Here is a 56,860-nt window from a genome sequence, read left to right on the forward strand (position 1 = left end):
GAGGCACCGCCAGACGAAAGAGGCGGCAAACAGATATGTTCAACCTACCGCCACCGCGCCACATCTCGACTCTACGCGACCACGACCTCCAGCATAGTCACCCGCGATGTCTGCCTCCGGGCGGAGGAAAGCCTCTATCGCCGATATGAGGCGCGTTGCTGCCCGGCAGCACGGGGCCGATTGCCGACCGGCAGTTTCTGGCGTCCAAAAAAGCGATAGCGGACATTCGATCCGGTTAGGTCCGAGGTACCTGACTGACCCCATTGCGGACAGTGGGGGCTCGCTGCTCCCTGATGGTTTCCGGAGCCGCGGTTAGCGGTTCCTGCCGAGCTTATCAGCCGATCCCGGCAGATCAGCCACGACTGGACGTCGTGTTGAGCAAAGTCTCGAGCTTCACGCCTCTCCTTCGCGCGCAGCCCTCTTGGTGCGCAATCTTCGGCGCCCCGATCCATTTTCCAACGCGAAGCTGAACTGCGCAGTCCGACCGGAAGTCCAAACTTGTGGAGCCGATAACAGAGTTGACAACTCTCTGCTGGTCAAAAGCCTTCAAAGACGCCAATATGCAATAAAAATTGCAAGGATGTGCATCGTGGAACAGAAGGTCGAGGCACCCAAGGACTATGAGGATCTCATCCGCGTGATTCACGACCGGTATGACGGGATGAGCAAGTCGTACCAGAAGATTGCGTTATACCTCACCCAAAATCCGAATGATGTCGCGGTGCGATCGGTGAACTCGATCGGCGAAACCAGCGGCGTTCACGCGTCCAGCTTCGTCCGCTTTGCCCAAGCACTGGGGTACGAGGGGTTCAAGGACCTGCAGGGGCTCTTCCAGAAACGATTGTCCACCGCGGCTCCCGGCTTCGAAGCCCGCGTCAAGGCCTTGGAGAAGGAACTGGGGGAGCGGACGGATCGCAGCGAGATGGGATTGATGCACGACCTGGTTGTTCGTGACATCGCGTCCCTGAAAGAGATGCTCACCGATATTCAACCCGAGGATCTGGCAGAAGCCGTTAGCCTGCTCGAGAAGGCCGACGTCGTCTATCTGATGGGACAACTCCGCTCGGCGCCGGTCGTCGACCTCCTTCGCTATATACTGACCATGCTGGGTAAGCGCTGTGTGCTCCTGGATCCGGGCGGCGGACTGGCCACGCATATGGCCCGCGCGATGCGGAAGACCGACCTGCTGTTTGCGGTGTCGTTCCGCTTCTATGCGAATGAGGTCGTCAATGTTGTGGAGGAAGCCGCGGGGAGAGGCATACCCATCGTGGCGATCTCGGACAGCACGCTGTCTCCATTGGCCAAGAGCGCGCGTGTTCTCTTCGCCGTACAGGAGCACGAATACACGTTCTCGCGCTCGCTGGCGGCTCCTATGTGTCTTGCGCAGGCTTTGACCGTGGCCTTGGCGGCCAGGCTTCAGAACAACGCGGTCAATCCCCGCATTCCAACGGTTACCGAGCGGTAGGGACTGCAAACCCGCGAAAGCTGGCGCAGCACGGCGATCCGCCGGCCGTCGATTCTCAATCAGTGTCGGAAGGTTAGAACGCCATCGCCTTTTCAGGCACGGCCATGGGGCCGGATGCGGCACCAAGGACTGTCTGGTCGTAATCCACCACCGAACCTGTCATGAGCCCGGCATCGTCCGAAACGAGGAAGTTTACCGCCCGCGCGACCTCGCGGGGGTCGATCAGGCGCCCGAAGGGCAGGTTTGCAACGGCTTTCGCTTCCCAATTGGCGTCGCCTGTTTCACTTGCCTGCAGCTCCCGCTCGTGATCGGACGCCATCCAGCCGACATCCAGCTGGTTAATCCGGATGCGGTTCTTCATGACGGAAAAGGCAGTGTTTCGGGTTAGAGTCGCCAGCGCCGCCTTGGTAGCACAATAGACATTGATGAAGGGCTGGCCGGCATGCTCCGAGATCGAGCCGATGTTGCAGATGGCGCCTTCGATGCCGTCGCGGATCATGCGGCGGATGGCCTCCTGCATCAGGAAGTAGGGTCCGCGCACATTGACGGCGAACAGGGCGTCGAAGAGTTCGGGCGAGGTATCGAGGATGGTGCCACGATCCGTGCGGGCACCGGCGTTCACCAGCACATGTATCTTGCCGTAAACGCGCTCGGCCTCCGCCATCACGTGTCGGCAATCCTCGACTTTGCCGAGATCAGCCTCGACAAAATGGACAGGCACGCCGGTTTCTCGCGTGATCGCCTCGGCCACGGCACGGCCCTTCGTCCCATTGCGGCCGAGCGTCACGACACCCAGAGCGCCGGCTTCGGCAAGCCGGCGCGCGATGGCCGCTCCCAACCCCTGCGTCGAACCCGTGACAACGCAGACCTTTCCATCCATGCGATTCATGCTTCAGCTCTCCACAGTGTAGCCAGCCGCGGCCATCACGCGCAGCAATTCCTTGTGCCCTGTCTTCGCCATTTCGAGCGGCGGACTTTTGATGGGATCCTGCTCGGCTTCAACAACGAACCAGCCTTCGTAGCCGTGGCTTGCCAAGCGCTTGACGATCGCCTCGAAGTCGAGCGAGCCGTCACCGGGCACGGTGAAGGCTCCCTTGACCACCGCGTCGAGAAAACTTTCCCGGGTGCGGTCGAGCCCGTCCACGACCGCCTGGCGGATGTCCTTGGTGTGGACGTGCGAAATGCGGGCGTGGTGCTTGTCGATCACCCGCAACACGTCGCCGCCAGCAAAGGCCATGTGGCCGGCATCGTAGAGTAGGGGCAGACCTTCGCCGGAATGTTTCATCAGCAGATCGACGTCCCGTTCGCTTTCGATCGGCGCGGCCATGTGGTGGTGGTAGGAAATCGGCATGCCCTGATCCGCGCACCATTCGCCGAAAGTGGTGAGCTTGCGGCCGTAGGCCTCGATCTGATCCTCGTCGAGACGCGGGCGCATGGCCAGCGGCGTTCCGCGGTCGCCCTGGATGGTGCGACCCGTCTCGCCATAGACGATGCATGGGGCGTTGGTCGCTTTGAACAGCTCCATCTGCGCGGCGATGCGGTCCTTCTCTTCATCAATGTCGCCGACCAGCAAGCAACCGGAGAACCAGCCGCCGCAGACGCTCATGCCATGCTGCCTCAGGATGGGCTCAAGCACCGCCGCGTCCATCGGGAAGCGGCGGCCAGTCTCCATGCCGGTGAAGCCGGCCTCGCGGGCCTGCCGCAGGCACTCCTCCAGCGAAACGTCGTCGCTCAATTCGGGGAGATCATCGTTCCACCAGGCGATCGGCGCGATGCCAAGCTTGGCTCTCATTTTCTTCTCCAATCATGATTTTCCGGCCGGCGTCGGCTGCTTGCGCCACGAAAAAGCTGCCGGAACAATGCTCAGGGAGTGTCGCATCGTTCCGGCAGAGGACGCCCCGAGGGGCGCCCGAAAACTCAGACACCTACCGAAAACTCAGACACCTATGCGCTGCCGTTTGCGGCCTTCGGTTTGCGCGGAATGGGCCTCGCGGACCTGTTCGCGGTCGCTGACTTGCGGTACGCCGACGTCCCACCACGCATCACCGGGCGTCCAGGTGAATGCGTCGGAAACGATGGTGATGACAGTGGTGCGGTCGGTGGTCTTCGCCCATTCGATCGCCTGGCTGAGATCGGCAAGGCTTTCGACACGCCGCGTCAGCGCCCTCATGGCTTCCGCGTGCTTGGCGAAGTCGACCGAGAAGGGCTCCTTGACCCGGCAGTCCTTGATCAGGTTGTTGAAGGAGGCGCCGCCCTTGGCGTTCTGCAGCCGGTTGATCACCGCATAGCCGCCATTGTCGCAGACGACGAGGATCATCTTGTGGCCGGCGAGCACCGAGGAATAGATGTCGGAGTTCATCATCATGTAGGTGCCGTCGCCGATCATGACGATTGGCGTGCGGGTGGGGTCGGCCATGGCCGCCCCCCAGCCGGCAGAGATTTCATAACCCATGCACGAGAAACCAAACTCGCAGTCGAAGGTGTTCGGCTCCTTCACCCGCCAATTCTTCATAACCTCGCCGGGCAGTCCGCCGGCCGCGGTGATCAGCAGGTCGCGTTCGCCCGCCTTGGCGTTCACCACGCCCACGACCTGAGCGTATGTCGGCACGGGATCATTGGTCGGCTTCTGGAACCCGTCGAGCATCGAGTTCCACTTTGCGAACTCGACCTTGCCCTTGTCGGTCCAGGTGCGGTCGGCTTGCCAGTCGCCGAGGGCGGCTTCGAGTTCGCCCACCGTCTCCAGCGCATCGCCGACGACAGCGAGCGCCCGGTGCTTGGTGGCATCCCAGCGTGCGGCGTTGACCGAGATGAATTTCGCTTCGGCGGAGAAGGCGCTCCAGGATCCGGTTGTGAAGTCCATGAGCCGCGTGCCGACGGCGATGATCACGTCGGCTTCCGCCGCCACCGCGTTGGCCGAGGTTGAGCCGACGATGCCGATCGGTCCGACATGCGCGGGGTGGTCGTGCGTGACCGCGCCCTTGCCGGCAATCGTCTCGGCCAGCGGGATCCCATGTCTTTCGGCGAAATCGCCAAGCAACTTCTCTGCCCCGGAATAACGCACGCCGCCACCGGAAATGATCAGCGGCCGTTTCGCGCCTCTGAGGATGCGCACAGCTTCGGCGAGTCGATTCCGGTCGGGACGGGGGCGTGGCACCTCATGCACCGTCGGCTCGAAGAAGGCTTGCGGGTAGTCCCAGGCGATTTCTTGCACATCCTGCGGCAGCGCGATGAAGGCCGGCCCGCAATCCGCCGGATCAAGCAGCACCGCCACCGCCTGCGGCAGCGACGAGATGATTTGCTCGGGATGGACGATGCGGTCCCAGTAGCGCGTGACCGCCTTGAAGGCGTCATTGACGTTGATGGTCGGGTCGCCGAAGTGCTCGACCTGCTGCATGACCGGATCGGGCCGGCGATTGACAAAGGTGTCGCCGGAGAGCAGCAGCACCGGCAGCCGGTTCGAATGGGCGACACCCGCCGCCGTCACCATGTTCAATGCCCCCGGACCGATCGATGTGGCCGCCACCATGACCTGGCGCCGGCGCTTTGCCTTCGCAAAGCCGATCGCGGCGAGCGCCATTGACTGCTCGTTCTGGCCGCGCCAGGTTGGCAGCACGTCCTTCACCGCCTCGAGCGCTTCGGAAAGGCAGGTCACGTTGCCGTGCCCGAAGATGGCGAAGACGCCCGGAAAAAGCGGAACTTTCTCGCCGTCGACGACCGTGAACTGGTTGCACAGATAGCGCACGAGCGCCTGCGCCATGGTCAGACGGACGGTGGCCGTGGTCATCTTTGTCTCCTCCCTAACGACGGTCTTTCCAACTCTATACGGAATGCCCATTGACAAATCAACTTGTTTGCAACGATCATTGCGAAAATTCAAATCGGGAGGATTTCTTGCTCAGGATTGCTGTGCTCGGCTGTGGTCGGATCGGCAGGATGCATGCGGCAAACATCGCCGCTCATCCTCGTGCGGAACTGGCCACCGTCTATGACATCGACGAATCGTCCGCGGACACTGTCGCGGCGCGGCACGGCGTTCGCGCTTCGGGGTCGGCCGACGAGGTATTTGCCGCGGCGGATGTAGATGCGGTCCTTGTCGCGACGGTGACTGACACGCATGCCGATTACATTGAAAAGGCGGTGGCCGCCGGCAAACCCGTGCTCTGCGAGAAGCCGATCGATCTCAGCCTGGAGCGGGTAAACCGCTGCGCTGACGTCGTTCTGTCCAGGGGCGTGCCGGTCCAGATCGGTTTCAACCGGCGTTTCGATCCCGGTCATCGCGCGGCGTGGATCGCCGTACAATCCGGCGATATCGGCGATCTGCACCAGGTCATCATCACCTCGCGTGATCCCGGCATGCCGCCCCGTTCCTACTACGAGGTCGCGGGCGGGCTTTTTCGCGACATGACGATCCACGATTTCGACCTCGCCCGCTTCATGCTGGGAGAGGAGCCGGAGGAGGTGTTCGCCATCGGTGGCCGGCTGATCGACCCGGCGATGATGGAGGAACTGAACGACTACGACAGCGTCATGGTCGTCATGCGCACCGCCAGCGGCAAGCAGTGCCATATCAACAATTCCCGCACCTCCACCTACGGGTACGACCAGCGCGTCGAACTGCTGGGCAGCACCGGCATGGTGATCAGCGGCAACAGGAAGCCTCACGAACTGCGCCGCTACTCGGTCGCGCGAACCGAAGCCGCAGCGCCTTATCTCGACTTCTTCATCGAGCGATACCGCGAAGCGTTCGATGCCGAGATCGACGCCTTCGTCACCTGTGTCGAGAAGGGCGAGCCGCCGGAAGTCGGCTTCGAGGACGGGCGCCGCGCCCTGATCGTCGCCGAAGCGGCGATGAAATCGGCTGTCGAAGGCCGCTCCGTGAAGGTCAGCGAGATCGGATAAGCCATGTACGCGAACTACGGACTGTTCATCGACGGCAAGTGGCGCAAGGCATCTGACGGCGGGACGGTGCCTGTGATGAGCCCGGTGACGGAAAAGCCGCTGGGCGAGGTTCCCGTTGCCACGCGCGCCGACACGGAAGAAGCGCTTAACAGCGCCGCCCGTGGGTTTTCCGCCTGGAAATCCAAGGGTGGTTTTGAGCGCGCGTCCGCCCTGCATGCCATCGCGGACGAGATGATCCGCCGCAAGGACGAGGCCGCACGGATGATCTCCAGCGAGACCGGCAAGCCTATTGCCCAGTCCGAGCGCGAATGGGGGCTCGCGGTCGACCAGTTCCGCTGGTATGCCGAGGAGGCCCGCCGGATCTACGGACGTGTCATCGAATCGCGCGTGCCCGGCGGTCGTTTCGAGGTTCTGCACGAGCCGGTCGGGATCGCAGCCGCCTTCACCGCCTGGAACTTTCCGGCAGCACTGGTTGCCCGCAAGGTGGCGCCGGCACTGGCGGCCGGTTGCTCGACCATCGTCCGGCCGTCAAGTCAGACGCCGGGGACGGCGATGCTGATGGTCGACTGCATCCGCGCCGGCAATCTTCCAGCCGGCGCCGTCAGCCTGGTCGTTGGACCCACGAGCACGACCTATGCGCCGATCATGGCTTCGCCGACCGTGCGCAAGGTATCCCTCACCGGCTCGACGCGTGTCGGCCAGCAGATGATCCGCGATGCCGCCGACACAGTGAAGAAGGTGTCCATGGAACTTGGCGGCAACGCGCCGCTGATCGTCTTCGACGATGCCGATCTCGATGCCGTGCTTAGCGTTTCCGTGCCAACCAAATACGCCAATGCTGGGCAGGTCTGCGTCACCCCGGACCGTTTCTTCGTCCACGAAACGCTGCACGACGCTTTCGTGGAGGGCTTCGTTCAACGAGCCCAGGCGTTGAAACTGGGCGACGGGCTCGACCCCTCCGTGCAGATGGGGCCGCTGATCAATGCCGGCCGGCTGTCCGAGGTCGAGAGCATCGTGTCGGACGCAGTGAAGGCAGGCGCTAAGCTGGTCGCGGGCGGGCATCGCGCCACAGCGTTCAATGCCGGCCATTTTCACGAACCCACGGTGCTGACTGATGTCGACGACGACATGCGAGTCTTTGCCGAGGAGAATTTCGGCCCGATCGCGGCGATCACCCGGTTTTCTTCGGACGATGAGGTTCTGGAGCGCGCGAACGCGTCACCGATGGGGCTTTCAGCCTACGCCTTCACGTCAAGCCCGAAACGGGCGCGCCGCGCCGTTGCCGAACTGAAGGCAGGCATGGTCGGCATCAACAGCTTCGCTCTCGCCGCATCGGAAGCCCCGTTCGGCGGCACGAATTATTCCGGAATGGGTCGCGAAGGCGGCAGCGAGGGGATCGGCGACTATCTCGACACCAAGCTTGCGCAGATCGTGCTCTAAGGAGGCCGCCTTGCTCAAGAACAAGCTCATGCAAATCTGGGCCGACGGCAGGCCGACCATCAATGGCTGGCTCTCCATCGGCAACCCATTCACCGCCGAAATCATGGCCGCGCAGGGTTATGACAGCGTCAGCATCGACGTCCAGCACGGCGCGCTCGACTATTCGATGCTGCTGCCGATGTTCCAGGCGATGCGCGCTTCGGGCGTCGTGCCGATGGCGCGCGTGCCGTGGCTGGAGCCGGGCATCATCATGAAGGTGCTGGACGCCGGCGCCTACGGCGTCATCTGCCCGATGGTCAACACGCCCCAACAGGCGGCCGAGTTCGTCAGCTACCTGCGCTATCCGCCCGCCGGCCAGCGCAGCTTCGGCCCGACCCGTGCCAACTTTTCGGCGGGCGCCAACTACGCCGCCGAGGCCAATGACGAGATCCTGGCCTTCGCCATGGTCGAGACTGCGGACGCGATGCACAATCTGGAGGGGATCGCCGCCACGCCTGGCCTCGACGGCATCTATGTCGGCCCCGCCGACCTCACCTTCAGCCTGCACCAGGGGCGCCTCGCACCAGCCTTCGACCGCGAGGAGCCGGAGATGATCGAGGCGCTGCAAACGATTGTCGCGGCCTGCAAAAGACATGGCAAGCGCGCCGCGCTCCATTGCGGCGCGGCCGACTACGCAGCACGCGCCATCGAATGGGGTTTCGACATGACGACGGTCTCGGGCGACTCCCGCCTGCTCGCTGCGGCGGCTCAGGCGAGCGTTGCCCGCTTTCGCGAATTGACGGGTGCGAAAGCCGTCCCGGCCGCAGCCGGCAAGGGAGGCTATTGATGCCCCACGTGCTGGTAGCCGGAAAGCTTCATCCGAGCGGCATCGAACTTCTCAATGCGTCGCCCGGCGTCACCTACGACTATGTCGAAGATGTCTCCGAGCCAAGCTACGCACCTCTGATCGGCAAGGCCGATGGTCTCGTCATCCGCACCCAGCCCTTGTCGGCTCCGACCGTCGCACGCGCCGAGAGGCTGAAGATCGTCTCGCGCCATGGCGTCGGCTACGACGCAGTGGATCTGCCCTCCCTCAATCGGCGCGGGATCGCGCTGGCGATCGTCGGCGACGTGAATTCGGTGTCGGTGGCCGAGCACGCCATGATGCTGTTGCTGGCGGCAACCAAGCGGCTCATCCGCGCCGATCGTTCGGTCCGCGACAACGAATGGGGTTGGCGCAACCGGCTGGAGCCAAGCGAACTTGCGGGCAAGCGACTGCTGATCCTCGGGTTCGGCCGGATCGGCCGCCACCTGGCGCGAATAGCGGCGGCATTCGGCATGGACGTGCGCGCATACGATCCATTCCTTGAGAGGCAAGGCTGGCCGAAGGGGCCGGTCGCGCCAGTGAGCGACTTGCAAGCGGCACTCGCCTGGGCCGATGCGATCTCCGTCAACGTACCCAAGGCCGAGCACCCGGTGATCGGCCCCGTGGAACTCTCGGCGATAAAGCCGACTGCCGTTCTCATCAACACGGCGCGGGGCGGCGTGGTCGACGAGGCGGCGCTGATTGCGGCGCTGCAGGAGGGGCGCATCGCGGCAGCCGGTATCGACGTCTTCGACGATGAACCGCCTGCCGCGGATCATCCGCTCTTCGGCTTCGACCAAGTGATTCTGACGCCTCACATTGCCGGGCTCACCGCCGAGTGCGGTGCGCGCATGGCAATCTCGTCGGTGCAGAACGTGCTCGATTTTTTCGCCGGGCGGATAGACTCGGCGCTGGTGGTAAACGGAGCCGAGTTGAATGGCCGGTGAAAAACCTCAACTCAGAATCGGCCTCATCGGCACGGGCTTCATGGGCAAGACCCATGTGTTCGGCCTCGCCGCCGCGCAGCGTGTCTTTGATCTGCCCTACGAGCTGGTTCTTCACACCGTCGCAGACAGGACCGAAGAGCTCGCGGCGCATGCGGCACGGACATTGGGTTTCGCGCGGGCGAGCGGGGACTGGAGACGCCTGGTCGAGGACCCGGAGATCGACGTGATCGACATCACGGCGCCGAACGCCTTCCACAAGGAGATGGCGCTCGCCGCCATTGCGGCCGGCAAGCACGTCTATTGCGAGAAACCGCTGGCGCCGCTTGCGGCGGATGCCCGGCAGATGGCCGAGGCGGCGGAAGCGGCCAGCGTCAGGACGCAGGTCGGGTTCAACTATCTGTGCAATCCGCTGTTTGCGCTGGCGCGGGAGATGATCCGCGAGGGCGAGCTGGGGGAGATCCGCAGCTATCGCGGCATTCATGCCGAGGACTACATGGCGGATGCGGAAGGCCCGTTTACCTTCAGGCACGATCCTGTCGGCGGTGGCGCATTGGCTGATCTGGGCAGCCATGCGCTGGCCACGGCCGAATTCCTGCTCGGTCCGGTTGAACGGGTTTTGGGCGATGCAGTCACCGTCACAGCGAGCCGTCCTGATGGCAGGGGCGGGCGCTTGACCGTCGAGGTCGATGACATCGGTCGCGCGTTTCTGCGCTTTGCCAACGGCGCGTCGGGCAGCATCGAAGCGAGCTGGGTCGCCACCGGCCGCAAGATGCAGCACGACTTCGAGGTCTACGGCACCAAGGGCGCGCTCGTCTTCAGCCAGGAGCGCTTCAACGAGCTGCATTTCTACAGCACCGCCGACCCTGCCGGCCGGCGTGGCTTTCGGCGCATCGAGGCCGGGCCGGATCACGATCCCTATGGACTCTTCTGTGTCGCGCCTGGCCACCAGCTCGGCTTCAACGATCTGAAGGCGATCGAGGTGGCGCGGTTCGTCGATGCGATCGCCGGGAAGCGAGCCGAGCCTTTCGGCTTCCGGGCCGGCCTGCGCATCCAGGAACTCGTGGAGGCAATTCAGGGATCGGCTCGGGAGAGCAAGTGGCTGCGAACAGGCTGACGCGAGGCAGAAATTGGTCGCCGCCCTTCGATGTGCCTGAAATAAACATTGCATGTTCGTAAGTTTTGCAATATGAGTTGCAGTTGGAGTGAGGTACGTCGGCTAAGTGCTCAAGCCGATGGAGGACAGGGAGGAGAATGTGTCTGTGCTAGACGTGCGAAGCGTCTCGAAAAGCTTCGGTGCTATCCGCGCCTTGTCGGATGTTAGCTTCACGGTTGCTGCCGGCGAGGTTGTTGGCCTGATGGGCGACAATGGCGCCGGGAAATCGACCATGGTGAAGCTGATTGCGGGGAACTTCCCACCCTCCGACGGCGAGATCGCGGTGGAAGGCAAGGTCTGCCATTTCCACAAGCCGATCGAGGCACGGGGCGAGGGGATCGAGGTCGTCTACCAGGACCTGGCCTTGGCCGACAATCTGACGGCCGCCCAAAATGTCTTTCTCGGCCGCGAGATGAAGAAGGGGTTTTGGCCGGTCCGTGTGCTCGACAAGCAGGCGATGATCGACCGTTCGGCAAAACTGTTCGCGGAGCTGAAGTCGGAGACGCGGCCGCGCGATCTGGTCAAAAAAATGTCAGGCGGCCAGCGGCAGGCGGTCGCCATTGCCCGAACCCGGCTCTCCAACGCCAAGCTGGTGCTGATGGATGAGCCGACCGCGGCGATTTCGGTCCGCCAGGTAGCCGAGGTGCTGGAGCTGATCCGGCGGCTCAAATCGCAGAGTGTGTCGGTAATGCTGATCAGCCACCGCATGCCGGACGTGTTCGCGGTCTGCGACCGCATCATCGTGCTGAGACGCGGCTCGAAAGTGGCCGACAAGGCGACGGAGAAGACATCGCCGGAGGAGATCACCGGCCTGATTACGGGAGCGATCCGTGACGCATAGCCAGACCGACTCGCTAAAGGAAGGCCATGCGGCGATCGGCGATGTGGTCGGCATAAGAGAGCAGACCGTTTTCCAGAAGATGATCGCCAGTCAGGCCTTCTGGGTCGCGATCGCGCTCTTCGTGTTGGTGGTCTTCATGACGTGGCTGGAGCCGAGTTTCGGGACCGCCGCCAACCTCACCAACATCACCCGCAATTTTGCACCTATCGCCATCATGGCGCTGGGCATGACGGTGGTGCTGATCACCGGCGGCATCGACCTGTCGGTCGGCTCGGTGATGGGGCTGGTCGCCATCGTCGCCGGCCTGCTGCTCACCTGGCACCAGCCTTGGTACGTGGCGTTTGGCGCGGGTCTGCTCGCGGGCATCGCCTGTGGAGCCTTTAACGGTTTTTTCGTCGCCTATATCGGCATGCCGTCCTTCGTGGTGACGCTAGGCATGCTGTCGATCGCGCGCTCGGCGGCGGTCGTGCTGTCCGGCAACCAGATGCTCTACCAGTTCGGACCCGATGCGCCGATCGTCAAGGCAATCGGCCAGGCCAAATGGCCGCGGCACACGCCGGACGGCTGGGTGCCGCATTGGATCCCGGAACTGTCGTCGCATTTCTGGGTTATGGTGATCCTTGCGCTCATCGTCGGCTTCGTCTTCATCTTCACCGCCTGGGCCCGCCACCTCTTCGCGATCGGCGGCAATGAACATGCCGCGCGCCTGACCGGCGTGCCGGTCGACCGGGTCAAATTCCAGGCGTACGTCTTCTCGTCCTTCTGTGCTGCTGTCGCCTCGCTTCTGCTGCTCGGCTACAGCGGCTCGGCCATCAACGCGATGGGAACCGGATACGAGCTGCGCGTAATTGCCGGCACCGTCATCGGCGGCGCAAACCTGATGGGCGGCTACGGCACCGCGTTCGGCGCGGTGATCGGCTCGGCATTCCTCGAAGTCATCCGCAACGCACTGCTGATGGCCGGAATCGATTCCAATTGGCAGGGCGCTTTCGTCGGCGCCTTCATCATTCTCGCCGTGCTTCTGGGCATGCAGACCAGCGGAAAGTCCCTGATGGCGACGCTGGAGGGTATGTTTACCTGGAAGCGCAAATAGAATCCGGCGGCCGCAAGCCGTCGGGGATAGTGGACGTCAAAACAAAGTGGAGGAACAGGTGAAAAAATACATTCTGACGGCGGCCGTGGCTTTTTCCGCGCTGATGGCGGGGCAGGCCTACGCCCAGGAGAAATACACTTTCGCGCTGGTGCCGAAGAACATGAACAATCCTTTCTTCGACCAGGCGCGCGACGGTTGCAAGAAGGCGGAAGCGGAAGCTAACGGCGCCTTCGAATGCATGTATATCGGCCCCGGCGAGCATGGCGGCGGCGAGGAGCAGGTGCAGATCGTGCAGGACCTGGTGGCCAAGAACGTCGACGGCATCGCCGTCGCCCCGTCGAACGCCGCGGCAATGGCTGTCGCGCTTCAGGCCGCCAAGGATGCGGGCATTCCCGTGCTTACCTGGGACTCGGACGTGTTACCGGAAAACAAGGACCTGCGCGTCGCCTATGTCGGCACGCACAATTACGAAATCGGCGTCAACCTCGCCAAGATCGTGCAGACCATCAAGCCGAATGGCGGCACCATCTGCATCCAGTCGGGCGGAGCTGCGGCGGCCAACCACAACGAGCGCATGAAGGGCATCCGCGATACGCTAGCCGGCAAGGAGTCGGCCGCCTCGCCGGGCGATGCCCTGACGGGCCAGAACGGCTGGACGGAAGCACCGGGCTGCCCGCTCTATACCAACGACGACTTCCCCCTGTCGGTTCAGCAATTCCAGGACTTCATGGCGAAGACGCCAAACCTTGACGCCTTTGTCCCGACAGGCGGCTTTCCGCAATTCATACCGGATGCCAATCGCGCTGCGGTCGAGCCGTACAAGGACAAGATCGCCAAGAAGGAGCTGGCGCTGGTCGTCGCCGACACGCTGCCGGTGCAGATGGACCAGATGAAGGAAGGTCTGTCGCTCGGCCAGGTCGGACAGCGGCCGTTCGAGATGGGCTACAAGACCATGCTGGCGCTGAAGGACATGAAGGACGGCAAGCCGGCGCCGGCCGACCCGACCTACACCGGCCTCGACGTCTGCACCCCCGAAACCGCCGACACCTGCATCGCAAAGTAGGCGAGGCGCGCAACTCTGCGGCGGGCGAGGGGAGACTCTCGCCCGCCTTTGCCCCTGAGAGGCGACAACAACCCGTCTTGCGACTGGCTCAAATCGACTACTGCCGTCAGGCCTCAGAGAGCATCCGCTGGCCACATCATGGCAGTTTGAGGACAAGTCCCGGGAGTGATCCCATTTGGGAGGACCAATTGACAACGATACGATATGCCGTGGTGGGCGCGGGCTGGATTGCACAGGAAGCTTTTATGCCCGGTGTGTCCCAGACCGGAAACTCGACAATCGCGGCGATTGTCAGCGGCTCGGCCAAAAACGCCGCTAAGCTCGCCGAATTCTACGGCGTGGAACACGTATTCAGCTACGAGCAGTACGACCAGATGCTCGCATCGGACGTCGCCGATGCGGTCTACGTGGCATTGCCGAACTCCTTGCATGCCGACTATGCGATCCGAGCCCTGAGAGCCGGCAAGCACGCGCTCGTTGAGAAGCCGCTGGCCACGACCGAGGCAGAATGCGAGGCGATGATCGCCGCCGCCAATGAGAGCGGCGCCTACCTGATGACCGCGTATCGGCTGCACAACGAGCCCGGCACTGTCGAGGTGCTGGAGCGCATCCGCAGCGGCGAGATCGGCGATCCCCGCATTTTTGCCGCGGTCTTCTCCTTCGTAGCGTCGCCTGACAATCACCGCCTCAAAGCCGCCTATTGGGGCGGTCCCTTGCAGGACATCGGCGTCTACTGCCTGAATGCCGCGCGTCATATCTTTGCGGCCGAGCCGATCGAGGCAGTCGCTGTAAAGAGCTTCGGCAACGGCAGCGCCGTCGTCGGGGAGGTCGAGGAGAGCATTGCCGTGACGCTGGGCTTCCCCGAGGGCCGGCTTGCGCAGTTCATAGCCAGCTTCGGCGCGGATAATTCGGACTTTTACCACGTGGTCGGAACGAAGGGGAGCGTAACGGCCGACCCGGGCTTCCGTTTTGAGACTGCCGTGCGAATGAAGCTTCGGCAGAGCGACACCAGTACCGAAAAGACGTTCCCGCAGACAGACCATTTCGCCGGACAGACAGCTTATTTCTCCGACTGCATCCTGAATGCACAACCGCCTGAACCAGATGGGGGAGAGGGACTTGCCGACGTGCGCGCCCTGCTTGCCATCGAGCGCGCCGCCAGCACAGGTCAGCCTCAGAAAATAGACACGCCGGCGCGGCAGGTTCATCCTACTGCGGATATGATCCGCACTTTGCCGACAACGGACCAGCGGCTGCTTCTCTGACGCGCTTTCGTCCCGCAGAACCGGCCAAGACTCACTGCGAGGAGCGTTGCCCCCGGTCTGGCGACCACAGTAGCGCAAGCGAAATCGGCGCGAAACGAACGGCTGATCATCGTGCCTGATAGCGAGCACTATGTTCCGATGGAGCAACCTGAAAGTACGCATCCGGTGGAGGCCGCCTCACTCGAGGCGGCGCCGAGTCTCGCCTTCACCATGCAAGGCATCGAAGCCGTCCGCGAAATCATCGAAAATCGTCTCGATCGTGCTACTCAAAATGGCGTAAGACCGCATTAGGCCGCTGTCCTCACCAAGACAGCTACCTTTCGCGTAGTATCCGGATGATTTGTCCGCTACGGGGCCTGAAACATGACTCGCAAGATGCTAGACACCATACTGCCGTGGCAGGTTGTCACCAGCTCGGTCACTTATGAGGATCGGTGGCTACGCATCCGCAGTGATCACTGCCTCACTCCCCGCGGCGTTCAAGTGACCCCGTACCATGTGATCGAATATCCCGACTGGGTTAACGTGGTCGCGTTGGCTCGCGAAACCCTTCAGCTGGTCCTCGTGAGAGAGTATCGGCACGGGAGACGGGAGGTTGTCACCGGACTGGTGAGCGGCACCGTCGAGCCTAGCGATGCCGCGGGAGAGACCGACCCAGCTGAATCAGCCGCCCGCCGCGAGTTGTGCGAGGAGACGGGGTACAGTGCCGGTGAGCTCAAGAGACTCCTCGTCTCATATCCAAACCCGGCGAACCAGAACAACCTCGTGATCTCATACCTCGCGCTGGACGTCGTGCTAGGCGGAGACCGATTACTCGACTCCTCCGAAGACATAGAGGTCGTGCTCGCTGAGTTGCCGGAGGTAATGCTGCGCCTTCGGAGCGGCGAGCTGCGCATGCAGGCGATGCACGTTGCTGCCCTTTGGTCTGCGTGCGCGCACATAATCGGAAGCGACAACCTGACCGCCGCGGCCGTAGCACTGCGCGAGAAGCTTGTGACGGCACTGGGCGTGGCCTAACCTATCAGCGGCAGCGCCGCGCATGTGAGGCTGGCTTTCTCCATTCCCACGGCAGCAGTTCGTGCAGGCGGCTGTGCGGAATGCCGGCGATGCGCGCGAGCATGTCGCCAGCTTCTGCGCGAGACCAATCGGTCGATAATCTACGATGTCCAGGGTGGTCGCCGGCAACGTCTGCTATCGGCAACAGCAAAGATCACCTCAACGGCCGACATTGGGCGCAAAGCCGACATGCCGGAAAGGGCCGTTGAACGAACCCGCTGCGCGGGATGGGCGCGCGCGGTGAGGTAGAGGTCACGATCCGGTTGCCGCGCCCGCATTGAGCGTCGTTCGGCGGGGGCAGAGCATCACAGGCTTCTTCAACAAGGAGCCTGACCATGCCCCACCCTGTTCTCGATGCACCGATCAGCCCGCTGCGCCAACGGTTGATTGACGACATGACCATGCGACGTTTCTCACGGGAGACGCAGCGCAACTATCTCCGCGATGTCGGACGCCTGGCGACATTCCTTGGGCGTTCACCAGACGCAGCGACCACCGACGACCTGCGCCGGTTCCAGATCGAGCAGCAGGAGGATGGCGTTCCCGTGCCGACCATGAACAGCATCGTGTCGGCCCTGCGCTTCTTCTTCACCCACACGCTCGACCGCCCGGACCTGGCGCGCAGGCTGGTCCGCCTGTCGCAGCCGCGCAAGCTGCCGGTGGTCCTGAGCCGCGACGAGGTTGCCCGTCTCCTCAACGCCACCACCTGCCTCAAGCACCAGGCCGCGCTCTCGGTCGCCTATGGCGCGGGCTTGCGCGTCGCCGAGGTGTCGACGCTGAAGGTCGCCGACGTCGACAGCGAGCGCATGCTGCTGCGCGTCGAGCGTGGCAAGGGCGGACGGTACCGCAATGCCATGCTGTCGGCCGACCTGCTTGCCCTGCTGCGCCAGTGGTGGAAGGTCGGGCGGCAGCAGGGTGTCATGCACCGCGATGGCTGGTTGTTCCCCGGACAGCATGCGATGAAGCCGATCAGCACCCGGCAGCTTCACCGCATCGTCGTCGAGGCGGCACAGGCCGCCGACATCGCCAAGCGTGTCGGGCCGCATACGCTGCGTCACAGCTTCGCCACCCACCTTCTGGAAGACGGCACCGACATTCGGGTCATCCAGGTCCTGCTCGGGCACGCCAAGCTCGACAACACGGCTCTCTACGCCAAGGTCGCGACCCGCACGGTGCGCACGGTCACGAGCCCGCTCGACAAGCTCGGCCTGTTCAAGGAGGCAGAGATCTCGCCCGACGGCTGAGCAGTGCGCGCCTCTGTCGAGGTCGCCGACATCTTCCGCGTTGCGGGCCCCGCGTACCGCACCGCCCATGCAGGGCACCTGAGCCTCGCCCAGCTCAAAGTGATGTCGGCGATCGAACATTGCCGCACCGCAGCCCTTGGCGGCCACGTCGAGGCCTGCGCGGACTGCGGCCATTGGCGCATCGCTTACAACAGCTGCCGCAACCGGCATTGCCCGAAGTGCCAGGGCGCGGCGGCGCGTACATGGCTCGCCGAGCGGGAAGCCGACCTGCTGCCGGTAGGATACTTCCATGTCGTGTTCACGCTGCCGGCCGAGGTCGCCGACATCGCCTTCCAGAACAAGGCGACCATCTATGACCTGCTGTTGCGTGCGGCATCGGAGACGATGCTGACCATCGCCGCCGATCCGAAGCATCTCGGCGCCCGTATCGGCATCACCGCCGTCCTCCACACATGGGGCTCCGCGATGACCCACCATCCGCACGTGCACATGATCGTGCCGGGCGGCGGCATCGCGCTCGACGGGAAGCGCTGGGTATCGTCGCGCCCGGCCTTCCTCCTTCCGGTGCGCGTGCTCGGCAAGCTCTTCCGCCGCCTGTTCCTGACCCAGCTGATCGCGCTTCGCGAGGCCAGCCGGCTCGCCTTCGTCGGATCGATGGCCCACTTGGCCAACCGACGCGCCTTCCTGCGTCATCTCAATCCTGTTCGGAGCAAGCGCTGGGTGGTCTATGCCAAGCCGCCCTTCGCCGGGCCTGAAGCGGTGCTCGCCTATCTGTCGCGCTACACGCACCGGGTCGCCATCTCGAATCGACGCATCATCCGTTTCGACAAGAGCGATGTCACCTTCCGCTACAAGGACTATCGCCGCCCTGGCGCCGACCGGCAGCAGGTCATGACACTCACCGCCGACGAGTTCATCCGTCGGTTCCTGCTCCACGTCCTGCCGCGCGGCTTCCATCGCATCCGGCACTATGGGCTACTTGCCAGCAGTTCCCGCAAGGCGAGCCTCGCGCTCGCCCGCGAACTGCTCGCGGTCGCACCTCCGGTCATGAACGATCCTCCGGCGGAACCAGATGGCTTCCGCCCGCCATGCCCATGCTGCGGCGGACGCATGATTGTCATCGAGGTGTTCGAACGGTGGAGGCAGCCGCGCGGACCGCCGGGCAAAACGGCGACGAACCGGGAGAACGCCCCATGACCCGGCATGGCGAAGTCCAGCCTTCAGCCACAGGCACTCAGCCTCCGGCAACGAACCCACGCGCGTCCATGGTGATCATCGGTGCCGACAGGGCCGTGGTGCGACCGCGCGCCGAGCCGACGATGCCCCACGGACGGAAGACAAAGCGGTCCGTGTGCATCAATCCCGCCGCTTCCCGGCGGCGGTCGCACCACCCCCGACACCAGCCGAAAATCGAAATCTCCATAGCCATCGCCCGTGGCCCGCGGGTTCCTTCCTCGGGGACTTTCGTATGCCTGCCGGCGCCCGAAACTCTTCACGTTATAGCGGACATTCAACCTGCAAGGCCCGATGTAGTGGCCTGACCCAATTCGGACCTCGCGTGTTGAGACATCAACGTCGCGTTGCCGTACCATAGCAGACCGTCGGCTTATCCAGAGCAGCATTCGAGTCGAGTGGATCGCGCCCGTGACGTGGGTTAGGTGACGGCTCGATCGCCGTGCTCTCCGGCACAGGCCAGGCTGATCAGCGCCCGCGGCTGGCAGGCTGATGAAGGGATCTTCGCTCAAAGGTGCGATGGTTTCCAGCGTCATGGATCTGCGAGGCGATGGCCTGCATCACTGGCACAGCCGTGAACGGAATCCCAGCTCCGCAGGCGACGGGGGCTGGACCAGGAAACGCTCAGCGTGCTAGGATTGTTCATTCAGCAGGAAGCGATATGCTCAGACCACTGTCTGCGGTGGCGTTCTGGTTCGGATTGACGGCGACAGCCGCGATGGCCGGACCCCTCCATGATGCGGCGCAATCCGGTGATGAAACGGCACTCAAGGCCCTGCTCGATGGCGGCGCGGCCATCGACGAGAAAAACCCCACCGGTGAGACAGCGCTGGTCGTAGCCTGCCTCGCCAGCCAGCCGGAAGCCGTCGCCTTGCTGATCAAACGCGGTGCTGATGTTGTGGCAAGGAACAACCGGGGAATGACGGCTTTGCACGGCGCATCCTATGCGGGGTGCGCGGAATGTGTGCGGCAGCTGCTGGTGGCCGGGGCTTCGCCTAGCGATGCTGAGAACCGCTTCAAGACGACGCCATTCATCGTCGCCGCCGAAGAAAACCATCCGGACATACTGGCGATGCTGCTGGCGGCCGGTGCGGATTCGGAAGCAACCGAGCGGCACGGCTTCACGGCGTTAACCCGGGCCGGATTCAAGGCGCGGAAGGAGACAATCGCCTTCCTGCTGGCGCGCGGTGGCCGTTGCCAGCCGGCGAAGGTAGCGGGGGGGTGGAGTGGGGAGTGCCTGAAGCTGGCGGCCGAAACGGCGCGTCTACCTTAAGTCTCCAAATGAAAGGACGAGCACCATGAAACGCCTCGGATTGACGTGTCTCTGCATCGCTGCCGTCTGGACCATGCCGGCGCTGGCGGGCGAGGTCAACACCGGCTACTTCGGCAACGTCGCCATCGAGGGCTACGACACGGTTGCCTACTTCACCGAAAAACGGGCGGTGAAGGGCTCTGAGAAGTTCCAATCGGAATGGCTCGGCGCCACCTGGCAGTTCTCCAGCGACGAAAACCGGAAGAAGTTCGATGCCAGTCCGATGGACTACGCGCCGCAATATGGTGGCCTGTGCAGCGAGGGCGTCGCCTTCAACGAGATGACGGTCAACATCGAACCGGAGGTCTGGCAGATCATCGATGGCAAGCTCTATCTTTCCGCCGGCGCGGGCTTCGAGGACCTTGCCGCAAATCGGCCCAAGGCGGACACCAACTGGCCGGCCGTGCATGCCGAGCTGCAGAAATAGAACGCGCTATTTTACGGAGAAATAGCGAAGCGTGTCGGGCAGAACCAGCGCGTAGTCCAGGCCGGCGCTCTTGTCCGCATAGACCGCGCCGCAGTGCCAGTGCCCGCGGAAGCTCGCCTCGAATTGCAGACAGAACTGGTCGTTCTCGATGCGCGCCAACCCGGTCAGAAAGGTGTTGGCGCCGCGATAGGCGACACGGTAGTCTTTGGTGACCTGCAGAAAGAATGGTGCTTTTTCGCTGCGTCGGATGGCCGTAACTCCTTGCCAGCCACGACCTACGGCCAAAGCAGTCAGGGCTTCGCCACGAACGCGAAACTGCTCGTTGCCCCGATAGTCGAGAGGCCATTCGGGAATGCCGGCCTCGGCCAGCAAGGAGAGGTAGCGTGCGAGATCGGAGGGATTGCGAAAAAAGCCAGTGTAGAGAATGCGAATGGCGGCCAAGTTGCCGAATGGTAAATTTGTCAAGAAGGCAGCGAGCTTTCGCGCCTCGTCGGTTCGGCCGAGCGCGGCATAGGTGGCAGCCAGATATTCATGGGTGTTTTCCGAGGTCGGCCAGGCAGCCGCCACCGTCTCGAGCTCGGCCCGTGCCAAATCGTATTTCCCGGCCAGCGTGTGCACGATTCCCGCAACCTGAAGAAAGCCGGGCGGCGGTTTCGGGTTCAGCCGCATCGCCTGGGCAAAGGTGTCCACCGCTTCGTCGAGTTCGCCGGAATAGGCCAGCACCATGGCGAGGTTCGCCTTGGCCTCGGCATCGCCGGGATTGAGCGCGACTGCGCGTCGCACCGAGGCGATGGCATCGTCATGGCGGCCGTCGGCCAGTTGGAAGGTGGCAAGCGCCGCGAAGGCCCGCGCATTGTTGGGATCGAGCTCCAGTGCCTTGCCGGCGGCCTCATAGGCGCGCTTGCGGGCGACTGTCGCTGAGAGGATCTGGTCCCCCACGGCCCGCCAGATCTCCGCTAATGCCCGCGCATAGCCGGCATAGGCATCGGCGAAGGAGGGATCGAGTGCGATCGCCTTGTCGTAGGCGGCCAAGGCCCGGGCTTGCGTCGTGGCGTCGACGACATAATAGCTTTGCGCTTCGGCGCGCAGAAACCAATCGTATGCCTCGAGGTTGGCGGTCGGAATGCGCGTCAGCCCGGCCGCTTCCGCCGAGGTGAGCTCCAACGCAAGCGCTCCCACGATCTCTTTGATCACCTCGTCCTGCACAGTGAAGATGTCCGAGAGGCGCCTGTCGAACTGCTTGGCCCAGATTTGCTGGGCGGTCTCGGCTTCCACCAGGTTTGCGCTGATGCGCAAGCGATCCTGGGATTTGCGCACGCTGCCTTCGAGGACGTAGCGAACGCCCAAGTCGCGGGCGACCGTCTGGGGGCTGACGGTCTTTCCCTTGTAGGGCAGCACCGAGCCGCGGGCGATGACGAACAGGCCGGAAAGGCCGGTGAGTTGGGTGATGAGACCGTCGCTCAGGCCGTCGGCGAAGTAATCCTGCTCGGAATCGCCGCTGACATTGGCGAAGGGCAGGATGGCGATCGACCGCTTGCCGGCGCCGGCTGGATCGGTTGTGGTATCAGGTCGCGGCGCGCCGCTCAGCCAGAAGGCCGCCACCGCCAACCCGACGAACGCGAGCAGCGCCGCGGCGATTGCCGGTAGGGCGAACTTCGGCTTGCGACCTGGGGCCGCTCGGGTGCCGGCCTCCACGCCGTCAAGCGCCACCCGGAAGGCGCGGATCGGCCGGGCGATGTTCTTGACCTCGATTTCGCCCATGTCGACGAACCTGACAGGCAAGCGATCGCGCACCTCGTTACGCACGGAACGATGCACACAGATGCCGCCGGGCTCCGCCAGCGCCTGCAGGCGCGCGGCCACATTGACGCCGTCGCCGAACACATCACCACGATCGGCGACGACGTCGCCCAGGTGCACGCCGATGCGAAACGCGAGCTTGCGGGCACCGGGGCTGGCCGCGGCGCGCGCCGCCATATCGCCTTGAATGGCGAGCGCGCAGCGCATCGCCTCCACTACGCTGGGAAATTCGGCGAGGAAGCCATCGCCCATGCGCTTGAAGATGCGCCCCTGGTGCTGCGCCGTTTGGGGAGACAGAACCTCCTCGTCCACGGCCCTGAGCTCTCGCAGAGTTCCTTCCTCGTCCTCCCCCATCAGCCGCGAATAGCCGGCGATGTCGGCGGCTAGGATCGCGGCGAGCCGCCGTTCCAATTTGTCTTCGGCCATTGCGATGGACGTTCGAGAGTTTCTGCCGATTTTTCGCTACACTTGCGGCGAACGCTGCGTCATTCCGGTATTTACCATGATAGCCCATCCAAAGCCATTTCCATCCCAGCAGTCTCGAATGAGTTCCGTTATCGGCCATCAGCAACACGATCACCAGTTTTCCACCTGAAGCCAACGCGACCGCCCTTTTCTCGGCTGGTTCGCGAAGTACTCTTCCATCCGCCTTCCGGCCGAACTCGACCGCATGTTACAAGACGGGTAACTGGTCAATGGGTAGGCCGGCTCCCGCAAGATGATCGAGCTTGGTGGCCAGCAGAGCACGTTTCTGTCGGTGTAGACCTCCATTACCAAACTGCCGTCAGCGATCGCGCAATAGCGACCAGTTCAGCACCGCCTCAAAATCATCGCGGCAACTTGAACGTCGCCCTTACAGGCGAAATCGTCCGTTCGGCAGTCACCCAATCAATGACAAGTCATGGCGCAACGTCGACCTACAGCTTGCCGTGGTAACGTCTGCTTTTGGGCAGTGGCAAAGGCGCCTCGAACGGCCGAGATGGGCGCAAAGCTGCTATTCCCCGAGCGTAGCGCCAGCTCTCCTTCGGGTCATTTGTGCCGGTTCCAATGAAGATTTGCTTTCGGGAAGGCAGACGGTCGCAGGAAAGTCTGCTCAGGTGGTCAAAACCAGTCATTGGAAAGGTAAGTGGCATCAGCTCCGATCTATCTCACCTTGATCTCGTCGATATGCAGATACGGGTATATGATGTCGCGCGGCTTCGGTCCCTTCGGCAGACCGCGTGGATCCGGCGTCGGCTGCCATGATGGAATTCATCACCGCGCCTGTGCGGCAACGGGAAAGCGGCCCCACGATTGCCGACGCCTCCTAGCTCGGCCGCGGGGGGCGAAGAATCCTGCCGAAAGCACCGCCCTGCGGGCCGGCGCGGGCGCCATGCGGAGAATTTTTTCTTTGCCTGGAAAAATCGGGCCGAGGAGTTTTTCCCCACTGCCCATGGAAAAATCGCGCCACAGAGGCGGTCGACCGCCGCATAAACCGGATCAAGCGCGGCGCCTGACCGTCGAGCTACTGGCCGGCGCGGCCATTTCGCAGGCGGAAATATGCGCCGTTCTCGGGATCGATCAAAAGACGCTTCGCAAGCGCTACAGGCTCGAACTGGACCGAGGCGCGGCGAAGGTCGAGGCGGAGTTGATCAGAAACCTGTTGCGGCTTGCCAGTGGCAATGACGGCGTGGCCCTCAAGGCAATCATGTTCTCGCTCAGGGCACGGTATTCACGCCGCGCCCGGATTTCCGGCATAATGACGAAGGGCCAGCGCGCTATGGTCGCCGGCATGGCCGATCCCGAACCGAAACCGGGAAGTAAAAGCGTTGTAAAAAATACAGAGGTGGGTCGAACTACTTCTCTCGCGCCGTACGGTCCTGACGAGCAAGGCCAATGTTGAGGCGATGGTTGAGGAGATCGGCGACAAGGCCGCATCAAGGAACTCGCGCCAAGGCCAATGAAACGCCGATGAGCGATCCAGTCGTCACGTTGAGCCACTGTCGGAGGAGGATGTCTGGCAGGTCGCCTGTTGACCTCGCGCATCACATTGATATCATTGTATAATAATTGTTTTCTCTGAGGCTGGTCGACGAACTTCCCATTTTTGTCCACACCCTGAATGTAAGCCCAGCTTTATGAGAAACTGCGATATGAGCTAAATCGTGTAGCCCGGCTACAGCGGCCCGGTGCGGTGGATTTGAGGACCCCGACACCTTACACTGGCCCCGTCGACATGGAGCCAAAAGTGACCGACGAGATCAGCCTCAACCACCTCGACCGACAACTGCAGTTGCTGCTGTCCGAAGTCCGCGCGCTGCGCCTGCAGATCGCCGCGCAGCCGCCAGCGCGGCCAGCCGCGACGGCGTCAGACATCGACACAAAGCACCCCGGCGGAAGATGGGTGACCATTGGATATTTTACCCAGAAGATGCTCGGCTATAAGTCGAGGGTCACCTACTACCACCACGAAAAGAAGGATGTTCCCGGGTGGCCGAAGCGGCGATATCCGACCGGCCCCAACAGCAGGCCGATGCTCGTCTACGAGGAGTGTGTGGCGTACATGGATCGCGTCGAGGCTAGAAGCGAAGAGAAACCCCAGCAGAGGCTCTGCCTCCCAGGCGCGAAAAGCCCGAAGCGTCACGTCGGCAGACCGGTCAAGCCGCACCCTCGGCGCGCTCTGGCCTGATGTCGCAGCACCGCACGAGTGAGGGCCGTCTGTCGACGATCCAGGCAGCGCGGTATTTGAGAGAGAAGCACGGCATTGAAATGGACTACATGACGCTGCTCGGGCTGCGCAAAATCAACTTTGGACCTAAGTGCCGAATGATAGGCAGGCATGCCGAGTTCACACCTACAGCGCTCGACCTCTGGGTGAAGGGGCAGCGGCACCTGCATGAACTGCTGAGCGCGCGCTGAAAGCTCTGTCCCCTCGGGTGCAGCGCGCGCGTTGGCCGGGCTCAACAAACGGGCCAAGCTGTCCAGTAGGCGGGAACCAACCGGGGGGATATCGGAAAGTCGACCGGCCCGGAGCGGGTCGGCGCGGGCGCCTCGAAAATCGAGCCGAGGAGTTTTTCCCCTCTGTCCATGGGAAAATTGAAGCGCATAGGCGGACGACCGCCGCATGAACCCACCGAATTGAGCCGCCGGTTCGTCGAGCTTTTGGGAGGTGCCGCGATAGCGCAGCGGGATATCGCCACGGTTCTCGGCATCGATCGCAAGACGCTGAGACGCCATTATCGCCGGGAGCTTGATCGCGGCGCGGCAAAAGTCGAGGCCGAGCTGATCGGCCATCTGTTGCGCCTTGCCAGCGGCAATGACGGCGTGGCCCTCAAGGCAATCATGTTTGTACTCAGGGCACGGTTCGGCTGGTCGCGATATATGCCACCTGCAGAAACATGAGGGCTGCGCGAGTCACGACGCAAATCCGAATCGTTTCAATAAATCCTCTCTACAGGGCTCTACTGCGTCGCCAGCGTTGCCGATGGCGCCGCTACCGAGATTGTCGCGTGCGTTTGCGCCGTCACAAACAAAACCAGCGTTGTCCGGTAAAGCGCAGATCGCGTCACTCTTGCGAACCATTATCAGTCCGCCGCTATGACCCTGACCGCGCCAGATCAGGCAGCCTTTGAATCTGGTGGCCAAATCCCGGACTATTTCGCCGTCCGTAGTCTGCAATGCTTCTGCGTCGCAAATGATTAGCCTATCGGCACCATTGGTAAGCGGCGTTTGCCGGTCGGGGAACTTGCTGTCGCGAATCTCGGGGAGCTTGCCGAGGGGACAACCTTGTACATCCTGAAAATCAAGCTTCAAGCTGTCCGGCTGTGGATTTAGCGACGCCAAAAACGATGACCAAATTCCAGTTCCGAACTCTGCTAAGGGTCCGCCCACAATAGCTACCAGAGCGATAATCATAACGCGGTAGGGCCACCCACGCTTTTCAGGCATTTGGGGCAACCATATAGACAATCCAGATATTTCCCACTTGGAATCGGATGCGCAGCCAGCCGCTAGTTGCGCCCACGCTGCAAGAGAACAGTGGTTCCGAAATACCCTGGAATCCTCGCTTACCTTCCCCCCAAGTTTTGAAGCTCTGGGTGCATTGAGCAATCCGTTCGCTGTTCTTATCGATAAGCGCCGGTATCTGCTTGCGCGCCTCGTCTAAATCTAGCTCGACAGTTCTGCCCCCTGTGTCTGCGTAAGTGCTAAGAAACGCCTCGCTCTGTTCTCTTAGAAACCCAGTCAAAGCCTCCGGCGCATCGGCGTATTTGAACAGCGCCGCCACATGGTTCTGATGGTCACTACTCCCCTCCAGGCTTTGAACAGCAATGTCGCACCACTGCCGTTTCTCACTCTCTGTTGACCAGCACGCCGACGCATTACTGACCCTAGCGCCATTGTCCAAGGGTGAACCGGGAATAACGTCACAGGTGCATTTTTCCCTATCGGGGTTCTCTGCATTGGCAACGACAGTAGAGAGCAATCCAGTAGTGACCAGAAGCAATATTCCGAGAAATCGCGGCAATTTGTTTCCCCCAATGGCACGCCCATTCTTTCAACCGGCGATGCCGACCCCACGGCGGCCGTCGCCGACTCGCCACGACGCAAGGTGCCACATTGCCGCGAGATCGTCCAAGCATGCCCGGAGGTTATCGGCCGCCGTCAGCCGGCTGCCGACAGGAAGATTTTGTGGTCGTTGATGCTGGCAACAACCGAGGCCTCGCGATACGCCGCGAATTGCCGGTTATATTCCTCCGCGCCCCCCTGTTCGACTAGGTGGGCGCGGGCGACGGGATCGTTCCAGTCCATGGCGATCAGCTCGCTGCCTTGGCGGCTTTCCGCTGGGCTTCCAAAGCGGTTACCGCGAGGTTCCGATAGCGGTCCATTGCCTTCGGCGAGGATGAAATCGGGTTGATCGGATAGGCCTTCAGCGCCTTGATATCGCCAGCTCCGACAAGGGCGATAATCTCGTCAAGTTTCTTGCGAAAGCGCGCATGGGTCGCCGCCGAAAAATCCGGCTTGGCTGGCAAGGTTCCGGCCTCGGCGCTGGCGAGGATTTCGGCGCGCTTGCCGCCAGCCGGCTTGTCAGCCTTCGGAGCCTTTGCCGCCTTGGGTGCCTTCGGGGCGTTGGCGGCTTTCGGGGCCTTGAGTGTCTTTTCCGCCTTCGCCGCCTTGGGTGCCTTGTGCGGCTTGCCAGAAATCACCGTCTGATTTCCGGTCGCGTCGAAAGCGACAATGATCGGCTTCGCGGTGCCGTTGGGATTGTCGGCGGAAAGCTGGGCGGCGGCGGCGTCGATAGCCTCGCGGGTATCAGCCTCGGCGTTGGCAAATTTGCCGCGCCCGAGGAAAAGCGAGGCGGCAAAGCGGGTGGCGTTCGCGGAAACCTCGGCGTTGTAGGCGTCGGCGGATTCCATGGTCGGGGTGCTGGTCTTGATGATCATTGCCTCGGGTCCTTTTGGTTGGCGCGCCTCATTGGCGCGGACCCACACCTAATCGGAGCGGTCGTCGAAGCAACTCCCAAGTGCCTGTTTTCACTCCAAAAACTGAAGAAGAATGACACATCGCAAAGGCAAGGCCGGTCGGCCGCCGTACGCGCCGACCGGCAAGGAAAAGCAAATGGTCGAAGTCCTCGCGGGCTTCGCAATTCCGACCAGCCAAAATCACGGCCGGGCTCGATATCAAGCAAGCGACCCTACTCACGATTCAAGCGCTACAGGCGCGAACTGGACCGAGGCGCAGCAAAGGTCGAGGCCGAGCTGATCCGCAATCTGTTGCGCCTGGCCGGCGGCAATGACGGCACCGCGCTGAAGGCAATCGCTTTCGCGCTCCGTGCAAGGTTTGGGTGGAGCGAATTCGCGCCGCCGGGCGGCTGAGAGATCGAGGCAAGGCGCGCAAGTTCAGAAAAAGACGGTGCTGCGTGGCCTAGCCTTGCCTGCGGAAGCAGCGGCGGGTTAAGTGGCGCTGGCAACAGGGGGGTTGAAAATGCCAATCCAGAAGAACGGTATGCTCGTCGGCTTTCTGGCGGGCGCCGTGGCTGTGGGCTCGTCGGCGGCGCTGTGGAAGATGCAAGACGATTACCACGAGGTCAGGGACGTATGCACCGCTGAAAGCGGCGCATGGTGGAAGGGGCAGCAGCAGCGAGGGGCAAAAACCAATGAAGAAATGTCCCGCCGGTTCTGCGTCGCAGGGCAGGGAGCAAATGCGTGGTGGGTGCCGGTGGAGTACCTTGTTCTATAGCCCAATCCGCGACGCGGAAAAGGCCGATCCCGGCATCAATCCGACGCACTGGTCGAAGAACTCGACGGGGCGCCCAGCCAATGCGACAAAACAAAATGGGGGCGCCCCTACTTTTGATTTCGCAGCGTCAAGCCGCCGCCGACGCTGGCAACGCGCGCCGAGGGGAAGTCGGCGGCCCATCTTTCGATGAGCGTCGCCTGAACCCGCCGACCCCGCGTTGCCTGTGGCCTCGCGATTCGGAGCTTTGCGAAAAAGAAGGCACGCCGTCTAGCAACGGGCGCGTGTAGCGGCGCGTTTTCCGCCGCCGCCACGTTCCCCGGCCCGAACCCGCCGCGCGCGCTGACGGGCTGGATAGGCGGCAAAGCGGGCCATTACCGCCGCCGCGTCGCGATGCCCCAAAGCCCCGCAAGATCGTCCAGGCACCACCGCAACATGTCGGCCGCTGTCAGTCTTTCGCGCTTGCTTGTCGCGACCTCATGAAGCGCCATGCCTTGCCCGCAGACAAGCGAAACCAGCCGATAGCCGCGAGCGCCGAGCAGCGCCCGGCATTTGCGCAATTTCTGCCCGGCATCGATCTGGCGCTGGCTGATCCCGTCCGGCATCTTGCCGCCGTCGACGACAATGCGTCCCGGATCGAAGCCGGATGCTCCCTTGCCGCCGAGCGTTTCCCATAGCGTTCGGAAGCGATCGGCCGCAGCGCCCTGCGCGGCATCGAGCGCGCCGCGCGAGGCGAGCATCGTGATCGCCGACTCGCGGACATTGACGGCGGCCGGGATCGTGCGTGGATTGCTGGCGTCGGCGGGATGGGCGCGGCTGTAGAACGGGTTGTCGACAACGGTCGGGCGGAGGCGGGCTTGCGGCGACATGGCGGCAAGGATGCCACGGACGCTCGCGATCCGCAAAAGCCCGCCGGATGGCGGATGGGGTGGGATTCGAACCCACGGTAGAGTTGCCCCTACGCTGGTTTTCAAGACCAGAGCCTTAAACCACTCGGCCACCCATCCTTTTGAGCTTGCGCCCGCTCTTTGCGCCTTGACTTTGCGTGGTGGCGCAAAAGGGGCGCAAAATTCATGCTCCAGCGGCTAAATTTCCTTTGTATTTCAAATCGTTAGGCCAATTCCAATTTTAATTTTCAAGACCGGTGCCTTAAACCGCTCGGCCATCCCTCCATCGTGATTTTTCAATCACTTGGATGCTCGTCCTGATCTCAACTCATACCTTTCGGTACTGCTGCGCCACCCGGAGATCGTTCGCGCTTCATTGCTCTAGTGCGCCCGACGAAGTCCTGTCAACCAGCCGTTGCCTGTTCCTGCCATGGGCGCTTGACGGCGGAACTGAACCAGGACGAACATCGCTGCGCCGAAGATTGAAAAGCGGTGGTTTTTCACAACAATCGCCGGGACGGTTTGCGCCACAATCTCGCCCGGTTCCGACCACAATCGGTTAATACGGTGATAAACAATTCCTGTGCACAAGGGATTGCGAATCAAGGTGGCGCTGGCATTTGTCGAGTGGGTTTTGGCCCTGCCGACGGTCAAGTTGCGGTGCCTTTGTTGAGAGGGGACAATCGAAAAATGCAAAGCACGGCGCGCCCGCGTCTTCGTCGCGCTTCCGCTTTCGCGTTGTTTGCCCTGTCGGCTGCCTTGCTGGCGGCTTGCGCCGCGCCGCCACAGCCAAAGGCGATGGTCAACAAGAAACCCCGCTCCAAGGAATATTTTTCCGAATCCGAATACGGCGTGAAGGCCAGCCCGCGCGTCACCTTCAAGATGTCGGGCCTGCAGCGTGGCGGCGGACGCGACCAGCTCGGCAAGCCCTATCAGGTGCGCGGCAAGTGGTATTATCCGAAGGAAGACAGGCGCTATGCCAAGATGGGTCTCGCCTCCTGGTATGGCGAAGCCTTCCACGGCAGGCTGACCGCTAACGGCGAAGTCTACGACATGACACATCTGACCGGCGCGCATCCGACAATGCCGCTGCCGAGCTATGCGCGCGTCACCAATCTGAAGACCGGCAGCTCGGTCATCGTGCGCGTCAACGATCGCGGCCCTTACCATGACGGGCGCATCATCGATGTGTCGAAACGCGCCGCCGAAATGCTCGACTATGCCAATATCGGCACGGCCAAGGTGAAGGTCGAATATGTCGGCCGGGCGCCGCTTGACGGCAATGACGACCGGTACCTGATGGCCTCCTATAATCCAGGCAACAGGGTGCCGGATCCGTCGGACGGCTTGCCCACCGGTGTTATGATCGCCATGAATGGACCATCCCCGAGTACGGCGTTGGCCGCCGCCGCTCCATTTCCCGGCGAGTTGACGAATTCCGCATCGGCACAGCCTGTCATTGCGGCGCAGGCGCCGGCCTCCGGCAATGTGACGCTGCCCGATTTCGGGCCGATCGTGCCGGAACGCCCGCAGATCAATCTGCCGGCGCAATCGCCGTTCGGCGTAGCGGCGCTGTCTTACGCGGACGAACGCGTGCAGCGCGCCCGCAATGTCTTTGCCGCGCTGGATGGCGCCGGCATGTCGCCTGCCGAAATCCTTCGATCGTGGAAGCGGCAAGCTCCTCCGGCCGCTTCGCCCACGGACTATATCGCGGCTGGCTCGTTCGAGGATGCCGCCGAGGCGCAGCGTGTGGCAGCCCGGCTTTCCAGCTTCGGCAAGACCGAAATCCAGCGCTCCGAATTCGAGGGCAAGGACTGGTATTCGGTCAACCTCTATCCGGACGGCCATGGCAGCCTGGACCAGATGCTGCAGGCGGCATGGTCGCATGGCGCACCGGACGCGCTCGTGGTTCGGAACTGACCGGCAAAACCTGAAGTTTTGCCCTGTTGTCCATCGCGCGGTTGATCGGCCGGGACAAAGCCTGATAGCCTAGAGCTTGCCCAGAAATACCGGCTGACAGGTCGAACCTCTCATGAAATTTCGCTTCGCCGCGCCTCTCGCCGGGCTCCTGGGTTTTGGCCTCCTGCTGCTTTCGCTGGCTCCGGCCGCGGCGCAGCTTTTCGAAACCAAGTCCGCGCAGGCCTTCATGATCGATGCCGAAACCGGAACGGTGCTGTTTTCCAAGGATGCCGACAGGCCGATTCAGCCGGCATCGCTGGCCAAGCTGATGACGATGGAGGTGGTGTTCAACGCCATCAAATCGGGCCGCGTGACCCTCAACGATACATTCGTGGTGAGTGAGAACGCATGGCGCACTGGCGGCGCGCCATCCGGCACGTCGACAATGTTTGCCAAGCTGAAGTCAACGATCCGGCTTGAAGACCTGATCCAGGGCGTGACGGTTCAGGCCGCCAATGACGGCTGCATCATCATCGCCGAAGGTTTTGTGGGATCGGAGGCGAATTTCGCGACTGAGATGACCGAGCGCGCAAGGCAGATTGGCCTCGAAAAATCGACATTCGTCAATGCAACCGGTCTGCCGGCCGACGGTCAGCAGACGACGGTTCGAGAGCTTGCGCTTCTGGCCCTGCATATCTGGCGCGAGTACCCGGACCTCTATCGCTATTACGGCCAAAAGGATTTCACCTGGAACAAGATCACCCAGAGGAACCGCAACCCGCTGCTGGCGATGGATATCGGTGCCGACGGCCTGGCGATCGGCAGGAGCGAGGCATCCGGGTTTGGCGTCGTCGGCTCGGTCAGCCACAGTGGCAGGCGGGTCATTGGGGCGATGAGCGGCCTGGCAAGTGACCGCGAGCGCGCCGAGGAAGCGCGAAAGCTGCTCGACTGGGGCCTTCGTTCCTTCCAGAAGACCGAGATTTTCGCCAAGAACGAGGTGGTCGGCGAGGCCCAGGTTTTCGGCGGTGCGAAATCCGGCGTGGCACTGAAGGCAAAAGCGCCCGTGGTCATCTTCCTGCCGATCGCCAACCGCGACAAGCTGACCGCCAGAATCGTCTACGAGGGACCGGTTGCAGCTCCCGTGGAAGAGGGGCAGCCGGTGGGCGCGCTGCGGGTCTGGATCGGTGACACGCTGAGCCAGGAGACGCCGCTTTTCGCGGCCGAATCGGTTGGCGTCGGCTCGCTGCCGCAACGCGCGCTCGACGCCGCCAAGGAACTGGCGGTCGGCTGGCTGCGTTAGCACCCGTGGCGTGGACCTTTTCTCAAGTCAGGACTATTACGGTCCCGCAGCATGGTAAAAGGCCTTGGTGAGCGGATTCTTCATCACCTTCGAAGGCGGAGAAGGGGCAGGCAAGTCGACGCAGATCGAGCGGCTGGCCAGTAAGATGCGCGCCAAGAAATACGATGTCCTTGTCACGCGTGAACCGGGTGGCTCGCCGGGCGCAGAGGCGGTCAGGCATGTCCTGCTTTCCGGGGCTGCCGAGCCATTCGGCCCCCGGATGGAGGCGCTGCTTTTCGCCGCCGCGCGTTCCGACCATGTCGAGCAGGTCATCCGGCCGGCGGTCGAACGCGGCTCGATCGTGCTTTGTGATCGCTTCATGGACTCCTCGCGCGTCTACCAGGGCGTCACCGGCGGCCTCGACCCGGCGTTCATGGGCGCTCTGGAAAGGGTCGCCATCAATGGCATGGTGCCCGACATGACGCTGATCTTCGATATCGACCCGGCCGAAGGACTGCGGCGCGCCACCGCACGGCGGGGCGCCGATGCCGGCGCCGACCGCTTCGAAAAGGAAACGCTTGATATCCACCAGCGCCGCCGCGAAGCCTTTCTGGCAATCGCCGCGGCGGAACCCGAGCGCTGCATCGTCGTCGACGCGTCCGCCGACCCCGACACGGTGGAGAATGTCGTCACCGCCGCCGTGTTCACGGCCCTGGAGACGATGACGCCGGCGCACAGGAAGCAGGCGCCGGGATGATTTTCGAACGGATCGCACCAGAACAGCACGACACGCTGGACGGCGTCCCGGAGCCATCCGAGACGCCGCGTCTTGTCGGGCATGGCCAGGCGGCGAACATGCTCGCCACCGCTTATCGCTCCGGGAAGCTGCCGCATGCGCTGATCTTTGTCGGACCGGTCGGCATCGGCAAGGCGACGCTCGCCTTTCACCTGGCGCATCATCTGTTGAAGCATCCGGCGTTCGAACAGGCGCCGGAGGTCCTTGCCGTTCCCGATCCGGCGTCATCGCTGTTCCGCCAGATCGCCACCGGCGCGCATCCCTCGGTGCTGCATCTGACCCGCCCGCCGAACGACAAGACGAAGAGTTTTAAGACGGTCGTCACCGTCGACGAGATCCGCAAGGTCAGCCGCTTCCTGTCGCTGACCTCGCATGACGGCAGCTACCGGGTGGTGATCGTCGATCCGGCCGACGACATGAATACCAATGCTGCCAACGCGTTGTTGAAGAATCTTGAAGAACCACCGGCACGCACACTGTTCATCCTCATTGTCCATGCGCCGGGCAGCCTTCTGCCGACGATCCGCTCGCGCTGCCAGATGGTGCGGCTGACTCCGCTCGATGCCGAGAGCCTGATGACGGTTCTGGAGAGCGTCGAACCACCGCCACCGGACGATCCCGCGGCGCGCGCAGCACTGGCCAAGCGGGCAGGGGGCAGCGCGCGCACCGCAATCCTGTTGACGCAGTATGGCGGGCTGGAAATCGCCGAAACGCTCGACGCTCTGGCGACAACGGGAAAGAGCGATGTTGCCGGCGCCTATCGCCTCGCGGAGGCGGTCGCCGGGCGCGACCGGGCCATCCAGTTCGATATCTTCAATCGCCGTGCGCTCGACCTGCTCTCGACCAGTGCAAGCCAAGCCGCGCTGGCGGGCGATCTGGCGCGGGCCAAAACGCTGTCGGATACTTGGCACGAGGCTTTGAACGCTATATCTGAGACCGACACCTACAATCTCGACAAGAAGCAGCACGCCTTGACCATGATCGACCGCCTGAATTCTGCAATGCGAATGTGACGGCCCATCGGGATGGCAATCGCCGTTTCGATACGATATCTCACCGGCATCTTTCATTCAGACATTCATGACGGCTCATCCATGGCACGCGAAAAATACTACCTCACGACGCCGATTTTCTATCCGAACGGCAAGCCGCATATCGGTCATGCCTACAATGTCATCGCCAGCGACACGCTGGCCCGCTTCCAGCGGCTCGACGGCAAGGACGTCTTCTTCGTCTCGGGAACCGACGAGCACGGTTTGAAGATGCAGCAGACGGCGGACGCCGAAGGCCTGACGCCGAAAGCGCTTGCCGATCGCAATTCGGCTATCTTCCGCTCGATGCTCGAAGCGACCGGCTGTTCGAACGACGTTTTCATCCGCACCACCGAGGAGCGCCACTACAAGGCCTGCCAGGCGATCTGGACGCGCATGGCGGAAAATGGCGACATTTACCTCGACCGCTATAGCGGCTGGTATTCGGTGCGGCAGGAAGCCTATTTCGACGAGGCCGAAACCAAGGTCGGCGACGACGGCATACGTCGCGAACCGCTCGGCTCGCCCGTCGAGTGGACCGAGGAAGAGAGCTATTTCTTCCGCCTTTCCGCCTATCAGGACAGGCTGCTCGCGCTCTATGAGAGCAGCCCCGAATTTGTCGGACCGGCGGAGCGGCGCAACGAAATCGTCAGCTTCGTCAAATCCGGGCTGAAGGACCTGTCGATCTCGCGCACCACGTTCAAATGGGGTGTGCCGGTGCCGGGCGACGACAAGCATGTGATGTACGTCTGGGTCGATGCACTGACCAACTACATCACGGCTGCCGGTTATCCGGATGCGGCCGATGACAGATGGTCCTTCTGGCCGGCGAACGTCCACGTCATCGGCAAGGACATCGTCCGCTTCCATGCCGTCTACTGGCCGGCCTTCCTGCTGTCGGCAGGGATCGAACTGCCGAAGCGCGTATTCGCGCATGGCTTTCTGTTCAACCGCGGCGAGAAGATGTCGAAGTCGGTCGGCAATGTCGTCGATCCGTTTGCGATGATCGAGCATTATGGTCTCGATCAGGTACGCTATTTCTTCATGCGCGAAGTGCCATTCGGTCAGGACGGCAGCTACAGCCACGACGCGATCGTCAACCGCACCAATGCCGACCTCGCCAACGATCTCGGCAATCTGGCGCAGCGTTCGCTGTCGATGATCGCCAAGAACTGCCGCGGCGTGGTGCCGAAACGCGGTGAATTGAGCGATGCCGACAAGGCGATCCTCGATCAGGCAAGTGCCGCCCTTGTCACGGCACGCAAGACGATGGCCGAACAGGGCATCCATCTGGCGCTGGCGGCGATCTTTGGCGTGGTGGCCGAAGCCAACCGCTATTTCGCGGGGCAGGAGCCGTGGGCCCTGAAGAAGACCGATCCTGCGCGCATGGAAACGGTGCTGTGGACGACGGCCGAGGTGATCCGGCGTATTGCAATCCTTTGCCAGCCCGTCGTCCCGACTTCGGCGGCGAAGCTGCTCGACCTGCTGGCCGTGCCGTCAGACGGACGCGACTTCGCGCATGTTGCCGAAGGTCACGCGCTGGTGCCTGGCACGGCTCTGCCAGCGCCGGAACCGGTGTTTCCACGCTATGTCGAGCAAACGGATGCAAACGCCTAATGTTGGTCGACAGTCACTGCCATCTCGACTTTCCGGACTTCGCAGAGGAACGGGCGGCCATCGTCGCCCGCGCTTTAGCCGCTGGAATCGGTCGCATGGTGACGATCTCGACGCGTGTGAAGCGGTTCCAGCAAGTGCTTGAGATCGCTGAGTCTTTCGACGAAGTCTATTGCTCGGTCGGCACCCATCCGCACAATGCCGCCGAGGAGCTGGACGTGACTGTCGAGGCGCTTGTCCGGCTGTCCACTCATCGCAAAGTGGTGGCGATCGGCGAGGCCGGGCTCGACTATTTCTACGATCATGCGCCGCGCGATGCCCAGGCGCAGAGTTTTCGCACCCATATTGCCGCAGCGCGCGAGACGGGCCTGCCTCTGGTCATCCATTCGCGCGACGCCGACAGCGACATGGCTGATATCCTTGAGGACGAAACAGGGAAGGGCGCCTTCCCCTTCATCCTGCACTGTTTTTCGTCCGGGCGCAGGCTGGCCCAAGTCGGCGTGGCGCTCGGCGGCTATGTTTCCTTTTCCGGCATCCTGACCTTCAAGAATTCGGCCGAACTGCGCGCCATTGCCGCCGATGTGCCACACGACCGCCTGCTGGTCGAAACCGACGCACCATATCTCGCGCCGATACCGTTTCGCGGCAAGCGCAACGAGCCTGCCTATGTCGCGCATACAGCCAAGGTGCTGGCCGAAACGATCGGCGTCAGCGAGGCCGAAATCGCCGCCGTCACCACGGACAATTTCTTCCGACTGTTCGGGAAGATGCCGCGCCCGAGCGCGCTGAGCACCTGAGGCATGAGCGACCGGCTGCGCCTCACCATTCTCGGCTGCGGCTCATCGCCGGGCACGCCGCGCATCACCGGCGACTGGGGCAATTGCGATCCGGCCAATCCGAGGAACCGGCGCATGCGCACCGCCGCGCTTGTCGAGCGGATTGCGGCGAACGGCGACAGGACCACAGTCGTCATCGACACTGGGCCGGATTTCCGCGAGCAGATGCTGCTGGCATCGGTCAGGCACATCGATGCAGTCGTCTATACGCATCCGCATGCCGACCATATCCACGGCATCGACGATTTGCGCGGCTTCGTACTCGAGCAGCGTCATCTGATCGATATTCACGCCGACCAGCCCACGATGCTGCGGTTACGGGAAGCGTTCGGCTATTGTTTCGAAACACCGCTAGGCAGTTCCTATCCGCCCATCGTCGAGCCCCATATCATCGACCACGCCAGGTCGGTGGTGATCGAAGGCGAGGGGGGTACCCTCGCCCTCGAGCCGCTGCCGCAGATCCATGGCGATATCTTATCGCTTGGTTTTCGCATCGGCGGGCTCGCCTATTGCCCCGATGTCAGTGATTTCCCCGACGCCACCGCCGAACGGCTGCGCGACCTGGACGTGCTGGTCATCGACGCGCTGCAGTACAGGACACATCCGAGCCATCTGTCGCTCGGCCAGGCACTCGGCTGGATCGAAAAACTGACGCCGAAAAAGGCCGTTCTGACGCACATGCATGTGCCGCTCGACTACGCTGCGGTGATGGCCGAGACGCCGGCCGATGTCGAGCCGGCCTATGACGGCATGACAATCGAAATCCCTTATGAATCTGCATGATAGGTTCGTTTCTTCATGGCTGGAAGCATTGATCGTGTGACCAGGGCAGCAGCCGAGTCTGGTCTCGACATCGAGATCAGACGCATGGGTGCCTCGACACGCACCGCCGAGGAAGCCGCCGCGCAATGCGACTGCACAGTCGCCCAGATCGTCAAATCCTTGGTGTTCCAGGGGGAAACCAGCGGAAAGCTGTTTCTCTTCCTGGTTTCCGGCTCCAATCAGCTCGATCTGGCCAGGGCTGCCGCACTGACCGGCGAGCCGCTGAAGCGCGCCGACCCGCGGCAGATCCGCGACGAGACCGGCTTTGCAATCGGCGGCGTAGCCCCGATCGGCCATCTGATTGCAATCCCGGCGTTCGCCGACGAAACGCTGCTCGGTTTCGATCGCGTTTGGGCAGCGGCCGGCGCGCACGACGCGGTGTTCGCCGCCGAGCCACACGCAATGGTCAGGGCAGCACAGGCTGTCGTAGCGACGCTGGCAGTCTGAATCGAACGCGCCTGATATCGCAGCCTCGGGGCTGCAGCGAGCGCCGCCCGGCGCACCCCTATTCGGCGGCGATGGCGCTGGGCGGCAGCATGACGTCAGGCGCCGCCGGCGCGAACAACATCTTTACGACGTTTCGGAAGGCGAGGATCTGGCGTTCGAGGACACGCGGGTCGCCGAGCCCCCGCGACATGATGATGCCGCCATCGATCACACAGGAGAACATGATGGCCACGTCTTCGAGGTCCATGCCTTTGCGGGCAGGATAAACGGCCGCGATCTCGTTCAGCGCATCGCGAAACCGCCCGTTCCAGGAGCGTACGGCGGCGGCGGCAATGTCGCGAACGGTGCGGTCGAAGAGGCGCTCCTGATAGGTGAACGTCGCGATCAGGCAGCCGGGGTGGCCGTTCGGCAGATCACCCATCAACTCGGCAAGCAGCTTGAGCGTGATCAGGAACGACTGCAACGGATCATCGGACAATTGCCGGCCGCGGTGAAACACATCATCGAAGATGCGGTCGTTCTCCTCGACGTAGCGCAGCATCAAGGCGCGGGCGAGTTCGTTCTTGTCCTTGAAATGATAGAAGAAGCCGCTCTTGGTGATGCCGGCTTCGGCAATCACCTCCTCGATGGAAGTCGCGCCGAACCCCTTGGCGAGCACCGAGGCCTCGGCGATCTCCAGAATGCGTTCGCGCGTTTCCGCACCCTTGCGCATGACAGAATGCCCTCAAATCTACTGTACCGGCGGTATGGTTTTCACACCCGCCAGCATCGGCACCGATAGCAATACGACCGGCCCGGCGCGGCTATCCGTCTGTAATTGCTGCGGTTCCCGCTTCAGTGGAGTACCGGACCACAAGCCTTCTATCGCACCGGCGGCACGCGCTGCTAAAACTTGGCTATTCCGAACCGGCCGCCACCAGGGCAGCACGATGTCATCTTACCACTGGAGACAAACATGGCCAAGTACCGCCAGAACCCGCCGCAACTCGCCAACAGAACATTCCTGAGCGATGGCGGCATGGAAACGACTTTCATCTTTCACGAAGGCCTCGACCTTCCGCACTTTGCTTCATTCACGCTGATGGCAACGCCTGAAGGCCGGCAGAAGCTGAGGGAATATTACGTCCGTTATCTGACCATTGCGCGCAGAAGCGGGACCGGCTTCATCCTCGACACGCCGACGTGGCGAGCCAACCCCGATTGGGGAACCTTGCTCGGCTACGGGCCGGAAGCGTTGCGGGCCGTCAACGAGAGCTCGATCGAGCTTCTTCTCGACCTGCGCAATGAGTTCGAGACCGCCGAAACGCCGTGCGTCGTTAGCGGCGCGATCGGGCCGCGCGGCGACGGCTACAAAGCCGGCAAGATGGACGCCAACGAGGCGGAAGCCTATCACGCGCCGCAGATCGAGAGTTTCGCGCGGACCGAGGCCGACATGGTTGCGGCCTATACGCTCACCAATTTCCACGAGGCAATCGGCGTGGCGCGGGCGGCCAAGGCGCATGCCATGCCGTGCATGATCTCGTTCACGGTGGAAACGGACGGCAAGCTGGTGACCGGCATGGCGCTCGGCGAGGCGATCGACAGGGTCGACGACGCGACAGACGGTGCGCCGGCCTACTATATGATCAACTGCGCCCATCCAACGCATTTCATGCAGGCGCTGAACAAGGGCGAGCGCTGGCTCGATCGCGTCTATGGCGTGAAGGCGAACGCTTCGGCCAAAAGCCATGCCGAACTGGACGAATCGGAGACGCTCGACGCGGGCGACCCGGACGATCTCGGGCGGCGCTACAGCAGGCTGACAGCCTCGTTTCCGACGATGCGCATCCTGGGCGGCTGCTGCGGCACTGACCACCGGCACATCGCGGCGATCTGCGAGGCCTGCGTGCCGCAAGCGGCGTAGGAGTCTGTGTGCGTCCCAGGAGACGCTACGCTATCAACCGCAGTTCCGCTTAGTTCCAAGGAACAAGGAGCTGCGGTTGGGCCGAATGCATGCAATCAAAACCGCATCTCAGTTCCATAATCTATCTTATGCGACTTCCGGATGGGTGGAAATCCAGCTTGAACCGACGAAAAAACTCTCTGACTGTGCCGCGTTCAGCGCCTGCTCCTGCACGACGATCGTTTGCGCCATGTCGTATGGCGCGCCGGGCTGCCGGGCAATCTGATCGTTGATGAAGCGTTCCAATTCGGCATCGCGCGGCGGCGTCTGCCGCTCGACATTCGCAAGTTTCTCGAAAAGAGTGCCGATCGCCTGCTGGTCGTTCCTGTCCATGGGAAGCACTCCGACATCCAGGCGCGCCGCGTTCCAAGAGATTTTCGCGACGCGCTTCAAGTCTCTGTTTATGCATGTCGCAGCCCCAAAAACGCTGCCGCGACATGCATTGATTTGACGCGGCTATTCGCGCTCGCCGGTGAAGTTCAACAGCAGCTGGAAGATGTTGATGAAGTTCAGATAGAGCGAGAATGCACCGAACACGGCGAGCTTCTGCTGCGATTCCGCACCGAAGTTTTCCGCAAACTGCTCCTTGATCGTCTGGGTATCCCAGGCGGTGAGACCAATGAACACGGCGATGCCGATCACCGAGATGGCGAACTGGAGCGCAGTCGAGCCGAGGAAGATGTTGACGATGCTGGCGATCACCACGCCGATCAGACCCATGATCAGGAAGGACGAGAACTGGGTCAGGTCGCGTTTGGTCGTGTAGCCGTAAAGGCTGGTCGCGCCGAACATGGTGGCGGCGATGAAGAAGGTGCGCGCGATGCTGGTCCCGGTGAACACCAGGAACACGGAAGCCAGCGACAGGCCCATGACCGCACAGAATGCCCAGAACATCGCCTGAGCGCCGGCCGCGGACATCGTCTGTATCCGGAACGAGAACAGCAGCACGAAGGCGAGCGGTGCCAGCATCACCACCCACTTCAACGGAGTGGAAAAGATCGGCACGTAGAGGGCTGGCGTCGATGCCACGACGAAGGCGATCACGCCGGTAACGACGAGGCCAACGCCCATGTAGTTGTAGACGCGCAGCATGTGCTGGCGCAGGCCTTCGTCATAGAGGGCGCCGGTCTGGGCTCCGACGCCGGTGCGGTATCCTAGATTGTTCATGCGGGTTCTCCTTTGTGATGGTCAGTAAAGCGTGTTGGCGAGCGTTTCTGCGGTGCGATCGAGATCGCGGACACCGCTTCGGGCGACGACGGCGTAAGCAACTTCGCCGATCTGGAAATAGGCCGAGGAAATTTCGCCCGACGGGGCGGCGGTCGGCTGGACGACGTCGAACGTTCCGGGCCTGATCGCGAAAAGCGAGACCAGTCCCAGGTCCCTTGTTTCGACAGCCATCTCGACGCTCGGGCCGAACTGCGATGGATAGATCTGGACGTCACGGACCTTCCAGTCCTTCGGCAGCGACGGCATGACGATCGCCGTGGCGGCGCGGATTTCGTTCGCATCGTAATCCGGCGCTTCGGGCTGGGATGACATGGCCTCGCGTAGGATCGTCGTCCTGTGTGCCCGGATCGCCTCCTCCAGATAGACGGGCGGCTGGGTCGAGGCGACGACTTTCGTCACCGATATCGGCCCGACGATCCCGTTGGCAAACCAGCCCGCAGCCACCAGGACTGCGACCGCCGCACCCCGCTGCAACGTGCGCAAGGCGCGCCCTCGAGCCAGTCCCCGTTCCAGCCGCCGTGCCGCATCAGCCGTTGCCGGCCGCGCCATGCCCTTGCATCCGGCAAGCGCCACGCGCAGTTCGTCGCGCGTCCTGAGGTCGGACATCACGCGGGCGGCAGCCTCGGGACGGGCGGAAAGAAACGCCTCGACCTCAATGCGGCGGGCAACGTCCAGCTGGTCGTCGACATAGGCGTCGAGGTCGGCATCTGTCACCGGGTCGCGCAGTTCGCTCATCATGGACATCACGGGCCTCCCACGATCCTGAGCTGGCTTTTCGCATGCGCCGGCAATTTGTCCTCCATCTCGCGGAGCGTTGCCCGCGCCCTGCCGATGCGCGACATCAGCGTTCCCAGCGGCACGCCGCTGGCCTCGGCCGCCTGGCTGTAGGTAAGTCCCTCGATGGCGACGAGATGCAGCGCCGAACGCTGCTCATCCGGCAATTTGAAAAAAGCTTCGCGCACCTGTGCCAGGCGGACGGAATGCTCCTGGGGTGCCTGCATGCTGGCGTCGGCAAGATATCCGGCCTGCTCGACCCGCGCCGCTTCGGATTTGCGGGACCGCAAGCCGTCGATGAAAGCGTTGTGGACGATCGACAGCAGCCAGGCGCGCAGGTTTCCGCCGGATCGAAAGGTCCCGCGCCGCTCATAGGCACGCACCAGCGCGTCATGCACCAGATCCTCTGCTTCTGCGCTGTCGCGCGTCAGCGAACGCGCGTAGCGGCGCAGAGAACCAAGCTGTCCTATGATATCGAAGCGTGGCATCGACCCTCTCACGTCCTGTTTACGGAGCATGGCAGGTTTTTAATCCCGCTCTTAAATTTTTTCTGCGACCCAGGATGTCGGGCATCACGGGTACGATGCAACCAGCGCGCGTACGGCTTTCTTGTCCGCGAACGATCCCTCACCCGACACAATTCGCCCCGCGGTTGTAGCGCCACGGCGATTTCGATGTTTACACCTGAATTAATTTGTGACGCGAAAAATCGCCAAGCTGTCATCATTTTCGGGGCACTTGCGAGTTATAGGCAGGAAACATTCACCGCCGAATCTTCCCTTCGCCGACGGCCCTTTGGCCCGCTTTTGTGCAACGAATTATCGACCCGACATGACAAGCCCCGACATGACAGGCAATGTGCCAGCCCAGCGGGATACCCGCATCGATGTCTTCCGCGCGCTAGCGCTGCTGACGATCTTCGTCAACCACGTGCCGGGGACGATCTTCGAGTATGTCACGCACAAGAATTTCGGCTTTTCCGATTCGGCCGAAGCCTTCGTGCTGATTTCGGGGATTGCCGTCGGGCTCGCCTACGGACGGAAGTTCCAGCAGGGGAATCGGCTGCTCATCACCCTGAAGGCCTGGCGGCGTGCCGGTGTCCTCTATGTCACCCACGTCATGACCACTGTCGCGACGCTGGCGATCTTCTCGGCGGCTACATTGCATTTCTCGCGGCCCGACCTTTTGAAGCTGATCAACATCCAGATGATCATCGAGGACACGCCGGAAGCGCTGCTCGGCATCGCGGCGCTCGGGCATCAGATCGGCTATAACAACATTCTTTCCATGTACGCCGTCGTACTTCTGATGATGCCGCTTTTCCTGTGGATCGGCACTTTCAGCCTGCGCCTGATGCTTGCTGCGTCCGCTCTCCTCTGGCTCATCGTCGGAATTTTCCAGATCGCGCCGTCGAATTTTCCCGGCGACGGCTTTTGGTTCCTGAACCCGCTCTCCTGGCAGTTTCTTTTCGTCATCGGCATCGCCGGCATGCTGCATATCAAGCGCGGCGGCGAAATCCGCTTCAACTGGATGATGGCGAGCGCGGCCGTCCTGTATCTGGTCGGCGCGCTGATCTGGGTGCGGCTGCCGCTGTGGGGCATCGAGACGGCCTCCGGCCTGCCGACCGTGCTGACCGGCTTCGACAAGACATTCCTGTCGCTGTCGCGTCTCATGCACATTCTGGCGATCGCCTATCTGATCGTGGCAATCCCGGCGCTTTCCAACCTGGCGAGGACGAGGCCCGGACACCCGCTCGCGATTCTCGGCAAGCATTCGCTGCCGGTCTTCGTCGCCGGAACGATCCTCGCCATGATCGCGCAGGTCATGAAAATCGTCAGCCCGGGCGGCCTCCTCTACGACGCCATCCTGATCTCGACAGGCATCGCGCTGCAGTTCGGCTTCGCCTACTACCTCGAATGGTTGCCGCGGATCGGTTGGGGCGGCAAGAAACAGCAATCTGGAGCTGCCTTGCCGTCGGCCGCCCTCAAGCTGGCGTCATAGAACGGCGTCGACCAACTGACATGCGGAAAGCCACATTTGCCTGCTGCGTCCTCCTCGCCGTGTCGTGGAAATGACGAGTACGATGAGCCGTGCCAATCGAGGCTTGTCTCCCGGTTTGGCGGTTTTCAGCTTGGTGCAAATGAAACCGCTGGCGCAGCACGGCCGATTTGCGTATCACTCCGCCGCCAACGGAACCGCGCCGATGTTTGAAGACCTCCAGCCTGCCCCAGCCGACAAGATCCTCGCCTTGATCGGCCTCTTTCGCGCCGATCCCCGCCCCGGCAAGGTCGACCTCGGCGTTGGCGTCTACAAGGATCGCGATGGCAAGACGCCGGTGATGCGCGCCGTGCGCGAAGCTGAAAAGCGACTGCTGCAGGGCCAGGATACCAAGACCTATCTCGGCCTTGCCGGAGATACCGGCTTCAACACGGCGATGGCGAAGCTGGTCTTTGGCCCTGCGGCCGAGCTGACGCGCATCCGTGCGGCGCAGGCGCCCGGCGGCTCGGGCGCGCTGCGACTGGTGGCTGAGCTGCTCAAGAGGACGCGATCGGACGCGACGATCTGGCTGTCGGATCCGACTTGGCCGAACCACATGCCGGTGATGCGCGCCGCTGGCCTGCAGATACGCGAATATCCCTATTTCGACGCCGCCTCAGGTGCTGTTCGCTTCGCGGACATGATGAGCGCACTGGCGACCCCAAGGAGCGGCGACGTGGTGCTGCTGCATGGTTGCTGCCACAATCCGACAGGCGCCAATCTGGACACCGCGCAGTGGGCTGAAATAGCCGACCTCGTCGTCGAGCGCGGCCTGCTGCCTTTTGTCGACATTGCCTATCAGGGCTTTGGCGAAGGCCTCGACGCTGACGCCGTTGGCTTGCGCCTGCTGGCGGCGAAAGTCCCGGAAATGGTCGTTGCCTCGAGCTGCTCGAAGAACTTTGCCGTGTATCGTGACCGTGTCGGCGCGGCGATGATCCTGGCCAAAGACAGCACGCAGGCGGATGTGGCAATGAGCCAGATGCTGTCGGCCGCCCGCGCCATGTACTCGATGCCGCCTGACCACGGCGCGGCCGCGGTGCGCATCGTGCTTGAAGACGCCACGCTGCGCGCCGACTGGGAAGCTGAGCTCGAGGAGATGCGCCTGCGTATGCTGCGGCTTCGTGTCCAGTTCGCCGAAGCGCTGCGGCGGCAGTCCAATTCCGATCGCTTCGATTTCGTCGCCAGCCATCGCGGCATGTTTTCCCGGCTTGGCCTGTCCGAAGCGCAGGTCGAGCGGCTGCGCGCCGAGCACGGCGTCTATATGGTCGGCGACAGCCGCATCAACGTCGCTGGCCTGCCGGAGGACGGGATGGACGCGCTCGCCAAGGCGATCGTCTCCGTGCTCGACTGAGCACTTTGCTTGACTATGATCTTTTCCGAAAACCGGCTTCCACTTTTCGGATCATGGCCCGCAACTGTGGACAATGCGCCCTTGCCGGCTGACAGCATTTGCCGAGTGATCGGTGCACGATAGCATTCGACAGATGAAACCCTCGAAAGACATTTCCCGGCTGATCGAAATCATGGCGGCGCTGCGGGCGCCGGAAACCGGCTGCCCGTGGGATATCGAGCAGGATTTCTCGACCATCGCGCCCTACACGATCGAAGAAGCCTACGAGGTGGCGGATGCGATCGCGCGCGGCGACCTGGGCGATCTACGCGACGAGCTCGGCGACCTGCTGCTGCAGGTCGTCTACCATGCGCAGATGGCCGAGGAGGCCGGTGAATTCGCCTTTGGCGACGTGGTCCAGGCCATCACCACAAAAATGATCCGCCGCCATCCGCATGTCTTCGGCGACGACAAGGCGCGCAGCGCCGGCATGGCCAAGGGCATGTGGGAGAAGATCAAGGCCGAGGAAAAGGCGGAAAAGCGAAACGCCCGCCTCGCCCGCGGGCACGATCCTGAGGATCATGGCAAGGGTTTTCTGGACAGCGTACCGGTCGCCCTGCCCGCTTTGACCCGAGCGCTCAAGCTACAGGAAAAAGCGGCCCGCGTCGGCTTCGACTGGAGCGAGGCCACGCCGATCCTCGACAAGATCGAGGAAGAGATCGGCGAGTTGCGCCAAGCCCTTGCCAAGGGCGATACGGCTTCGATCAAGGACGAGTTCGGCGACATGCTGTTTGCCGTCGTCAATCTCGGGCGTCATCTCAAGGTCGATTCCGAAGCGGCGCTCAGCGGCACCAACGAGAAATTCCGGTCGCGGTTCCACTATGTCGAGCACGCGCTGGAAGCGTCCGGAAACACCCTGGAAAAGGCGACGCTTGACGAGATGGAGGCGCTTTGGCAGCAAGCCAAGAGCGCGAAGTAACAGCGATTACCCATTGTTTTTACGGCGCAATCTGCTTTCTATCTCTTCATGCGCGCTTTGCGTCGCCTTGAGCGCGACGGTCACGCCGCCGTCTTCATTGTCGGTGCGCGAGACGACGTCGCCATTGCGGTAGAGCCAATTGACGAGCCCGAGCTGCTCAGGCTTGAGCGTGACGGTCAGCGTTTCCAGTTCGCCAGACACTCTTGTCTCGATGATCGCCTTCAGCACATCGATGCCCTCGCCGGTGGCGGCCGATATGGCAATCGGCGGCGCCTTGTTGCCGTCGATGCCGTCGGCGAGCAATCGCGCCCGGTTGCCTTCATCGAGCCGGTCGATCTTGTTCCACACTTCGATGACACGCTTGGTGTCGCCGGCATCGACGCCGAGATCGGCGAGGATGCGCTCGACATCCTCGGCCTGGGCGGCCGTGTCGGGGTCCGAAATATCGCGCAGGTGGATGACGAGATCGGCCTCGACCACCTCTTCCAGCGTTGCCCGGAAGGCTGCAATCAGATGCGTCGGCAGATCCGAAATGAAACCGACCGTGTCCGAAAGGATGACCGGCGTGCCGTGCGGCAGTCGCACCCGACGCAGTGTCGGGTCGAGCGTGGCAAACAGCATGTCCTCGGCCAGCACCCCTGCTCCGGTCAGCCTGTTGAACAGCGTCGACTTGCCGGCGTTGGTATAGCCGACGATCGCCACCACCGGGAACGGCACCTTCCTGCGCTTGGCGCGGTGCAGGTCACGGGTGCGCCGCACGGTTTCCAGCTCGTGCTTCAGCTTGTTGATCTTGTCCTGCAGGACACGGCGGTCCGACTCGATCTGCGTTTCGCCAGGGCCGCCGAGGAAACCGGCGCCGCCGCGCTGGCGCTCGAGGTGGGTCCAGCTTCGCACGAGCCGGCCCTTCTGATAGTTGAGGTGCGCAAGATCGACCTGCAGCGTGCCTTCCTTGGTCCGCGCGCGCTCGCCGAAAATCTCCAGGATCAACCCGGTGCGATCCAGCACCTTGGCGTTCAACTCCTTTTCCAGATTGCGCTGCTGCACCGGCGTCAGCGGATGGTCGACAATGACCAGTTCGGCATGGCCCTCTTTGACGATCTCGGCGAACTCCGCAACCTTGCCGCTGCCGAGCAGGGTTGCGGGCCGCGGATCGTTGACGGTCACCACCGCCGTATGGATCGGGTCGAGATCAATGGCTTGGGCAAGGCCAACCGCTTCGTCGTGGCGGGCCTCGGCGGAGCGCGTCAGGCGCGGACGATTCGTGTCGTCGTCGCCACGCTGCTGGCGGGTAAGCACGGGCACGATGACCACGGCCCGGGTCGGGCCTTCGGCTTCCGGCCCCGGCTGATATGCTGGTTTTTCGCGAACGCTGCGGTCCGCGTCTTTCTTACGTGCCAATCAGGCGCCCTGGCTTTCCTCACCATCGAACATCTGAACCGGCTGGCTCGGCATGATCGTGGAAATGGCGTGCTTGTAGACGAGCTGGGAATGGCCGTCTCGACGCAGCAGAACGCAGAAATTGTCGAACGAAGTGACCACACCGGTCAGCTTCACACCGTTGATGAGAAAGATGGTGAGTGGGTTTTTGCTTTTGCGAACTGAATTCAGGAACAGGTCCTGAAGATTTTGCGATCGTTCCGCCATTGTTCTTGTCTTTCGCCGATCCCCTTCGGTTTGCAGGCCAATGCGCCAAATTACCTGGCACATGTCAAGCGCGCAAACACCGTCTTGCCGTCAATAACGACAAGCAGAACGAGATATATTGATGTTCATTCCACCTGTGCGGTTATCAGGCTGGACTTTTTTCCGCAACGTCAAAAAAGGCGTGCCGCAAGGAAAGTGTTATGGAGCCCGGATGGCCGTTGGCGACGGGAGCACCGTCGATCGCCACGATCGGCGTGGCGATTGTGGTCGCGGAGCTGATGAAAACCTCGCGCGCGGCCTTGGCTTCAGCGACCGAAAAGCCCCGTTCCTCGATCTTCAGGCCGAGCTTGGCGGCCACTTCGAACAGCGTGGTGCGGGTGATGCCGCGCAGGATGCCGTGCTCGGCCGGACGCGTGACCAGCACGCCATCCCTGGTGATGATCCAGGCGTTCGACGATCCACCTTCCTTGACGATGCCGTCAGCATCGACGAACCAGGCTTCCTGGGCGCCGGCTTCCTTGGCCTTCTGCTTGGCGAGCACATTTGGCAACAGGCCGACCGACTTGATATCGACCCGGTCCCAACGATTCTCCAGCACGGTGATGACCTTGATTCCGCTTTCGGCCCTCTTCTCGGCAGCAGCGGGGTCGGCTTTCCTGGCGGTCACCACCAGCGACGGCTTCGTGCCCGCCGGAAAAACAAAGTCACGGCTGGCGACGCCACGCGTCACCTGAAGATAAACCAGGCCATCGGTGACATGGTTGCGGCGGACCACCTCGCGCATGATGATCGGCAACACGCCCCGCGTGACCGGCCAGTCGATCGACAATTCGGTCAGCGAGCGATTCAGCCGTCCGAGATGGCGTGGCATATCGACGATGAAGCCGCGCGCCACCTCGCAAACCTCGTATACGCCATCGGCGAACTGATAGCCGCGGTCCTCGATATGTACGAAAGCGTCGGCGTGAGCGACATAGCGCCCGTTCACATAGGCAATGCGCGGCATGGGTCACCCCTGGAGAAAGTCAGCGCATGACCCCGAAAATCGGAATCGATTTTCGGGGCCATGCGCAAAAATCAAAATACTACAGCGTCCTTTGCGCGTCCCAAAAGACGCGCGGCGCTGTAGCGCTTTCTTAGGCGATTCCGCCGCCGCCGTAACCGATAATTGCGTAAGCCACGATTGGATTGGCTATCAGACGCCCAGCGACTTCAGCTTGCGGTGAAGCGCCGAGCGCTCCATGCCGATGAACTCGGCCGTCTTCGAGATGTTGCCGCCAAAACGGTTGATCTGGGCGATGAGATAGTCCTTCTCGAACTGTTCGCGCGCTTCACGCAACGGCAGCGCCATGATGTGCTGATCGGATTGGTTGGGCGTGCGCGGCATGACATCGCCGATCTCGGCAGGCAACAGATCGGCGGTGATCGGTGCCTCGATATCGTCGCCGCGCGCCAGGATCATCAGCCGCTCGACGTTGTTGCGCAACTGGCGGACGTTGCCTGGCCAGTTGTGTGCCTGCAGCACCGCCAGCGCGTCGTCGCCGATGCGCCGCGGCCGGATGCCGGCCTGGCGGGCGATCTGTTTCATGAAATTGTCGACAAGGTAGGGGATGTCCTCCCGCCGCTCGGCCAACCCCGGCACCATGACCGGAACCACCGCCAGACGATGATAGAGATCCTCCCGGAAACGACCGTCGGCGATCATCGCCTCCAGGTTCTGCGAGGTCGACGAGATGATACGGACATCGACCTTGACCCGTTTGGTGCCCCCTACCCGCTCGAACTGCTGCTCGACCAGCACGCGCAGGATCTTGTTTTGCGTTTCGCGCGGCATGTCGGCCACTTCATCGATGTAGAGAATGCCGCGATGGGCTTCCTCAAGCGCGCCGACCTTGCGTTCGACACCGTTGGATTCGGTGCCGAACAGCTCGACCTCCATGCGTTCTGGCGTGATGTTGGCAGCGCTCAGCGTGACAAATGGGGCGCTCTTGCGCGCCGACAGCGTGTGGATGGCGCGTGCCGCGAGTTCCTTGCCCGACCCGGACGGGCCGATGATCATGACGCGGCTGTTGGTCGGCGCGACGCGCTCGATGGTCTGGCGCAACTGGCTCATCGCCGACGACATGCCGATCAGGTCGAAGGTTTCGCCGCTGCGCAGCTTGAGATCAGAAACCTCGCGTCTCAGTTTCGAGGTTTCAATTGCACGTTCGGCGATGAGGATCAGCCTGTCGGCCTTGAACGGTTTCTCGATGAAGTCATAGGCGCCGCGGCGGATGGCCGAGACCGCCGTCTCGATGTTGCCGTGGCCCGAGATCATCACCACGGGCAAGCTCGGGTGCATCGTCTTGATCTCGTCCAGAAGCGCCAGTCCGTCCAGACGTGAGCCTTGCAGCCAGATGTCTAGGAAAATCAGCCTAGGCGCCCGGTCGGCGATCGCCGCCAGGGCGCTGTCGGCATCGAATGCCGTGCGGGTTTCGTGACCTTCGTCGCTCAGGATACCGGCGACAAGTTCGCGGATGTCTTCCTCGTCATCGATGATGAGAATGTCAGACGCCATTACCGACCTTTTCAGTTTGTCTTTCGTGTTCCGTCCTGCCTTCGCCGCGCGACGGCACGGTGGCGGCGAGCGGCAGAATGATGCTGATCATCGCGCCTCGCCCGTCGTGGAAATCCGCCGGCGCGTCATGCAATTCGAGCCGGCCGCCATGGTCCTCCACTATCTTCTTGACGATAGCGAGGCCGAGCCCCGTGCCCTTCTCGCGTGTCGTCATGTAAGGCTCGAGCAATCGCTGGCGATTCTCGCGCGGCAAGCCCTTGCCGTTGTCGATGACATCGATGCGAATCGCACCACTCTGGCGCCCGGCTTGAATCCGGATTATGCCGTGCGAGCGGTCCTTCTGATCAAGTCCGTCAATCGCCTCGGCCGCGTTCTTGATGACATTGCCAAAAGCCTGCGCCATCAGGCGGCTGTCGAAAGTGCCTTTGAGCGGTTCGTTGCCGAACACGCGCTCGAAGGTAATATCGGAGCGGCTCACTTCGACGAGGAACGAGGCTTCGCGCAACGATTCGCGCAAATCGAGGGCCTTCATTTCGGGCTTGGGCATGCGTGCGAAAGCGGAGAACTCGTCGACCATGCGGCCGATGTCCTCCACTTGCCTGATGATCGTATCGGTGCACTGATCGAAAACCTCGCGGTCTTCGGTGATGACCTTGCCGTAGCGGCGCTTGATGCGCTCGGCGGAAAGCTGAATCGGTGTCAGCGGGTTCTTGATCTCGTGGGCGATGCGCCGCGCCACATCCGCCCAGGCCGAAGAACGCTGCGCCTGGACCAGATCGGTGATGTCATCGACCGTCACGACATAGGATTTCTCCTCCGCACCGTCGTCGCCGGCCTCGACCGTGATCTGCACGTTGAAGGTGCGCTCCGTACCGGCGCGATAGAAGGTCACCTGCTCGCGGTGGACAGGCTTGCCCGACTTGCGGCCGATCTCGAAGACGCGGCCGACATGCGGCAGCACCGCGGAGAGGTTTTGCCCGAGTGCGGCGGTGGCGGATATGGCCAGCATCGTTTCGGCCGACCGGTTGACGATGGTGACGATACCATATGGATCGACCCCGATGACGCCGGCGGTGACACCGGCAAGCACGGCCTCCGAAAAGCGCCGCCGCTCGTCGATCAAATCTTTGGCGGACAGAATCTCGTTGCGCTGCGATTTCAGTTCCAGCAGCATCTTGTTGAAGGTGTCGCCGAGCGAGGCGACGTCGCCGTCGGAGGGCCGAACCGGCACGGCAACGTCAAGATTGCCGGTCGCGACCTCGTCGGCCGCGCCGATGAGCTGGCGGATCGGCCGCACCAGGCGGTCTGCCACGGCGATGCCGGTCCAGATGGCGGACAGAATGATGATCAGCGTCAGCGACAGGTAGGGAAGTGCGAAGGCGACCTGCGAGGTGCGGCGATTGTCTTCCAGACCGCGATATTCGTCGGTGTTGGATCTGACAATCTGCCGCGCCTTGATCACCTCGGGATCGACGAGCCGGATGGTGTAGAGATAGAGCCCTTCGATCTCGCGCAGCTTGACAATGGCGCCCATGATGTTGCGCGTCTTCGGCTCGATCAGCACCGGCCTGCCGTCGGCGGCACTGCTCATGGCGCCTTCCGGCGGCTCCGGCATGGCAAAATCGGCGTCGGTCTTGGCGCTCATGACGAATGAACCGTCGGGCCTGACCAGTGCGGCATGGGCCAAGGAGCGTCCGACGGCTTCCTTGTTCATGAGATCGAGGAAGCCGGTTCGATCGAGGCCGTAGAGCGTGCGGGAGGCGTCGAGATCGTAAGCCATCGACAGGGTCGTCCCCTGGAGATTGCGCGCGTTCTCCTGCACATAGGCGTCGGCGATCGAAAGCGACGAATTGACGATCGTCTTGGTGCGGATCTCGAACCAGCGATCGAGGCCGATATCGAGTGTGATCGAGGCGATGATCGCCACCATGATGGCGGGAATCGCGGCGACCAGCGCGAACATGGCGACGATCCGCACATGCAGCCGCGACGCCGCCTTGCCGCGCCGGCGCGCCATCAAAATGCGATGCACTTCGCGGCCGACCAGCGCGATCAGGAACAGGATGAACGCCGCATTGAGGGCGATAAGCGCCAGCGTCGTCCCCTCGTCCGGCGTGATCGGCGTGGCGCCGACGAGAATGGCGAAGGAGATCGCTGCCGTAACCAGCGCACCGGCAATTGCCACCACGCCCGGCAGCGCGAGCAGCCGGCGCCCGTCCCGTGTGCCAGGTTCGCTGAAAAGCGTTTCGCTCGGTGTCGGTGCCTGTGAAGCCATGTCGCCGTCTAGAGCCAGTGATTGCGTCGGATGTATGCAACGCATTGTGGCGATTATGCAACAAGTGTGGCCTGTACGGAAATGTTTCGGCGATCGATCCCCCGAAAAGGCTTCGCTCTGTCGCACCAGCCCGAAAAATCGGAATCGATTTTTCGGAAAGCACGATGCGACTACTCAAAGTGCTAGAGCGAACTTTGTACGTCGGAACGGACGGACGTCGCTCTAAGCCTGCCTGGTCGATTTATAGACGTTGACGCCGAGTTCGCGAATTTTCTTGCGCAGCGTGTTGCGGTTTAGCCCGAGGAGTTCCGCAGCCTTGATCTGGTTGCCGCGGGTTGCCGTCATCGAGGCCAGGACCAGCGGATATTCGACCTCGGAGAGAATACGCTGATAGAGGCCGGCGGGCGGCAAATCGCCGGCGAACGAAGCAAAATAGCGCTGCAGGAAATGTTCCACCGCCTGGCCGATGGACAGATCGTCGGGTATGAGGTTGCCGCCACCGGGAACGACCGGCCTCTCGCCGGTCTTCAGTTCCGCCTCGATGACTTCGGCGGAAATCTCATCCTGCGAATAGAGCGCGGCCAGCCTGCGGACAAGATTTTCGAGCTCGCGCACGTTGCCTGGCCACGGATAGCGCTTCATCAGCTCGATGCCGCCTGTGGAAATGCGCTTGGTCTGCAGGCCTTCGCTGGCGCCGAGCTTGAAGAAGTGCCGGACGAGATCCGGAACGTCCTCGGACCGCTCGCGCAGCGCCGGCAGCCTTAGCGGCACGACATTCAGGCGATAGAACAGATCCTCGCGGAAAAGCCCTTGATTGATCAGCGTGCGCAGATCCTTGTTGGTGGCGGCGACGATGCGCACGTCGGTCTTGATCGGCGTACGGCCGCCGACGGTGGTATATTCGCCTTGCTGCAGGACACGCAGTAGGCGCGTTTGCGCTTCCATCGGCATGTCGCCGATCTCGTCGAGGAAGAGCGTCCCGCCTTCGGCCTGCTCGAAACGGCCGGTGGAGCGGTTTTGCGCACCGGTGAAGGCGCCCTTCTCGTGCCCGAACAGTTCCGATTCGATCAGGTCGCGTGGGATCGCCGCCATGTTGATCGCGACGAACGGGCCGCCGCGGCGGCGGCCGTATTCGTGCAGCGCGCGCGCCACCAGTTCCTTGCCGGTGCCCGATTCGCCTGAAATCATCACCGTCAGGTCGGTCTGCATCATGCGCGCCAGCATCCGGTAGATATCCTGCATGGCGGCTGACCGGCCGACCAGCGGCATCGTTTCCGGCGGCTCGTCGGCCCGCGCATCGATCTTCGGCCGTCGGGGCTCGGAAAGCGCCCGGTTGACGATGTTGAGAAGCTCGGTCAGATCGAACGGTTTCGGCAGATATTCGTAGGCGCCGGTCTCGGAGGCGCGAATCGCGGTCATGAACGTGTTCTGGGCGCTCATGACGATGACGGGCAGTTCCGGCCGTGCCTTCTTGATGCGCGGCAGCATGTCGAAAGCGTTTTCGTCCGGCATGACCACGTCGGTGATGACGAGATCGCCCTCGCCCGCCGCCACCCAGCGCCACAGCGTCGAGGCGTTGGACGTCACGCGCACCTCATGGCCGACGCGCGAAAGCGCCTGATTGAGGACGGTGCGGATGGCCGCATCGTCGTCGGCGACGAGAATATTGCCGCGAACTGTCATTTGCGGTCTCCTTCACCATCGTCGTCTGTGCCGAACGGCGTTTCTTTCCAGGCTGGCATCAGGATGCGGAAGGTGGTTGCGCGGGGCGTTGAATCGCATTCGATGATGCCGCCATGCTCGCCGACGATTTTCGCGACCAGCGCCAGACCAAGCCCCGACCCGTTAGGCTTGGTGGTGATGAAGGGATCAAACAGGATCGGCAGGATATCTTCGGAGACGCCAGAACCGTTGTCGCGCACGCAAAATTCCAGCGGCAGCGACACGCGGCCCTGCGTTCCCGGAACGGAAACACGGATGCCCGGCCGGAACGCGGTCGACAGAGTGATCTCGCCTTGCGGATCGCCGCCAATGGCCTCGGCCGCATTCTTGACCAGGTTGAGGAACACCTGGATGAGCTGGTCGCGGTTGGCGAAAACTGGAGGCAACGATGGATCATAATCCTCCAATATCTTGATCCGCTTGGCAAAACCGTTCTTGGCAATCGCCTTCACATGGTCGAGCACGACATGGATGTTGACCGGATAGCGGTCGATGGGCCGCTCGTCGGAAAACACCTCCATGCGATCGACCAGCGAGACGATGCGGTCGGTCTCGTCGGTGATCAGCCGGGTCAGCGCGCGATCTTCGTCGGAAGCGGATAGTTCGAGCAGCTGGGCAGCACCCCGAATGCCGGATAGCGGGTTCTTGATCTCGTGGGCGAGCATCGCAGCAAGGCCGGTCACCGAGCGTGCCGCACCGCGGTGCGTCATCTGACGATCGATCTTGTCGGCCATCGATCGTTCCTGGAACATCACCACGACGGAGCCCGGGAATTCCGACACCGGCGCGACATAGAGGTCGACGACCTTCTCGATGCCGAGGCGCGGCGACGATACGTCGACCCGGTATTCGTTGACGGGTGCCCGGCGCTCGCGCACCTGGTCGACGAGCGTCAGCAGTGGGCTGCCGAAGGGAATGAGCTTGGGCAATGTGTTGCGGGCGAGCATGGTCGCGCTCGAGCGGAAGAAATCTTCGGCATCGGCATTGGCGAAGGTGATGACCCCTTCAGCATCGACCATGATCACCGGGCGGCGGATGGTGTTGAGTACGATGTGGGCGGCGTCCGCCATACCCATGCTCTGTGCAACGGTGGCATTCATGCTGCGCTCCGCAGGTTCATCGCCTCGGCAGCGCGTGAAAACACCTCGCGCAACGCGGCAACGACGCGGACGGGCTCGAAGGAGGTGAGGATGGCCTTTCGCCGCTCATCAACGACGCCAGCGGCGTGGCGGTCGAGATACCAGCCAAGATGCTTGCGCGCCTGGCGCACGCCGCTTTCGATGCCGTAGAGCGTTAGCATGTCCTCGTAGTGGGCAACGATGTAGTCGGCCAGCGCTTGCGGACTTTCGGGCACACCAGGCGTTGTCTCTTTTGCCGCGGCTGCCGCGATGCTGCCTGCCGTCCAGGGCGCGCCATAATGCGCGCGGCCGATCATCACCGCGTCGGCGCCCGACTGGTCGAGGATCATTGCTGCCTCCTGCAGCGAGCCGACATCGCCATTGGCGACGACCGGGATCGACACAGCCTGCTTTATGCGCGCGATGGCGCGCCAGTCCGCCTTGCCCTGGTAGAACTGGCAACGGGTGCGGCCATGCACCGTCACCATCTTGACGCCCGCCTGCTCGGCGCGGCGCGCCAGCAGCGGCGCGTTGAGCGCGCTTTCGTCCCAGCCGAGCCGCATCTTAACCGTGACTGGCACCTCGACGGTGCCGACCACCGCCTCGATCAGCGACAAAGCGTGATCGAGATCGCGCATCAGCGCCGAACCGGCATAGCCGCCCGTCACCTTCTTGGCCGGGCAGCCCATGTTGATGTCGATGATGTCGGCGCCCTCGCCCGCGGCGATTCGGGCGCCCTCTGCCATATGCGCCGCCTCACGGCCGGCAAGCTGGACCATATGCACAGGCAGCCCGGAACGGCGGATGCGAAGGCCGCAACCGGCTCTGCCCCTGGCAAGCTCGCCGCTCGCCACCATCTCCGACACGACCAATCCGGCGCCATGCGCATGTGCACGCTGCCGGAACGGCTCATCTGTTATGCCCGACATGGGCGCGAGAAAGGCGCGATTGCGGATTCTCACGCTACCCACGTCCAGCGGCGAAGCCAATTTGGTCAGGTCAAGCATGCACAAAAACCAAGCATTTTTTATTGCTGCACATTCTCTAGCCAGAATGACAGCGATGTGCAACGCGCAATGACGTCACATTAAGGCGCATTTGGGAAAAATGCTGGCCTTCGGCCCACACCCGCGCCCTAAGCGGCGTGCGTCCTTGGGAAATGACGCTTTGGCACTTTGCATCTGCGCATGATCTCTTCCGAAAAGCGATTCCACTTTTCAGGATCATGCGCTAAGCGTCTCGGCATGACAGATGCAAGCGAAATGCGAGCTTTGGCTGCGGACGACAAGGTTGCCGTTGTTATCGTCGCCGCCGGCCGCGGCGCGCGCGCCGGTCAGGCCGACGGACCG

58 protein-coding genes and 1 tRNA gene (1 of these 59 cut by a window edge) are annotated in these 56,860 nt (G+C 62.6%); 34 read left to right on the plus strand and 25 right to left on the minus strand.

Annotated elements, in window-relative coordinates; all coding sequences use genetic code 11:
- Window positions 1–589: 589 nt before the first annotated feature.
- The gene (locus tag AC0L3N_RS22660; protein ID WP_473549595.1) at window positions 590–1,465 is read left to right on the plus strand and encodes a MurR/RpiR family transcriptional regulator; all 876 of its coding nucleotides are present in this window, start codon (window positions 590–592) and stop codon (window positions 1,463–1,465) included.
- Between the two features lie 73 nt (window positions 1,466–1,538).
- Here AC0L3N_RS22660 and AC0L3N_RS22665 read toward each other — a convergent pair whose 3' ends face one another.
- The 3 genes from AC0L3N_RS22665 to iolD form a co-directional block, all read right to left on the minus strand.
- Entirely contained in the window at window positions 1,539–2,354 is an 816-nt protein-coding gene (locus AC0L3N_RS22665) for an SDR family oxidoreductase (protein WP_473549596.1), read from the minus strand.
- A 3-nt stretch (window positions 2,355–2,357) separates the two neighbouring features.
- On the minus strand, window positions 2,358–3,257 hold the full coding sequence (gene iolE, locus AC0L3N_RS22670) for a myo-inosose-2 dehydratase (protein WP_473549597.1): 900 nt from the start codon (window positions 3,255–3,257) through the stop codon (window positions 2,358–2,360).
- A 144-nt stretch (window positions 3,258–3,401) separates the two neighbouring features.
- A complete protein-coding gene (gene iolD / locus AC0L3N_RS22675; RefSeq protein WP_473549598.1) occupies window positions 3,402–5,249 on the minus strand; it encodes a 3D-(3,5/4)-trihydroxycyclohexane-1,2-dione acylhydrolase (decyclizing) in 1,848 nt (615 codons plus the stop codon).
- A 107-nt stretch (window positions 5,250–5,356) separates the two neighbouring features.
- Here iolD and iolG point away from each other — a divergent pair, with 107 nt between their 5' ends.
- The 13 genes from iolG to AC0L3N_RS22740 all read left to right on the plus strand — a co-directional run bounded on the left by iolG (window position 5,357) and on the right by AC0L3N_RS22740 (window position 18,507).
- Window positions 5,357–6,364 carry an inositol 2-dehydrogenase gene (gene iolG / locus AC0L3N_RS22680; RefSeq protein WP_473549599.1) on the plus strand — a complete coding sequence of 336 codons (1,008 nt, stop codon included), beginning with the start codon at window positions 5,357–5,359 and terminating at the stop codon, window positions 6,362–6,364.
- 3 nt (window positions 6,365–6,367) lie between these two features.
- Window positions 6,368–7,804, plus strand: a complete 1,437-nt coding sequence (locus AC0L3N_RS22685; protein WP_473549600.1) for an NAD-dependent succinate-semialdehyde dehydrogenase — start codon at window positions 6,368–6,370, stop codon at window positions 7,802–7,804.
- A gap of 10 nt (window positions 7,805–7,814) precedes the next feature.
- Entirely contained in the window at window positions 7,815–8,630 is an 816-nt protein-coding gene (locus tag AC0L3N_RS22690; RefSeq protein ID WP_473549601.1) for an HpcH/HpaI aldolase family protein, read from the plus strand.
- The gene (locus AC0L3N_RS22695; protein ID WP_473549602.1) at window positions 8,630–9,595 is read left to right on the plus strand and encodes a hydroxyacid dehydrogenase; all 966 of its coding nucleotides are present in this window, start codon (window positions 8,630–8,632) and stop codon (window positions 9,593–9,595) included. The genes AC0L3N_RS22690 and AC0L3N_RS22695 overlap by 1 nt, the downstream gene beginning before the upstream one ends.
- Window positions 9,585–10,709 (plus strand): Gfo/Idh/MocA family protein, encoded by a 1,125-nt coding sequence (locus tag AC0L3N_RS22700; protein WP_473549603.1) that lies wholly within the window; start codon window positions 9,585–9,587, stop codon window positions 10,707–10,709. Before AC0L3N_RS22695 ends, AC0L3N_RS22700 begins: the two co-directional genes overlap by 11 nt.
- A 139-nt stretch (window positions 10,710–10,848) precedes the next feature.
- Window positions 10,849–11,589 (plus strand): ATP-binding cassette domain-containing protein, encoded by a 741-nt coding sequence (locus AC0L3N_RS22705; protein WP_473549604.1) that lies wholly within the window; start codon window positions 10,849–10,851, stop codon window positions 11,587–11,589.
- Complete coding sequence (locus tag AC0L3N_RS22710; protein ID WP_473549605.1) at window positions 11,579–12,682, plus strand: ABC transporter permease; 1,104 nt, start codon at window positions 11,579–11,581, stop codon at window positions 12,680–12,682. Before AC0L3N_RS22705 ends, AC0L3N_RS22710 begins: the two co-directional genes overlap by 11 nt.
- A 58-nt stretch (window positions 12,683–12,740) precedes the next feature.
- On the plus strand, window positions 12,741–13,745 hold the full coding sequence (locus AC0L3N_RS22715) for a substrate-binding domain-containing protein (RefSeq protein WP_473549607.1): 1,005 nt from the start codon (window positions 12,741–12,743) through the stop codon (window positions 13,743–13,745).
- A 209-nt stretch (window positions 13,746–13,954) separates the two neighbouring features.
- Window positions 13,955–15,010, plus strand: a complete 1,056-nt coding sequence (locus AC0L3N_RS22720) for a Gfo/Idh/MocA family protein (protein WP_473549608.1) — start codon at window positions 13,955–13,957, stop codon at window positions 15,008–15,010.
- Between the two features lie 111 nt (window positions 15,011–15,121).
- Complete coding sequence (locus tag AC0L3N_RS22725; protein ID WP_473549609.1) at window positions 15,122–15,301, plus strand: hypothetical protein; 180 nt, start codon at window positions 15,122–15,124, stop codon at window positions 15,299–15,301.
- A gap of 72 nt (window positions 15,302–15,373) precedes the next feature.
- The gene (locus AC0L3N_RS22730) at window positions 15,374–16,027 is read left to right on the plus strand and encodes an NUDIX hydrolase (protein WP_473549610.1); all 654 of its coding nucleotides are present in this window, start codon (window positions 15,374–15,376) and stop codon (window positions 16,025–16,027) included.
- A 374-nt stretch (window positions 16,028–16,401) separates the two neighbouring features.
- Window positions 16,402–17,310 carry a tyrosine-type recombinase/integrase gene (locus AC0L3N_RS22735; protein ID WP_473549611.1) on the plus strand — a complete coding sequence of 303 codons (909 nt, stop codon included), beginning with the start codon at window positions 16,402–16,404 and terminating at the stop codon, window positions 17,308–17,310.
- A gap of 3 nt (window positions 17,311–17,313) precedes the next feature.
- A complete protein-coding gene (locus AC0L3N_RS22740; protein ID WP_473549612.1) occupies window positions 17,314–18,507 on the plus strand; it encodes an IS91 family transposase in 1,194 nt (397 codons plus the stop codon).
- A 37-nt stretch (window positions 18,508–18,544) separates the two neighbouring features.
- Here the strand turns inward: AC0L3N_RS22740 and AC0L3N_RS22745 are convergent, their stop codons facing one another.
- Window positions 18,545–18,733: a hypothetical protein gene (locus tag AC0L3N_RS22745; protein ID WP_473549613.1), complete on the minus strand. Its 189-nt coding sequence runs from the start codon at window positions 18,731–18,733 to the stop codon at window positions 18,545–18,547.
- 492 nt (window positions 18,734–19,225) lie between these two features.
- Here AC0L3N_RS22745 and AC0L3N_RS22750 point away from each other — a divergent pair, with 492 nt between their 5' ends.
- On the plus strand, window positions 19,226–19,816 hold the full coding sequence (locus tag AC0L3N_RS22750; protein ID WP_473549614.1) for an ankyrin repeat domain-containing protein: 591 nt from the start codon (window positions 19,226–19,228) through the stop codon (window positions 19,814–19,816).
- 25 nt (window positions 19,817–19,841) lie between these two features.
- Window positions 19,842–20,282, plus strand: a complete 441-nt coding sequence (locus AC0L3N_RS22755; protein WP_236385389.1) for a YHS domain-containing (seleno)protein — start codon at window positions 19,842–19,844, stop codon at window positions 20,280–20,282.
- Window positions 20,283–20,288: 6 nt separating this feature from the next.
- On the opposite strand, the gene AC0L3N_RS22760 is transcribed toward AC0L3N_RS22755, so the two are convergent.
- Window positions 20,289–22,508, minus strand: a complete 2,220-nt coding sequence (locus AC0L3N_RS22760; RefSeq protein WP_473549615.1) for an adenylate/guanylate cyclase domain-containing protein — start codon at window positions 22,506–22,508, stop codon at window positions 20,289–20,291.
- A gap of 964 nt (window positions 22,509–23,472) precedes the next feature.
- Between AC0L3N_RS22760 and AC0L3N_RS22765 the strand changes: the two genes are divergently transcribed.
- The 4 genes from AC0L3N_RS22765 (at window position 23,473) to AC0L3N_RS22780 (ending at window position 25,463) form a co-directional block, all read left to right on the plus strand.
- Entirely contained in the window at window positions 23,473–23,964 is a 492-nt protein-coding gene (locus AC0L3N_RS22765) for a hypothetical protein (protein ID WP_473549616.1), read from the plus strand.
- Window positions 23,965–24,309: 345 nt separating this feature from the next.
- Window positions 24,310–24,750: a hypothetical protein gene (locus tag AC0L3N_RS22770; RefSeq protein WP_473549617.1), complete on the plus strand. Its 441-nt coding sequence runs from the start codon at window positions 24,310–24,312 to the stop codon at window positions 24,748–24,750.
- Complete coding sequence (locus tag AC0L3N_RS22775; protein ID WP_473549618.1) at window positions 24,750–24,980, plus strand: hypothetical protein; 231 nt, start codon at window positions 24,750–24,752, stop codon at window positions 24,978–24,980. The genes AC0L3N_RS22770 and AC0L3N_RS22775 overlap by 1 nt, the downstream gene beginning before the upstream one ends.
- Before the next feature lie 219 nt (window positions 24,981–25,199).
- The gene (locus AC0L3N_RS22780) at window positions 25,200–25,463 is read left to right on the plus strand and encodes a hypothetical protein (protein ID WP_473549619.1); all 264 of its coding nucleotides are present in this window, start codon (window positions 25,200–25,202) and stop codon (window positions 25,461–25,463) included.
- Between the two features lie 12 nt (window positions 25,464–25,475).
- Here the strand turns inward: AC0L3N_RS22780 and AC0L3N_RS22785 are convergent, their stop codons facing one another.
- From AC0L3N_RS22785 to AC0L3N_RS22800, 4 genes are all read right to left on the minus strand, one after another.
- On the minus strand, window positions 25,476–25,976 hold the full coding sequence (locus AC0L3N_RS22785) for a hypothetical protein (RefSeq protein WP_473549620.1): 501 nt from the start codon (window positions 25,974–25,976) through the stop codon (window positions 25,476–25,478).
- A 25-nt stretch (window positions 25,977–26,001) separates the two neighbouring features.
- Window positions 26,002–26,586, minus strand: a complete 585-nt coding sequence (locus AC0L3N_RS22790) for a hypothetical protein (RefSeq protein ID WP_473549621.1) — start codon at window positions 26,584–26,586, stop codon at window positions 26,002–26,004.
- Window positions 26,587–26,723: 137 nt separating this feature from the next.
- Entirely contained in the window at window positions 26,724–26,870 is a 147-nt protein-coding gene (locus tag AC0L3N_RS22795) for a hypothetical protein (RefSeq protein ID WP_473549622.1), read from the minus strand.
- A 5-nt stretch (window positions 26,871–26,875) separates the two neighbouring features.
- Window positions 26,876–27,502 carry a hypothetical protein gene (locus AC0L3N_RS22800; RefSeq protein ID WP_473549623.1) on the minus strand — a complete coding sequence of 209 codons (627 nt, stop codon included), beginning with the start codon at window positions 27,500–27,502 and terminating at the stop codon, window positions 26,876–26,878.
- Window positions 27,503–28,043: 541 nt separating this feature from the next.
- Between AC0L3N_RS22800 and AC0L3N_RS22805 the strand changes: the two genes are divergently transcribed.
- Complete coding sequence (locus AC0L3N_RS22805; protein WP_473549624.1) at window positions 28,044–28,298, plus strand: hypothetical protein; 255 nt, start codon at window positions 28,044–28,046, stop codon at window positions 28,296–28,298.
- Between the two features lie 371 nt (window positions 28,299–28,669).
- Here the strand turns inward: AC0L3N_RS22805 and AC0L3N_RS22810 are convergent, their stop codons facing one another.
- The 3 genes from AC0L3N_RS22810 to AC0L3N_RS22820 form a co-directional block, all read right to left on the minus strand.
- A complete protein-coding gene (locus tag AC0L3N_RS22810) occupies window positions 28,670–29,200 on the minus strand; it encodes a hypothetical protein (protein WP_473549625.1) in 531 nt (176 codons plus the stop codon).
- 12 nt (window positions 29,201–29,212) lie between these two features.
- A tRNA-Ser gene (locus AC0L3N_RS22815) sits at window positions 29,213–29,302 on the minus strand.
- A gap of 261 nt (window positions 29,303–29,563) precedes the next feature.
- Window positions 29,564–29,836: a hypothetical protein gene (locus AC0L3N_RS22820; RefSeq protein WP_473549626.1), complete on the minus strand. Its 273-nt coding sequence runs from the start codon at window positions 29,834–29,836 to the stop codon at window positions 29,564–29,566.
- Window positions 29,837–29,872: 36 nt separating this feature from the next.
- On the opposite strand from AC0L3N_RS22820, the gene AC0L3N_RS22825 reads away from it, so the two are divergent.
- The 8 genes from AC0L3N_RS22825 to AC0L3N_RS22860 all read left to right on the plus strand — a co-directional run bounded on the left by AC0L3N_RS22825 (window position 29,873) and on the right by AC0L3N_RS22860 (window position 37,906).
- Entirely contained in the window at window positions 29,873–31,102 is a 1,230-nt protein-coding gene (locus AC0L3N_RS22825) for a septal ring lytic transglycosylase RlpA family protein (protein ID WP_473549627.1), read from the plus strand.
- A 112-nt stretch (window positions 31,103–31,214) separates the two neighbouring features.
- Window positions 31,215–32,381, plus strand: a complete 1,167-nt coding sequence (locus AC0L3N_RS22830; RefSeq protein ID WP_473549629.1) for a D-alanyl-D-alanine carboxypeptidase family protein — start codon at window positions 31,215–31,217, stop codon at window positions 32,379–32,381.
- A 64-nt stretch (window positions 32,382–32,445) separates the two neighbouring features.
- The gene (tmk, locus tag AC0L3N_RS22835; RefSeq protein WP_473549630.1) at window positions 32,446–33,117 is read left to right on the plus strand and encodes a dTMP kinase; all 672 of its coding nucleotides are present in this window, start codon (window positions 32,446–32,448) and stop codon (window positions 33,115–33,117) included.
- Entirely contained in the window at window positions 33,114–34,169 is a 1,056-nt protein-coding gene (locus AC0L3N_RS22840) for a DNA polymerase III subunit delta' (RefSeq protein ID WP_473549631.1), read from the plus strand. Before tmk ends, AC0L3N_RS22840 begins: the two co-directional genes overlap by 4 nt.
- Before the next feature lie 81 nt (window positions 34,170–34,250).
- On the plus strand, window positions 34,251–35,804 hold the full coding sequence (gene metG / locus AC0L3N_RS22845) for a methionine--tRNA ligase (RefSeq protein WP_473549632.1): 1,554 nt from the start codon (window positions 34,251–34,253) through the stop codon (window positions 35,802–35,804).
- Window positions 35,804–36,598 carry a TatD family hydrolase gene (locus AC0L3N_RS22850; RefSeq protein WP_473549633.1) on the plus strand — a complete coding sequence of 265 codons (795 nt, stop codon included), beginning with the start codon at window positions 35,804–35,806 and terminating at the stop codon, window positions 36,596–36,598. Before metG ends, AC0L3N_RS22850 begins: the two co-directional genes overlap by 1 nt.
- A 3-nt stretch (window positions 36,599–36,601) precedes the next feature.
- Entirely contained in the window at window positions 36,602–37,420 is an 819-nt protein-coding gene (locus AC0L3N_RS22855) for an MBL fold metallo-hydrolase (protein ID WP_473549634.1), read from the plus strand.
- A 15-nt stretch (window positions 37,421–37,435) separates the two neighbouring features.
- Window positions 37,436–37,906 carry a YbaK/EbsC family protein gene (locus AC0L3N_RS22860; RefSeq protein ID WP_473549635.1) on the plus strand — a complete coding sequence of 157 codons (471 nt, stop codon included), beginning with the start codon at window positions 37,436–37,438 and terminating at the stop codon, window positions 37,904–37,906.
- 58 nt (window positions 37,907–37,964) lie between these two features.
- Here the strand turns inward: AC0L3N_RS22860 and AC0L3N_RS22865 are convergent, their stop codons facing one another.
- Window positions 37,965–38,618, minus strand: coding sequence for a TetR/AcrR family transcriptional regulator (locus AC0L3N_RS22865; RefSeq protein ID WP_473549636.1), 654 nt, complete (start codon window positions 38,616–38,618; stop codon window positions 37,965–37,967).
- Window positions 38,619–38,861: 243 nt separating this feature from the next.
- Here AC0L3N_RS22865 and AC0L3N_RS22870 point away from each other — a divergent pair, with 243 nt between their 5' ends.
- On the plus strand, window positions 38,862–39,809 hold the full coding sequence (locus tag AC0L3N_RS22870) for a homocysteine S-methyltransferase family protein (protein WP_473549638.1): 948 nt from the start codon (window positions 38,862–38,864) through the stop codon (window positions 39,807–39,809).
- Between the two features lie 126 nt (window positions 39,810–39,935).
- Here AC0L3N_RS22870 and AC0L3N_RS22875 read toward each other — a convergent pair whose 3' ends face one another.
- From AC0L3N_RS22875 to AC0L3N_RS22890, 4 genes are all read right to left on the minus strand, one after another.
- The gene (locus tag AC0L3N_RS22875; protein ID WP_473549640.1) at window positions 39,936–40,181 is read right to left on the minus strand and encodes a DUF2076 domain-containing protein; all 246 of its coding nucleotides are present in this window, start codon (window positions 40,179–40,181) and stop codon (window positions 39,936–39,938) included.
- Window positions 40,182–40,304: 123 nt separating this feature from the next.
- A complete protein-coding gene (locus AC0L3N_RS22880; RefSeq protein ID WP_473549641.1) occupies window positions 40,305–41,015 on the minus strand; it encodes a Bax inhibitor-1/YccA family protein in 711 nt (236 codons plus the stop codon).
- Between the two features lie 21 nt (window positions 41,016–41,036).
- Complete coding sequence (locus AC0L3N_RS22885; RefSeq protein ID WP_473549684.1) at window positions 41,037–41,810, minus strand: anti-sigma factor family protein; 774 nt, start codon at window positions 41,808–41,810, stop codon at window positions 41,037–41,039.
- Window positions 41,811–41,818: 8 nt separating this feature from the next.
- Window positions 41,819–42,337: a sigma-70 family RNA polymerase sigma factor gene (locus AC0L3N_RS22890; protein WP_473549642.1), complete on the minus strand. Its 519-nt coding sequence runs from the start codon at window positions 42,335–42,337 to the stop codon at window positions 41,819–41,821.
- Between the two features lie 358 nt (window positions 42,338–42,695).
- Between AC0L3N_RS22890 and AC0L3N_RS22895 the strand changes: the two genes are divergently transcribed.
- The 3 genes from AC0L3N_RS22895 to mazG all read left to right on the plus strand — a co-directional run bounded on the left by AC0L3N_RS22895 (window position 42,696) and on the right by mazG (window position 46,195).
- Window positions 42,696–43,850 (plus strand): OpgC family protein, encoded by a 1,155-nt coding sequence (locus AC0L3N_RS22895; protein ID WP_473549643.1) that lies wholly within the window; start codon window positions 42,696–42,698, stop codon window positions 43,848–43,850.
- Between the two features lie 202 nt (window positions 43,851–44,052).
- Complete coding sequence (locus AC0L3N_RS22900; protein ID WP_473549644.1) at window positions 44,053–45,237, plus strand: amino acid aminotransferase; 1,185 nt, start codon at window positions 44,053–44,055, stop codon at window positions 45,235–45,237.
- Between the two features lie 133 nt (window positions 45,238–45,370).
- On the plus strand, window positions 45,371–46,195 hold the full coding sequence (gene mazG, locus AC0L3N_RS22905) for a nucleoside triphosphate pyrophosphohydrolase (protein WP_123151460.1): 825 nt from the start codon (window positions 45,371–45,373) through the stop codon (window positions 46,193–46,195).
- Between the two features lie 6 nt (window positions 46,196–46,201).
- Here mazG and hflX read toward each other — a convergent pair whose 3' ends face one another.
- The 8 genes from hflX to dusB form a co-directional block, all read right to left on the minus strand.
- The gene (hflX, locus tag AC0L3N_RS22910) at window positions 46,202–47,593 is read right to left on the minus strand and encodes a GTPase HflX (protein ID WP_473549645.1); all 1,392 of its coding nucleotides are present in this window, start codon (window positions 47,591–47,593) and stop codon (window positions 46,202–46,204) included.
- Entirely contained in the window at window positions 47,594–47,839 is a 246-nt protein-coding gene (gene hfq / locus AC0L3N_RS22915) for an RNA chaperone Hfq (RefSeq protein ID WP_006202172.1), read from the minus strand.
- Window positions 47,840–47,984: 145 nt separating this feature from the next.
- Complete coding sequence (locus tag AC0L3N_RS22920) at window positions 47,985–48,845, minus strand: D-amino-acid transaminase (protein WP_473549646.1); 861 nt, start codon at window positions 48,843–48,845, stop codon at window positions 47,985–47,987.
- 189 nt (window positions 48,846–49,034) lie between these two features.
- Window positions 49,035–50,396: a nitrogen assimilation response regulator NtrX gene (ntrX, locus tag AC0L3N_RS22925; protein ID WP_473549647.1), complete on the minus strand. Its 1,362-nt coding sequence runs from the start codon at window positions 50,394–50,396 to the stop codon at window positions 49,035–49,037.
- Entirely contained in the window at window positions 50,386–52,671 is a 2,286-nt protein-coding gene (locus AC0L3N_RS22930) for a sensor histidine kinase NtrY-like (protein ID WP_473549648.1), read from the minus strand. The genes ntrX and AC0L3N_RS22930 overlap by 11 nt, the downstream gene beginning before the upstream one ends.
- Before the next feature lie 222 nt (window positions 52,672–52,893).
- A complete protein-coding gene (ntrC, locus tag AC0L3N_RS22935; RefSeq protein ID WP_023799224.1) occupies window positions 52,894–54,354 on the minus strand; it encodes a nitrogen regulation protein NR(I) in 1,461 nt (486 codons plus the stop codon).
- Entirely contained in the window at window positions 54,351–55,493 is a 1,143-nt protein-coding gene (locus AC0L3N_RS22940; RefSeq protein WP_473549649.1) for a two-component system sensor histidine kinase NtrB, read from the minus strand. Before AC0L3N_RS22940 ends, ntrC begins: the two co-directional genes overlap by 4 nt.
- A complete protein-coding gene (gene dusB / locus AC0L3N_RS22945; protein WP_473549650.1) occupies window positions 55,490–56,518 on the minus strand; it encodes a tRNA dihydrouridine synthase DusB in 1,029 nt (342 codons plus the stop codon). The genes AC0L3N_RS22940 and dusB overlap by 4 nt, the downstream gene beginning before the upstream one ends.
- 237 nt (window positions 56,519–56,755) lie before the next feature.
- Between dusB and AC0L3N_RS22950 the strand changes: the two genes are divergently transcribed.
- On the plus strand, window positions 56,756–56,860 hold the start of the coding sequence (locus AC0L3N_RS22950; RefSeq protein ID WP_473549651.1) for a bifunctional 2-C-methyl-D-erythritol 4-phosphate cytidylyltransferase/2-C-methyl-D-erythritol 2,4-cyclodiphosphate synthase. It continues 1,125 nt past the right edge of the window; the window shows 105 of its 1,230 coding nt (coding positions 1–105); it begins with the start codon at window positions 56,756–56,758; its stop codon lies beyond the right edge, outside the window.

The sequence above is a fragment of the Mesorhizobium sp. WSM4807 genome (assembly GCF_055811615.1).

Coding starts and splice junctions, on each gene's coding strand:
- AC0L3N_RS22700 (WP_473549603.1), top strand. CDS start 9,585: ATGGCCGGTGAAAAACCTCAACTCAGAATCGGCCTCATCGGCACGGGC.
- AC0L3N_RS22805 (WP_473549624.1), top strand. CDS start 28,044: ATGCCAATCCAGAAGAACGGTATGCTCGTCGGCTTTCTGGCGGGCGCC.
- AC0L3N_RS22870 (WP_473549638.1), top strand. CDS start 38,862: ATGGCCAAGTACCGCCAGAACCCGCCGCAACTCGCCAACAGAACATTC.
- ntrX (WP_473549647.1), bottom strand. CDS start 50,396: ATGGCGTCTGACATTCTCATCATCGATGACGAGGAAGACATCCGCGAA.
- AC0L3N_RS22800 (WP_473549623.1), bottom strand. CDS start 27,502: ATGATCATCAAGACCAGCACCCCGACCATGGAATCCGCCGACGCCTAC.
- AC0L3N_RS22745 (WP_473549613.1), bottom strand. CDS start 18,733: ATGGAGATTTCGATTTTCGGCTGGTGTCGGGGGTGGTGCGACCGCCGC.
- AC0L3N_RS22855 (WP_473549634.1), top strand. CDS start 36,602: ATGAGCGACCGGCTGCGCCTCACCATTCTCGGCTGCGGCTCATCGCCG.
- AC0L3N_RS22885 (WP_473549684.1), bottom strand. CDS start 41,810: ATGAGCGAACTGCGCGACCCGGTGACAGATGCCGACCTCGACGCCTAT.
- AC0L3N_RS22795 (WP_473549622.1), bottom strand. CDS start 26,870: ATGGACTGGAACGATCCCGTCGCCCGCGCCCACCTAGTCGAACAGGGG.
- AC0L3N_RS22895 (WP_473549643.1), top strand. CDS start 42,696: ATGACAGGCAATGTGCCAGCCCAGCGGGATACCCGCATCGATGTCTTC.
- AC0L3N_RS22735 (WP_473549611.1), top strand. CDS start 16,402: ATGCCCCACCCTGTTCTCGATGCACCGATCAGCCCGCTGCGCCAACGG.
- AC0L3N_RS22830 (WP_473549629.1), top strand. CDS start 31,215: ATGAAATTTCGCTTCGCCGCGCCTCTCGCCGGGCTCCTGGGTTTTGGC.
- AC0L3N_RS22695 (WP_473549602.1), top strand. CDS start 8,630: ATGCCCCACGTGCTGGTAGCCGGAAAGCTTCATCCGAGCGGCATCGAA.
- metG (WP_473549632.1), top strand. CDS start 34,251: ATGGCACGCGAAAAATACTACCTCACGACGCCGATTTTCTATCCGAAC.
- AC0L3N_RS22880 (WP_473549641.1), bottom strand. CDS start 41,015: ATGAACAATCTAGGATACCGCACCGGCGTCGGAGCCCAGACCGGCGCC.
- AC0L3N_RS22860 (WP_473549635.1), top strand. CDS start 37,436: ATGGCTGGAAGCATTGATCGTGTGACCAGGGCAGCAGCCGAGTCTGGT.
- AC0L3N_RS22940 (WP_473549649.1), bottom strand. CDS start 55,493: ATGAATGCCACCGTTGCACAGAGCATGGGTATGGCGGACGCCGCCCAC.
- iolD (WP_473549598.1), bottom strand. CDS start 5,249: ATGACCACGGCCACCGTCCGTCTGACCATGGCGCAGGCGCTCGTGCGC.
- hfq (WP_006202172.1), bottom strand. CDS start 47,839: ATGGCGGAACGATCGCAAAATCTTCAGGACCTGTTCCTGAATTCAGTT.
- mazG (WP_123151460.1), top strand. CDS start 45,371: ATGAAACCCTCGAAAGACATTTCCCGGCTGATCGAAATCATGGCGGCG.
- AC0L3N_RS22930 (WP_473549648.1), bottom strand. CDS start 52,671: ATGGCTTCACAGGCACCGACACCGAGCGAAACGCTTTTCAGCGAACCT.
- AC0L3N_RS22920 (WP_473549646.1), bottom strand. CDS start 48,845: ATGCCGCGCATTGCCTATGTGAACGGGCGCTATGTCGCTCACGCCGAC.
- AC0L3N_RS22900 (WP_473549644.1), top strand. CDS start 44,053: ATGTTTGAAGACCTCCAGCCTGCCCCAGCCGACAAGATCCTCGCCTTG.
- AC0L3N_RS22730 (WP_473549610.1), top strand. CDS start 15,374: ATGACTCGCAAGATGCTAGACACCATACTGCCGTGGCAGGTTGTCACC.
- AC0L3N_RS22865 (WP_473549636.1), bottom strand. CDS start 38,618: ATGCGCAAGGGTGCGGAAACGCGCGAACGCATTCTGGAGATCGCCGAG.
- AC0L3N_RS22840 (WP_473549631.1), top strand. CDS start 33,114: ATGATTTTCGAACGGATCGCACCAGAACAGCACGACACGCTGGACGGC.
- AC0L3N_RS22685 (WP_473549600.1), top strand. CDS start 6,368: ATGTACGCGAACTACGGACTGTTCATCGACGGCAAGTGGCGCAAGGCA.
- AC0L3N_RS22825 (WP_473549627.1), top strand. CDS start 29,873: ATGCAAAGCACGGCGCGCCCGCGTCTTCGTCGCGCTTCCGCTTTCGCG.
- AC0L3N_RS22850 (WP_473549633.1), top strand. CDS start 35,804: ATGTTGGTCGACAGTCACTGCCATCTCGACTTTCCGGACTTCGCAGAG.
- AC0L3N_RS22785 (WP_473549620.1), bottom strand. CDS start 25,976: ATGATTATCGCTCTGGTAGCTATTGTGGGCGGACCCTTAGCAGAGTTC.
- AC0L3N_RS22775 (WP_473549618.1), top strand. CDS start 24,750: ATGTCGCAGCACCGCACGAGTGAGGGCCGTCTGTCGACGATCCAGGCA.
- AC0L3N_RS22890 (WP_473549642.1), bottom strand. CDS start 42,337: ATGCCACGCTTCGATATCATAGGACAGCTTGGTTCTCTGCGCCGCTAC.
- iolE (WP_473549597.1), bottom strand. CDS start 3,257: ATGAGAGCCAAGCTTGGCATCGCGCCGATCGCCTGGTGGAACGATGAT.
- AC0L3N_RS22875 (WP_473549640.1), bottom strand. CDS start 40,181: ATGGACAGGAACGACCAGCAGGCGATCGGCACTCTTTTCGAGAAACTT.
- ntrC (WP_023799224.1), bottom strand. CDS start 54,354: ATGACAGTTCGCGGCAATATTCTCGTCGCCGACGACGATGCGGCCATC.
- dusB (WP_473549650.1), bottom strand. CDS start 56,518: ATGCTTGACCTGACCAAATTGGCTTCGCCGCTGGACGTGGGTAGCGTG.
- AC0L3N_RS22755 (WP_236385389.1), top strand. CDS start 19,842: ATGAAACGCCTCGGATTGACGTGTCTCTGCATCGCTGCCGTCTGGACC.
- AC0L3N_RS22665 (WP_473549596.1), bottom strand. CDS start 2,354: ATGAATCGCATGGATGGAAAGGTCTGCGTTGTCACGGGTTCGACGCAG.
- AC0L3N_RS22760 (WP_473549615.1), bottom strand. CDS start 22,508: ATGGCCGAAGACAAATTGGAACGGCGGCTCGCCGCGATCCTAGCCGCC.